A 44,721-nucleotide genomic window follows, 5' to 3' on the forward strand; every position below is an offset into this window, starting at 1 on the left:
TGCTGGGCAATATCGCGGCTGACCTCGCCTTGTTGCCGCAAAGCCTCGGTAATGTCATGCACGGCATGCAGCACGGCCTCGGCACTGTCGCGGATGCGTGCCACCGCGTCGCCGCCTTGGTGCATCAGTGCCAGACCGCTCTGCACCCGCTCCACGGCCTCTTCCATCGTCGAGTGCGACGCATCGGACCCCTGCTGGATCTCCTCGACCATGGTGGCGATTTCGCGCGTGGCCATGGCGGTACGCTCGGATAACTTGCGCACCTCGTCCGCCACCACGGCAAAGCCACGACCGGCCTCGCCGGCGCGTGCCGCCTCGATGGCGGCATTGAGCGCCAGCAGATTCGTCTGATCGGCGACCTCACGGATAACTTGCACGATCGAGGTGATATTGGCGGTACGGGCAGCCAAGTCGCCGATGGTACCGGCGGCGGCATTGACCGACGCGCCGATACGCGTCATTTCGCCCTCGGCCTGTCCCAACACGGCACTGCCCTCGCGCGACAACTCGCCGGAGACCTCCGACAGTCGCCGCGCTTCGCGCGCATGTTCGGCGATAGACTGGATACTCTGCGTCATGGTTTCGACCGATTGAGCCATGGCGCTGGCCGAGCGGCTTTGCTCGCGCGAGCCGGCGGCGACATGTTCGGCGCTTGCGGTCACCTGGGCGCTGGTCTGCCCCAAGTGGTTGGCGCCGTCCACAATGTCGTGCACCAATTGGCGCAAGTGGTTTTTCATATCGTCCACCGCCGCCAGCAAACTGGAAGTATCGCCGGGGCGCATCGGCACGGGTTCGTCCAGATAGCCGGCCGCGATGCGCTGCACCACGCCGGTGGTAATGGCAGGCTCGGCCCCCAGTTGCGCCAGGATGCGCCGGGTGACCAGCGCGCCCAACACCAGCAGGACCGCCAGCGACACCAGCACCTCGACGACCAGCCAGCGCATTTGCGCATAGAAGGCCGCATCGACGTCATCGAGATAGATGCCGGTGCCGACGATCCAATGCCAGCCCGGTGTCGTCATCAAGTAGGAAATCTTGGATTGCGGCGCATCGAAACCCGGCTTTTCCCAGATGTAAGAGGCAAAGCCCTGACCCTGGCCTTGGGCAATCGTTTGATCGAACAGATCGCCGAGGTTCTTGCCTCCGGCATCGCGCAGCGTGTGCGCATCCTTGCCGAGCATCGCCGGTTTGACCCCTTGCACCAGATAGTGCATCGAGGAATCGAAAGCGAAGAAGTATTCTTTCTTGTCGTAACGGATAGCGGTGAGCGCCGCGCGAGCCAAGGTCTGCGCCTCGGCGGTGGGCAACTTGCCTTCCGCGGCCAAAGCTTCGAAGCGCGCGACGATGCTGACGGCCGCTTCGACCTGATTGCGCGTCTTGTCCTGGCGGTCTTGCAGCATACTGGCACGCTGGCCGTAGATGCTGAATCCGCCCTGAATACAGAGGATCAGCGCCGCAAAGGCCATCAGCGCCATCAACCGTAAACGTAGACTAACCCCCTTGATTTGAGACACCACCATTTGCTCCCCCTGTCTCGGTTGACCACCGTACCATTGTTATTTGTGATCACTAATTAATTGTTATTGCATGATTTGCTGCCGTTGACCAGTGTTACGTCCTCTTTGCATGAGCCAAAGCAAAAGCCCGGCTGACGCCGGGCTAAAACAGCGGTTACCGCCCTACCCACTCATTTCATGGTGGGCATGGCGAACTCGGCGCTCAGCGTGTCGGGCCAGCGGCTGGTGACGGTCTTGATGCGGGTGTAAAAACGGATGCCCTCCGGGCCGTGCATGGCATGATCGCCGAATAGCGAAGCCTTCCAACCGCCGAAGCTATGGAATGCCATGGGCACCGGCAGCGGCACGTTGATCCCGACCATGCCGACCTGGATACGCTGCGAGAATTCGCGGGCGGCCCCGCCCGAACGGGTGAATAGACTGACGCCGTTGGCGAATTCGTGGCGGTTGATCAGTGCCACCGCCTGCTCGAAATCGTCGACGCGCAGTACGCACAACACCGGGCCGAAAATTTCCTCGCGATAAATGGTCATCTCCGGCGTCACATGGTCGAACAGACTTGCGCCGAGGTAGAAGCCATCCGCGCCCTGCGGGTGGCGATACTCGCGGCCATCGACCACCAACTGCGCCCCGGCTTCAACACCCGCGGCGATATAGCCGCGAACGCGCTCCAGGTGCTGCCGGGTAACCAGCGGCCCCATTTCGGCACCGGACTGGCTGCCGCTACCGATCTTCAATTGGCGTGCCCGTTCGGCAAGCCGCGCCACCAACGTATCGGCGACGTCGCCGACGGCCACCGCCACCGAAATGGCCATACAGCGCTCGCCGGCCGAGCCGTAGGCGGCGCCGATCAGTGCCTCGACCGCCTGATCGACATCAGCATCGGGCATGACGACCAAGTGGTTCTTGGCACCGCCCAGCGCTTGGATACGCTTGCCGTGCTCTGCCCCGGTTTGGTAGATATAACGGGCGATCGGCGTCGAGCCGACAAAGCTCAGCGCGGCCACATCGGGATGGCGCAGTAGCGCGTCGACCGCCTGCTTATCGCCATGCACCACATTGAAGACCCCGGCGGGCAAACCAGCCTCGGCCAGCAGCTCGGCCAGCAACAGTGCCGCGGACGGGTCGCGCTCGGAGGGTTTGAGCACGAAGCAATTGCCGCAGGCCAGCGCTACCGGGAACATCCACATCGGCACCATGGCAGGGAAGTTGAACGGCGTAATACCGGCCACCACGCCGAGCGGCTGGCGTAGGCTGTAACTATCGATGTCGCTGCCGACTTGCGGGCTGTACTCCCCCTTAAGCAGATGCGGAATGCCACAGGCGAACTCGACCACTTCCAGCCCTCGCGTCACTTCGCCGAGCGCATCCGGCACCAGCTTGCCATGCTCGCTGGAAATCAGCTCGGCCAGCGCCTGCTGGTGCTGCGTCAACAACTCCTTGAAGCGGAACAGGATGCGGGCGCGCTTTAACGGCGGCGTATCGGCCCAGGCGGGGAAAGCCCGCCTACCCGCCGCCACGGCGGCATCGACGTCCCGGTCGGTCGCCAACGGTACCCGGGCGACAACGGCACCGACCGCTGGGTTGTAGACATCGCCAAAGCGCTCGCCGGTGCCGGCATGGCGCTCGCCTGCAATGTAGTGCGTGAGCGTATTCATACGGTTTCCAATCAGGGGGTTTGTTCGATGGCCTGGCCAAGGACGGCGAACAGCCGGTCGATGTGTTCGGCCTCGATGATCAGCGGCGGAGAAACGGCCAGGGTGTCGCCGGTGACGCGCACCATCACCCCTTGCTCCCAACATTTCAGAAAGACCTCCATGCCGCGCTTGCCGGGCTCGCCCGGGCGTGCCTCGAGTTCGATGCCGGCCACCAAGCCGAGGTTGCGGATGTCTTTGACGTGCGGTTTGCCTTGGAGGGCGTGCACGGCCATTTCAAAGTGAGGCGCCATCTCGGCGGCACGCTGGAACAGACCGTCGTCGCGATAGACGCCCAAGGTCGCGATCGCCGCAGCGCAAGCCAGCGGATGAGCGGAATAGGTGTAGCCGTGCGGAAACTCGATAGCTTGCTCCGGCGCACTGTCCATGAAGGCCTGGTAGATGGCGGACCGGGCCAGCACCGCACCCATCGGCACCGAGCCGTTGGTCAGGCCCTTGGCACAGGTTAAGAGATCGGGCAGCACGCCGAATTTGTTGCTGGCCCAATCGGCCCCCAGGCGGCCGAAACCGGTGATCACTTCATCGAAGATCAACAGGATGCCGTATTTGTCGCAGATCTGGCGTAGTCGTTGCAGATACCCCTTGGGTGGCAAAATAACCCCGGTGGAGCCTTGCATCGGCTCGACGATGACTGCGGCAATGGTGGACGGATCGTGCAGTGTCAGGATGCGGCTTTCCAGTTCTTCCGCCAATTCGGCGCCATGCGCCGGCTCGCCACGACTGAAGGCGTTCTTGGCGATGTCGAGCGGATGGCGCAGATGGTCGACCATCGGCAGCGTGACCGGGAAGTGCTTACGATTGCCGGCCATGCCGCCGACCGCCACGCCGCCGAAGTTGACGCCGTGATAGCCGCGCTCGCGGCCGATCAACTTGACCCGTGCCGCATCGCCGCGCACGCGGTGATAAGCCAGCGCCATCTTGAGCGCGGTTTCCACCGCTTCGGAACCGGAGTTGACGAAAAACGCCTGGGTCAGCCCATTCGGCGCCATGGCCACCAGTTGTTCGGCCGCCTCGAATGCCAGCGGATGTCCCATCTGGAACGGCGGCGCGTAATCGAGTGCGCCGGCTTGGCGCTGGATGGCTTCGACGATCGGTCTGCGATTGTGCCCGGCGTTGACGCACCACAAACCGGCGGCGCCATCCAGCACCTGGCGGCCGTCGGCATCGGTGTAGTACATCCCGTCGGCAGACACCAAAAGGCGCGGGGCGCGCTTGAATTGCCGGTTGGCGGTGAACGGCATCCAATAGGCATCCATGTTCGGTCGATTCATTGCGCTCCCCTCTCCTCTGTCCTGCCGGAATCCCAGCGATGGCTTAAATCTACCCGCCGCGCATGGGCCATGACAGATACAGTTGGCGTTTTTCGCTCCTAACCGTACTGCCGTTGCGGCCAGTACAGCGCGCCGCGCCACGGCGCCAGATCAGAACCATTGCGCCCGGAAGGCGGCGTCCGATGCCAGCCGGCCCGCACCGTAGCGCCCGTCCTTCGACAGACCGCGGACAAATACCATACGCTGCGCGGCAGAAGTGTCCGCCGTCATGCCGTTTTCCTGGGTCCAGCGAAAAACATGCCGCCGTTCGTGGCCGTCCGTGGCAACCCCGACCACCACCTTGCCGTCGTCGGAAACCGCCGTGGGCATGGTCACGTCGCCACCGAGCGTATTGACGATTTCTTGCATGGCGCCGGAAGTTCGGCGCCAGATGTAGCCCTTGATCGCCCCTTCCTCGGGCAAGAACACGCCAATCATGCCGTTCGCACTGCTACCGACAACAACGCTGCCATCGGCCGAAACTGCGGAAGCCTCCGATCCGGATAGACCTGGCAGCGTCCCTAAATCCTTCATGCCGTCACGCTCGCTCCAGAGAAAAGCGCGCGCCTGCCGCGCCGCATTTTGCGCCACGCCGACGATATGCTTGCCGCCATGCGACACCCCAGCGGCGTAAGCGGCACGACCGCCGAGCGAACCCAGATCGCGCATTGCACCGTCACTCGACCAGCGCAATGCACGGCGTACACCTTGAGCATCGGCGCTAAAGCCCGCAATCGTGGCGCCATCGTTCGACACCCCCGTCGCGGTGGATAACGCCGCATCAGGCGGTACCGTCAACGCATGCGCAGCGCCGTCTGCCTCCCAACGCACGGCGCGTGCCAACAGGTAGCGACCGTTTTCGAAGGTGCCGTCACAGACGCCGACGATCACCTTGCCGTTGGCCGAGATCGCTTCCGCCGCCGCATGCTCTCCGCCGCCAGGCAAAAAGGCCAGCTTCGTCATCCCGGCTGCGGGTGTCCAACGAAACGCGGCCAGACGCGGGAGAGCGCGGTCGTGACGATTGTTTCCTGCCAGGGTGCCGTACCCCACGACAATCCCGCCGTCGGCCGAAACCCCTTGCGCCTGCGCCATGGTATGCGGAGAGGCCGCATCGAGCGTGCCGAGCGAGGTTATGCGCGTCATGGTCTGCGCATGGCAACCCAGGCTGAGCGTTAGCAGCGAAATGGCAAATGGAATGGATAAAGCTGAGGGCTTATACATGATATCTCCTTGGGGAAATGAACCATTAACCTACGTGCACGTGCATTGCGACTGTAAGCGCACGCACGCACGCGGTCACGCCAAGGCGATCCACATTTTCCATTATATTCAAATAGTTAATGGAACTATGCCGTTTGATCGTCGCACACCACATGGACACTACGGCGGCATGTCCAGCAACATCGGCCACAGCGAGGGGTAAGATGCATCAGCACCACCGAGCCTCCTCTGCGCCCAGCGGATGCCGAAAGAAAAACGCCGCCCAGCCTGACGGCGGGCGGCGTTCGGAGTAAGAACGTCAGTGTATCGAGATGCGCTAGACGCGGAAGCGGCCGAACATTTCGCGCATTTTCGACGCGGCGTCGCTGAGTACCGACAGGGTCTGATGCACGCCCTGCAGCGAATTGTCGCTGTCGATGATGCGACCGTTGATGCGTTCGGTACTTTGCGCGATCACCGTGGTCGCATTGTGCTGCTCGCTGGTGGACAGGGAGATTTCATTCATCTTGGCCACGACGCTTTCCATGGCGGCACGAATGTCCTCGATGCGCTGCACGGCGTTCTGAGTCAATTCGACCCCGCCATCCACCGAGCTGACGGTACGCTGCATATTGGTGACCGCCTGGCTGGTTTCTTCGCGGATGGTGTTGACCATGCCGGTGATCTCCAACGTCGCTTGGGCGGTGCGTTCGGCCAACTTGCGCACCTCGTCTGCCACGACCGCGAAGCCACGGCCCATCTCGCCGGCGCGTGCCGCTTCGATCGCCGCGTTGAGCGCCAGCAGGTTGGTCTGGTCGGCAATGTCCTTGATCACGTTGGTGATGCCGGTAATCTGTTGCGAACGATTGTCGAGGGTTTCCAGCATGCTGGACAAGCCCTTGACGGCATCGACCGTGCGACCCATTTCGCGCGAAATCTTCTCCATGTCGGCGGCGCTGTCGCTCGACACCGAGCCGGTCTGGTTGACCAGCTTGTCCGCTTCCTGAGCGGCATCGGCAATATGCGAGATGCTGACGGTAATCTGTTCCAGCGTGGCGGCGTTCGAACTCGATACATCCGAAATTTCACGCGAATCGTCGGCGACGCGACGCACGGTGGTACCGGCTTCCTCCACGCCCTCGATCACGCGATCCGCTTCCTCCTTGACTGCGCGGAACATGTCTTGCAAGTGGCCGACGAAAGTATTGAACGCATGGGCGGTCTCGGCGATTTCATCGTGACCGGAGACATCGATGCGGCGGGTCAAATCACCCTCGCCTTGCGAAATTTCGCGCATGGCCTGGCTCAGGCGCTTCAAACCGCCCAGCATGCCGGCCAACACGAAGCTTGCGATCGGCACCAGGACGATCAGCGCGATGACGGCAATGCCGACAATGGTCAGCAGCAACTTGGTCATCGGCTCGGTCACCACAGAGGAGCCCATCGCCATACCCAGCAGCCAGTCGGTACCGGCAATCGGCACCACCTTCACGTAGTTGTCGTTGCCTTCCAGCTGGGTTTGCAGTACGTCGCCGCTCGCGGCGGCGGCATTCAGTTTGTCGGCGGTCAGCTCGGGGGCCACGGTTGCCAGGGGCTTGAGCGTCAATTGCTGATTGTGGTGGGCAATCACGTTGCCGGTCTTGTCGACCAGGAAGGCATAACCGTCGCCGCGCAGCTTAATCGACAACACGGCCTTGACCAGCGCATCGATGAACACGTCGCCGCCAACCACGGCCTTGAGGTTGCCGCCTTCCATCACCGGCGAGACGAACGTCAGGCAGAGCTTACCGGTATCAAAGTCGACATAAGGCGCTGAAACACCGGGCTTGCCCATGGCGACCGCCTGCTGATACCAGGGGCGCTTGACCGGGTCGTAGCCTGCCTTTTGTGCGTGGCCGTCCGAGTAGACGATGTGGTGATCGGCAAAGCCGACGTAAGTGGTAGCGAAGCCCGCGGCCTCGTTCATGCGACCTAGCGCCGGAACCGGATCGGGGCTGTTGGCCAATGGATTGGCAGCCACCACGGTTTGCAATTTATCGTCATACCAACTTTTAACGAATGTGGCATAGCCATTGGCGGTGCCCGCCAATTCATTCTCCACCCCGCTGACGATGCTACTGCGCATCTGGCTATAGACCAGTCCGGCAATCACTGCGCTGAGAATCGTCATCAGCACGGCGACAAATACGATAAGTTTGACTTTCAATGACCGCATGATTGGTGCTCCCCTGAAACTTTTATATTTATTCCAACTATCCGACGAGCCGCCGAAATAGCTGCCACACTGCCTAAGTCCCCCATCCAACCTGTTACCGAGCAAACCATTTATCGCTGACCATTGGCCTTCCCACTATAGACACAGAATTGCCGGCCATGAATAGTCATATAGCGACCAATATGCAACATTTGTAACATACAGAGCCGGCTTTCGATAGACGAGGATTTAAATTAGTCATTTAGCATTGATGGCGATACAGTATGGCAATGAACCCGCAATGGAAAACGCCCCTGACTCGCGTTGAACAGATCGAGTTGTCGGTGGCCTCCGCGATCGAACACGGTGCCAGCGCGCCAGGCATGCGCCTACCGTCGATTCGCAAACAGGCGACCCTGTTGGGGGTCAGCCCGTTCACCGTGGCCGAAGCCTACGACCGGCTGGTGGCGCGCGGCATGATCGAATCTCGTCGCGGCTCCGGTTTCTTCGTGCGAAGCCGAACGCCGCGGCAAATACCGGGCGCGCCCCTCATGACCGAGTTGCCGGTGGATGAACACTGGCTGTTGCGCAACGTATACAACCAACCCGATCAAGGTCTGCCGGCAGGCTGTGGCTGGCTGCCGCCAGACTGGTACGACAGAGAGGCGCAGCAACGAGCATTGCGCGCCGTGGCCCGGCTCGCGGCGCCAAGCGCCGAATATGGCGACCCACGCGGCTTCCGCGGCTTGCGCACCTGGTTGGCACACACGCTGAGCGACAAGGGCATCTTGCTCAACGAACAGGAAATTCTGTTGACCCAGGGTGCCAGTAGCGCATTACACATCGCATCGGCCTGCTTGGCACGCCCCGGCGAGACCGTCTTCGTCGACGACCCCGGATACTGCAACATCCTTTCCAACCTGGCGTTTCACGGCATCCAGGTGGTGGGCGTGCCATGGACGTCGGAAGGGCCGGATACCGCGGCAATGGCCGAGCTGCTCAAACGACATCGCCCCAAGGCGTTCATTACCAACCCCTGGCTGCAAAATCCAACGGGGGCCAGTTACACGACCCAGACCGCGCATCAGGTACTGACCCTGGCGGAGCAACACGATTTTTACGTTGTCGAGGACAATGTCTCGGCAGAGCTGGCCGACTGGCCGCAACCGACCTTGGCGGCCATGGATGGTCTGGCTCGGGTGATCTATATCGGCAGCTTTTCCAAGTCGCTATCGCCGGCGCTACGCGTTGGATATCTGGCCGCGCGCGGCCCGCTGCACGAGCAGATGACCCGGTTCAAGATGATGACGGGCATGACATCGCCCGAACTGAATGAGCGAATCATCCTGGCCATGTTGCAAGAATCGCGGCAGCGCAGGTATCTCGAACGCCTGCGCAATCGTCTGTCCCAAGCGCAGTTCCGTTGTGCCGACCAATTCGCGGCAATCGGTTGGCAGGTATTTACGCGACCAAGCAATGGCCTGTTTCTGCTGGCACGACCGACCGTGCCGCACGATAGCTTGGCATTAACGCGTAGCGCCCGTGCAGCCGGCTTCCTGCTGGCGCCCGGCAACCTGTTTCGGCCAGGCAGCGAGGTCTCGCCCTGGCTACGCTTCAATGTGGCATTCTGTCAGGACACGTCGCTTTGGGACTTCCTGCGGACATTCAATCTCTAATGCGCGCCGTTGGCGCGTGAGGATCGGTCATGCAATTGGATGAGATTTATGTACACCCGCTGAAGTCGGGTCGAGGTATCGAGTATTCGCAGGCGTATGCCGGCATTTCTGGGCTCTTGCACGATCGCGAGTGGCTAGTGGTCGGTGCGGATGGCAATTTTTTGACTGGGCGCACGCACCCGCAGATGGTGCGCATCGAGATTGAGCTGATCCCCGGTGCGGCACTGCTCAAAGCACCGGCCATGGATCCGATATTGGCGATGGCGACGGTGTATGACACGCCCGTCGAATGCCAGGTCTGGGGCGATGGCTTCGTCGCCTATCACGGCGATCAGCAGGTGGATCGCTGGGTCAGTCAGGTCATGGGAGAGCCTTGCCGGCTACTCTGGCTTGGCCAAAAACCGACGCGATGCCAGAAAGATCGCGACGACGCCTTGTCGTTCGCCGATGGTTATCCCTACTTGCTGGTCAACCAGTCGTCGCTGGAAGCACTGAATCAAGAGCTGGCCAAGTCTGTCACGAGTCGGCATTTCCGCCCGAACCTGGTGATCAGCGGCGCCGCGCCTTACGAGGAGGATGATTGGCAGACAATCCGTATTGGCGAGGTTTCGTTCGAAGTCACCAAGCCCTGCTCGCGCTGCGTACTGACCACGGTCGACCCGGCGACCGGTGAAAAGGACGCCGGCACCGAGCCGCTCAAGACGCTGATCCGCACACGGCAATTGCCGGAGGGAATCTGCTTTGGCATCAATCTACGCGCGTTGAACGAAGGCGTGGTGCGCGTGGGAGACCAGCTGGAAGTGCTGGAAAGCCGCTACGCATTCTGATGCGACACCTGACGCCGCCGGACTCGGCACCGAGTCGGCGGCGGGCGCTACAGCTTGGTGCTTTGTCGTTCCAGTTGCGCCTTCTCGTCTTTATCATGCCGCCAATAAGGAACCATCGCCTTCATCAGCGCTTCGAGGGTATTTAACGAACGGATACTTTCCCAATCGCGTAGTGTCGCTTTTTCCCGCTGGTGCAAATTATAGCGAGTCACGAAGTATGCCAAGTCGACGAACGCCAGGCTCTGCCGGTTCCTCAGCTCGGTCAGCAGGCGGGTCAGCCCCGGTTGCTGCGCATTGCAAAGCGCCGACCAGCTCAGCGTGCCGGCCGCCACACTATTGAAATACTGGTTCAAGAACCAATAGATATCGCACCCGCTAAACTGCTTTGGCCCGGCTTTTGTCACTGTAGTGGTTCTCGACGCACCGGCACTCAGCGCGATACCCGTGGCCAGCGGTAGCGCAACGGCGCTGCCGAACGTGGAAAGCGCGTTGAGTGAAGCCCCGGTTTCTTGCAAGCGAAACGAGGTATCCTCTCCATTGCGCGGCTTGAAATAATTCAGCGTCACATTTCCACCGCCTTGCAAGGGCAACTCAAGCGAAGCGAGCTTGATGATCAGCTGAGGAAACGCTTTTTTCAGCGCTTGGTTCAGCACGTCTTTCAACTTGCCTATATTTGTTCCCAACTGCATCGCCAGGGAAATCTCAAGTATTTCGCCGTCTTGGGTTGGGTCGTCGCTCTTATTGTCTCGCCAGCTTGCTTGCGCCTTTCCGCGCCAGCCCGGGAGGTCTAGTTGTAGCGAAGCGGCGTACTTCTCTTCTCTCGTCGAGGTTGTTTTGACCAGCCCTCTATCCTCCTGCAGCCGCCCGGCATCGTGGGGGAAGCGCGGCGAGCCTAACTGCTGATCCATCTGGCGCACCAGCTTGTCCAAATCGGCGTCGGCTGCCACCCAATCCGGATTGCGCTGCCGCATGGTCTTTAAAGAGAGATACAGCGTTGCACTCCACTTGCCGAATAATTGTTCGATCGAAGCGACACCCTCGTCGCGCATGAAACGCTGGGTTGTCGCCAGCGCCTGGGCCTGCACGCTCTCGTCAAAGAAACCGTTAGTGAGCTCCATCAGTTGCACGACCATGCCAACGCGGGTCGACAAGGCATCGAGCACCTCAGGCCAGCGAGTGGTTTCGGGCAAGTTGTACTGCGCTAGTTTCAGATCCAGTTGCAATTGTTCATCGCGGGTCAACATGGTTGAAGGATCGAGTACCTGCAGAAACGACAGGGGTTCGGCTTTCTCCGTCGTGGCGACATCGACGTTGGCACTCATGGCGACGCCGAGCCGATTTTTGTTCGGTAACACCGATGCACCGCCGGAAAATTTCAACTCGCCGGTATAACCCGAGATGCGACTCAGGCTACCCTCTTGGAGTAGCGGAAATTCCGTTGTCTGCCCAGGCCAACCGATAACGGTCAACATGAGATTGAGCCGTTCGCGGCCGCTATGCGCCTGGTTGAGCAAATTGACGTGCCGCTTGAGCGGATCCGTCCCATGCCCGCTGTCGACCAACAGGCGTTTCAGCTCGCGATTGAGATGTAGCGGACTCTGACTTGCGACATATTCCTCCATATCACGGTATGTGCGCCGTTCCCCAGTGCGATATCGCCCGCTCAGTTCGAAACCGGCATCGACCAGCGCGGGGATAACAGTGCCCTTTACATCGGCACCAAGCTTGGCGGCCCGCATGTACTCTTCCGTGAATACGCCACCTTTGCCGAGCGCCTTACTACGCGTCAGATCGCCCGCCGCCGAGATGCCAAGCGTCACACCTACGCCCAAGCGCAGCCCCAATTGCCCGCTGACGCTATCCGAGACCCCACTGCCGGGTTGTTTCATCCAGCGTAGCGCCTGCAGCATGCAACGCGCGTTTTCGTTGAATACCTGCTGGTTATGGCCTGCGCTCGCGTGCACGATCAGGGCATCGATCAATGGACTGGCAAATTGAGACAACCATTGGGATTTCAATGCTTTCAGCCAACCGATCAATTCGCGGCTAGCCTCCAGTTCCAGCACTTCGCGCTTTGTGGCTTTCGGGCCAAGCCCCACGAGCAAGCTGCTGGCAGGATTCTGCAACAAGATGCGCAGCTGCACGAATGCTTCGGGCGGAGAACGACGAGCAGCACTGCCAGACAGGGTGTCGCTCGCCTGCTCTTTTTCCCAGTGTGTCAGCAAGGATTCACATAAAGCACGCCACGCCTGTGTCATCAGTTGCAAGTCTTTGTCGAGCAACGATGTTGGAGGATCTTGGCTCGGGGAGGTCGTCAGGAGGGGAAATTCGTTCTGCGCCGCATAGGCATAGCGATGCGCGATTACCGTGTTACGGTTTGACATAGCCACATTCCATTAGTCAATGCACAGGAACAGGCTATTGCTAAATCGATGAAGCCCCCATAAGTCGACTCTTAGTATGTGCACGGCGCTGTACGACGCACAGCGCCGGTCGAATGCACAATAAAAAAAGCCAGCTCTTGCGAGCTGGCTTTTTCCGAATACCGCCGAGTGTTTACTCAGCAGATTCGTCAGCGGCAACCAGGCCTTCAGCACGATCCACCAGCTCAACCAGAGCCAGCGGCGCGTTGTCGCCCTTGCGGAAGCCACACTTCAGAATACGCAGATAACCGCCATTGCGGGCAGCGAAGCGCGGGCCGAGCACGTCGAACAACTTGACGACGATTTCGCGATCACGGGTACGGTCAAAGGCCAGGCGGCGGTTAGCCAGCGAGGGAGCTTTGCCCAGGGTGATCAGCGGCTCTGCCACACGGCGCAGTTCCTTGGCCTTCGGCAGCGTGGTCACGATTGCTTCGTGACGCAGCAGCGAGTTAGCCATGTTGCGCAGCATCGCCAGACGATGGCTGGTCGTGCGGTTCAGTTTACGATTACTGTAACGATGACGCATTGTTAATGTCCTTTAGTCTCAAACCTTGCGGTGTTCCGCAAAGCCATAAGGCTTTTGGCAAAAGCCTTACGGCTTTTCCAGCCCAGCTGGCGGCCAGTTCTCCAGCTTCATGCCCAGAGTCAGGCCCTTGGAGGCAAGAACTTCCTTAATCTCGTTCAGAGATTTACGGCCCAGATTCGGCGTCTTGAGCAGTTCAGTCTCAGTCCGCTGGATCAGGTCGCCGATGTAGTAGATGTTCTCGGCCTTCAGGCAATTTGCAGAACGAACCGTGAGTTCAAGATCGTCTACCGGACGCAGCAGGATCGGATCGATCGGCGGCGCCTTTTCAACGACTTCTTCAACCGCAGTGCCCTGGAGATCGGCAAAGATCGACAGCTGATCAATCAGGATGCGAGCAGCGCTACGCACTGCCTGTTCCGGCTCGACAACGCCATTGGTCTCGATATCGAGAACCAGACGGTCGAGGTCGGTACGCTGTTCCACACGGGCGCTTTCCACGGAATAGCTCACGCGGCGAACCGGCGAGAAGGAAGCGTCCATCTGGATCGTACCGATGGAACGGTTGTCATCATGATTGGAACGAGCGGAGACGGGCTGGTAGCCACGACCCTTTTCGACCTTCACTTCGAGCTCGATCTTGCCGCCTGCGGCGAGGTGACAAATCACGTGGTCCGGATTGATCACTTCGACGTCGTGCGGCAATTCGATATCGCCAGCCAAAACAGCGCCTTCACCTTCTTTACGAAGGGTCAGTACGACGCTGTCGCGACCATGCAGCTTAAGTACGACGCCCTTGAGGTTCAGCAGGATGTCGACAACATCCTCGCGTACGCCGTCAAGTGCGGAATACTCATGCAGAACGCCAGCGATGGTCACTTCGGTCGGAGCGTAACCCGGCATCGACGACAGCAGAATGCGACGCAGCGAATTGCCCAAAGTATGGGCATAGCCACGCTCGAACGGCTCCATCGACACACGAGCATGCGTAGCCGAAATCGGTTGGACGTCGATGATTCGAGGTTTCAGAAATTCCGAAGCGCTGTTTTGCATAGTCATTCCCTAAGAGCTAGCGATTACTTGGAGTAAAATTCCACAACGAGCTGTTCGTTGATATCGCTAGACAGTTCGGAACGTTCCGGAGCGCTCTTGTAAACGCCTTCCATCTTCTTCGAATCAACAGTTACCCAGGAGGGGAAGCCGCTTTGTTCAGCCAGGGACAAGGCTTCGGCGACGCGAGCTTGCTTCTTGGCTTTTTCACGCACGGCAACCACGTCGCCAGACTTGACCTGGAAAGACGGAATATTCACAACCTGGCCGTTTACCACGATGGCCTTGTGGCTTACCAACTGGCGCGATTCGGCGCGAGTGGAGCCAAAGCCCATGCGATATACAACGTTGTCGAGGCGGGACTCGAGCAGTTTCAGCAGGTTTTCGCCGGTGGAACCCTTGCGACGAACAGCTTCCGCAAAGTAATTGCGGAACTGACGTTCAAGGACGCCATAAATACGGCGAATCTTTTGTTTTTCACGCAGCTGTACGCCGTATTCCGACAGGCGGCCTTTGCGGGCGCCATGTTGGCCGGGTACGCTATCCAGTTTGCACTTGGAATCCAGTGCACGACGCGCGCTCTTCAAAAAGAGGTCGGTGCCTTCGCGGCGCGCGAGTTTACATTTCGGGCCGATATAACGTGCCATGTCTCACACTCTCCGAATTAAATACGACGTTTCTTAGGCGGACGGCAGCCGTTATGCGGCACCGGCGTCACGTCGGAGATGCTGGTAATCTTGAAACCAAGCGCGTTGAGAGCACGAACAGCGGACTCGCGACCCGGTCCCGGGCCCTTGATCCGTACTTCGAGGTTCTTCACACCATATTCTTGGGCAACTTTACCAGCGTGCTCCGCTGCTACCTGAGCAGCAAAGGGTGTACTCTTGCGCGAGCCCTTAAAACCAGCGCCGCCAGAGGTAGCCCAAGACAGTGCATTGCCTTGACGGTCGGTGATAGTGATGATGGTGTTGTTGAACGAAGCGTGCACATGCACGATGCCTTCGCTCACGCTCTTGCGCACTTTTTTACGTACACGGACAGCTGTGTTTGCTTTAGCCATTATCTGTGTTCCTTAAGTTACTTCTTGCCGGCAATCGCCTTGCGCGGACCCTTGCGAGTACGAGCGTTGGTACGAGTGCGTTGGCCACGGCACGGCAAACCGCGACGGTGGCGCATGCCGCGATAGCAGCCCATGTCCATCAGTCGCTTGATGCTCATCGTGACTTCGCGACGAAGGTCACCTTCGGTGACGAACTTCGAAACTTCAACACGCAGAGCTTCCATTTCGGCCTCGGTCAGATCCTTGACTTTCGTCGAGGCAGCCACGCCAGCAGACTTACAAATCAGCTGAGCGCGGGTTTGACCGATGCCGTAAATTGCCTGCAGGCCGATAACGGCATGTGCATGATTGGGGATATTTACCCCTGCAATACGGGCCATTCTCTTTCCTTAAGCCTTAAGACCTTGAAAAGGTTGCGATTGTAACACGCAATCCCAGGACTAACAAATATTAGCCCTGCTTTTGCTTGTGACGGGGGTCCGTGCAGATCACTCGAACTACGCGATTGCGACGGATAATTTTGCAGTTACGGCAAATTTTCTTTACCGAAGGCTGTACTCGCATTTCAGTTCCTTTCAATCTAAAAGAGCGAGTGCGTCATTTCGCACGGAACACGATGCGCGCTTTGGACAGGTCATAGGGGGTCAATTCCACCGTGACCTTATCTCCCGGAAGAATGCGGATGTAGTGCATCCGCATCTTCCCGGAAATATGTCCGAGCACTATGTGTCCATTCTCTAGCTGGACCCTGAACATTGCGTTAGGCAAATTTTCAAGGACCTCGCCTTGCATCTGGATGGTGTCTTCCTTAGCCATAGAACCCAGTGTCAACTCGTTTATCAGCGGGTAAGAGCATTGCCTTTGAAGTTAGCCTTCTTCAGCAAACTCTCATACTGGTGAGACAATACGTAGGATTGAACCTGCGCCATGAAATCCATGGTAACCACTACGATAATCAGCAGCGAGGTACCACCGAAGTAGAACGGAGCGTTCCACTTCAAAACCAGGAATTCAGGAAGCAAGCAAACCAACGTGATATAGATCGCACCGATAAGCGTCAGACGCAGCGTGATCTTCTCGATATAACGAGAGGTCTGCTCACCTGGACGATAGCCCGGGATGAACGCGCCACTTTTCTTCAGGTTATCTGCCGTATCCTTCGGATTGAACATCAATGCCGTATAGAAATAGCAGAAGAAGATAATGGCCGCTGAGTACAGCAGGACGTAGATCGGTTGCCCAGGATGCAGCTTATCGGCAACACTCTTCATCCAGCCCAGACCATCCGTATTACCAAACCAACCGAGTGCGGTGGCCGGAAACAGGATGATGCTAGAAGCGAAAATCGGCGGAATCACCCCTGCCATGTTGAGCTTGAGCGGCAAATGCGTGCTCTGGCCCTGCATGACTCGATTACCGACTTGTCGTTTGGCGTAGTTCACCAGCACCTTGCGTTGACCGCGTTCGACGAAGACGACGACATAGGTAACAAGGAGAACACCGACAAACAGCACGACGGCAAACAGAAGCGGTAGCGAACCCTGACTGGTCAGAGTCAAGGTCTTACCGATCGCCGCGGGAACACCGGAGGCAATACCGGCGCAGATGATCAAGGAGATACCGTTGCCGATACCCCGCTCGGTAATCTGCTCACCAAGCCACATAAGGAACATGGTGCCGGTCACCAGGGTGACCACGGTGGTCAGGTAAAACTCCCATTGGGCAGTTACCACCAGATTGGGCTGCTTATAAAGCATAACCGCAATGCTGAAGCTCTGGAACGAGGCCAACACTACAGTCGCGTAACGTGTGTACTGGGTTACCTTGCGACGTCCCGCGTCACCCTCCTTCTTCAGCTCCTTGAGACTGGGGATAACCTCAGCCGCAAGTTGCAGAATGATGGAGGCCGAAATATACGGCATGATGCCCAAGGCAAAAACCGTAAATCGGGACAGGGCGCCCCCCGAGAACATGTTGAACATGTCGAGGAGCCCTGTCTGCGACGTGCGGAACAACTTCGCTAGCTCGGCAGGATTGATCCCGGGAACCGGAATGTGCGCGCCGATACGGAAAACGATCAACGCCCCGATCAGGAACCAGATCCGGCTCTTCAGATCACCAAACTTATTGGCTTTTGCCACTATCGAAGTATTCGCCACGTACGTGTGCCTTATTCAACAATACTGCCGCCAGCTGCCTCAATTGCGGCGCGAGCACCGGCCGTAGCGGCCAGACCACGCAGCTTGACAGCACGCTCAATCTTACCGGACAGGATGACCTTGGCAGTGATTGCCACGGCATTAACCACGCCAGCTTGCTTGAGGGCGAGCAGATCGATTTCGTCAACCGGCAGCAGATTCAGTTCGGACAAACGAACTTCAGCCACTTTGCCAGCCGTCAGGGACTTGAAGCCACGCTTCGGCAGGCGACGTTGCAGCGGCATTTGACCGCCTTCGAAGCCCACCTTGTGGAAACCGCCCGCACGGCTCTTTTGACCCTTGTGGCCACGGCCACCAGTCTTGCCCAGGCCGCTGCCGATACCACGGCCAACGCGACGCTTGGCATGCTTGGCGCCGACACCAGGTTGAATGGTATTCAGTTCCATGCTTAGCCCTCGCATTTCAGCAGGTAGCTGATCTTGTTGATCATGCCACGGTTCTCAGGCGTATCGATCACTTCGACAGTCTGACGAATCTTCTTCAGACCCAGACCGCGAGCGCAAGCCTTGTGGGACTCCAGACGGCCGATGAGGCTCTTCACCAGAGTCACCTTGACAGTCTTGGTGTTACTCATGATCCACCCCCAGAATTTCTTCGACGGTCAGACCGCGCTTGGCCGCAATCTGCGACGGAACGCAGATCTTGTTCAAGCCGTCCAGCGTGGCGCGAACCACGTTGTACGGGTTGGTCGAACCCTGAATCTTGGCGGATACGTTGCGAACGCCCATGGCTTCAAAGATTGCGCGCATCGGACCACCGGCCTTGACACCGGTACCTTCCTTAGCGGGCTGCATCAGAACGGTGGTAGCACCGTGCTGACCGTGAACGGCGTGATGCAAAGTGCCATTCTTCAACGGAATCTTTACCAGATTGCGGCGAGCTTGTTCCATTGCCTTCTGTACGGCAACCGGCACTTCCTTCGAGCGACCTTTGCCCATGCCGATACTGCCGTCGCCATCACCTACCACGGTGAGAGCGGAGAAAGCCATAATGCGACCGCCCTTCACCACTTTGGTGACGCGGTTGACGCTGATCATTTTTTCGACCAGACCGTCGCCACGATCTTCCATTTCGTGCTTAGCCATTCTTCACTCCGAATTAGAATACCAGACCGTGTTCGCGGGCGGCGTCAGCCAGTGCCTTGATGCGGCCGTGGTACTTGAACCCCGAGCGATCGAACGACACGGTTTGGATGCCGGCGGCCTTGGCTTTTTCAGCAATACGCTTGCCGATCAGGGCCGCTGCGTTCACGTTGCCACCATTGGCGATGTCGGCGCGCACTTCGGCTTCCAGCGTGGAAGCGCTTGCAAGTACCTTGCTACCGGTCTCGTCAATGATCTGAGCGTAAATGTGGCAGTTGGTGCGGAATACTGCGAGACGCACCATCTTGAGCTCCGCAATCCGAGCACGGGTTTTGCGTGCACGGCGGAGTCGAGCTTGTTTCTTGTCCATATCAGGGCCTCAGTTACTTCTTCTTGGTCTCTTTCAGAACCACGACCTCATCAGCGTAGCGAACGCCCTTGCCCTTGTACGGTTCCGGCGCGCGGTACGCGCGGACTTCGGCGGCTACTTGGCCGACTTGCTGCTTGTCGGCGCCCTTGATGATGATCTCGGTCTGGCTCGGCGTTTCAACCTTCACGCCAGCGGGCATCTTGTGCGCCACCGGGTGGGAGAAACCCAGAGAAAGGTTGAGCACTTCGCCCTGAGCCTGGGCACGATAGCCCACGCCTACCAGGGTCAGCTTCTTTTCGAAGCCCTTGCTCACACCTTGGACCATGTTGTTGAGAAGCGCACGCAACGTACCCGACATGGCACGAGCGAACTTGCTGTCATTCTTGGCTGCGAACGTCAGCTGGCCGTTGTCCAGCTTGACATCCACCTCATCGCACAGCGCGGTGCTGAGGGTGCCAAGGGAGCCCTTAACGCTCACCTCGGTTGCGTTGAACTTAACTTCAACGCCGGCCGGGATCGCTACAGGATTCTTAGCTACGCGAGACATTACACCCTCCCCTTACGCCACGATGCAGAGCAGCTCACCACCGATACCGGCAGCACGTGCCTTACGGTCGGTCATCACACCTCGGGAGGTGGACAGGATCGCTACGCCCAGGCCATTCATGACCTTCGGAATTTCAGTGGTGCCCTTGTACACACGCAGGCCAGGACGGGATACGCGCTCGATGCGCTCGATCACCGGACGGCCAGCATAGTACTTGAGCTGGATATCGAGAACCGGCTTCTTGGCTTCGCCTGCGACGGCGAAATCCTCGATGTAGCCCTCTTCTTTCAACACCTGCGCAAGTGCAATCTTCAGCTTGGAAGACGGCATCGCTACAGCAACCTTGGCGGCGCGCTGAGCGTTGCGGATGCGGGTCAACATATCGGAAATAGGATCATGCATGCTCATTTATATGTCTCCTATTACCAGCTGGCCTTCGTAACACCCGGGATTTCGCCTTTGAGGGCGATTTCGCGCAGTTTGTTACGAGCGAGACCAAATTTACGGAACACACCACGCGGACGACCGGTGATTGCGCAGCGACGACGCTGGCGAACCGGGCTTGCGTTACGCGGCAGTTGCTGAAGCTTCAGACGGGCCGCAAAACGCTCTTCTTCCGAGAGGTTCTGGTTGTTGATGATCGCGAGGAGCGCTTCGCGCTTGGCGGCAAACTTGGCAGCCAGCTTAGCGCGCTTCTCTTCACGGTTGATCAGTGCTTGTGTCGCCATGTGCTTAACCCTTGAACGGGAATTTGAAAGCTGCCAGCAGTGCGCGGGCCTCTTCGTCAGTCTTCGCCGTAGTGGTAATGGTGATGTTCATACCGCGCAAAGCATCAATCTTGTCGTACTCGATTTCCGGGAAGATGATTTGCTCGCGCACGCCCATGTTGAAGTTGCCGCGGCCGTCGAAAGACTTGGCGGAAACACCACGGAAGTCGCGTACGCGCGGCAGCGCGATGGTAACCAGGCGGTCGAAGAATTCGTACATCCGTTCGCGGCGCAGGGTCACCTTGCAGCCGATCGGATAGTGATCACGGATCTTGAAGCCTGCGATCGATTTGCGGGCGGTAGTCACGACCGGCTTTTGACCGGACAGCTTTTCCATATCGCCCACGGCATGTTCCATGACCTTTTTATCAGCCACAGCTTCGCCGACACCCATGTTCAGGGTGATCTTTTCGATGCGCGGAACTTCCATCACCGACTTGTAACCGAACTGTTTCATCAAGTCCGGCACAACAGTGTCTTTGTAGAAATCGTAGAGACGTGCCATGTTGACTCCTTACGCCCCGATGACTTCGCCGGAAGACTTGAACACGCGCACCTTGCGGCCGTCTTCAAGAACCTTGAAGCCCACGCGGTCAGCCTTTTGGCTAGCCGGATTGAAAATAGCCACGTTGGACACGGCGATCGGCATGGTCTTTTCGACGACACCGCCGGCGATCCCACGGATCGGGTTCGGCTTTTGATGCTTCTTGGCAACGTTCACGCCTTCAACGACGAGCTTTTCGTCCAGGACGCGCAACACGGTACCACGCTTGCCTTTGTCTTTGCCGGTGATTACTACGACTTCATCACCCTTGCGAATTTTGCGCATGTGTTCTCCTTACAGCACTTCAGGAGCCAGCGAAACGATCTTCATAAAGCGTTCGGTACGCAGTTCACGCGTTACCGGCCCGAAGATGCGAGTGCCGATCGGCTCAAGCTTGGTGTTGAGCAACACAGCCGCATTGCCGTCGAATTTGATCAACGAGCCATCCTGGCGACGCACACCCTTGGCAGTACGTACTACAACAGCGTTGTATACGTCGCCTTTCTTGACGCGTCCGCGCGGAGCGGCATCCTTGATGCTCACCTTGATGATGTCGCCAACAGCTGCATAGCGACGCTTGGAGCCGCCCAGCACCTTAATGCACATAACGGAACGCGCACCGGTGTTGTCTGCGACCTCAAGAATGGTCTGCATTTGGATCATTGTATGATTACCTTTCTATCCAACTTATCCCGTCACTTTCACCTATGGTTACGCAAGCGGGGATATACCCCATTTACGACCACAGACGAAACGCCGCAGATAACTCTGCGGCGTATCAAACGGCCAGTTTTGGACCCCGTAAGGGCAGAGTCCTGCCAAAACGGTGGCAGGAAAACGGCCATTATACAGAGGGGCGAACCCCTCTGCAAGCTTTTTACACTTGACGAGACTTCTCGACCAGTGCAGTTACCACCCACGACTTGGTCTTCGAGAGCGGGCGGGATTCGCTGATGATTACAACATCACCTGCCTTGTACTCGTTGTTTTCGTCGTGTGCATGGAACTTGTTGGAACGACGAACAATTTTGCCGTAGATCGGGTGCTTAACTTTGCGCTCGACCAGAACGGTTACGGTCTTGTCCATCTTGTCGCTGACCACCTTGCCGGTCAGCGTACGTACCACTTTGGTTTCGCTCATGTTAAGCAGCCTTCTCTTTCAGAATGGTGCGAACACGTGCAACGTCGCGACGCACTTTCTTCAGTTCACTGTTCTTGGCGAGCTGTTGGGTGGCGTGCTGCATGCGCAGCGCAAACTGGGCCTTCAGAAGGCTCAGCAGTTCGGCCTTCAGCTCGTCCACGCTTTTCGCTCTCAGTTCGGACGCTTTCATTACTGACCTACCTGTCTAATTACAAACACAGTCGGGATCGGCAACTTGGCTGCGGCCAGACGGAAAGCTTCGCGAGCGAGTTCCTCGGAAACACCATCCATTTCATACAGCATCTTGCCAGGCTGAATTTCCGCAACATAGTATTCCGGGCTACCCTTACCATTACCCATACGTACTTCAGCGGGCTTGGAGGTAATCGGCTTGTCCGGGAAAATACGGATCCAGATGCGGCCACCACGCTTGATGTGGCGGGTCATAGCGCGACGAGCAGCTTCGATCTGACGGGCAGTCAGACGTCCGCGACCCAGCGCCTTCAGACCGAAGTCGCCGAAGCTCACCTTGTTGCCACGGGTGGCAATACCGGTGTTACGACCCTTTTGCTGTTTACGGTACTTGAGTCTAGTTGGCTGCAGCATTGCGAGCGCCCTTTCTCACTTTCTTTTCGGGAGCAGCGGGAGCGGCGGCCTGTACTTGGCCCGGCTTCAGCTCACCCTTGTAGATCCACACCTTGATACCAATGATGCCGTAAGTCGTTTTGGCTTCAGAGGTAGCGTAATCAACATCAGCACGCAGGGTGTGCAGCGGAACGCGGCCTTCGCGGTACCATTCGCTACGAGCGATATCGATACCGTTCAGACGGCCCGAGCTCATGATCTTGATGCCCAGGGCGCCCATGCGCATTGCATTTTGCATGGAACGCTTCATGGCGCGACGGAACATCACGCGCTTTTCCAGCTGCGAGGCGATACCGTCGGCAATGATTTGAGCATCCAGTTCCGGCTTGCGAACTTCTTCGATGTTCACATGGACCGGTACGCCCAGACGCTTTTGCAGCTCAGCCTTCAGAACCTCGATGTCCTCGCCCTTCTTGCCGATCACGACACCCGGACGGGCGCTGTGAATGGTGATGCGAGCGGACTTCGCCGGACGTTCGATGGTCACGCGACCAACCGAAGCGTGCGCAAGGCGCTTCTTCAGGAACTCACGGACTTCGATATCTTGCTTGAGCATGCCAGGGAAATTGGCGCTGCTGGCAAACCACTTCGAAGACCAGTTTTTGGTAACGGCAAGACGGAATCCCGTCGGATGAATCTTCTGACCCATTTCTTACCCCTTAATTGCCCACGGTCAACATGATGTGGCAAGTCTGCTTTTCGATCTTGTTGCCACGACCTTTAGCACGTGCCGTGAATCGTTTCAGGCTCGGGCCCTTGTCAACGTAGATGGTCTCCACCTTCAGGGTGTCGATATCAGCACCTTCGTTGTGCTCAGCGTTGGCGATTGCCGACTCAAGCAGCTTCTTGACCAGAACGGCACCCTTCTTGGGGCAGAAGGTCAGAATGTTCAGGGCTTCTTCCACGGACTTGCCGCGGACGAGGTCAGCCACCAGGCGGCCCTTCTGCGCCGACAGGCGAACGCTTTTCAGATATGCAGATACTCTCATCGCTTCACCTTACTTCTTCTTCGCCTTCTTATCGGCCGCGTGGCCTTTGAAGGTACGAGTCAGCGAGAATTCGCCCAGTTTGTGGCCGACCATGTTTTCAGAAACATAGACCGGGACGTGGGTACGACCGTTGTGTACGGCGATAGTCAGACCAATGAAATCCGGCAGGATGGTCGAACGACGCGACCAAGTCTTAATCGGACGCTTGTCACTGGTCGCGCGCGCCGCATCCACCTTCTTCAGAAGGTGAAGATCAACAAACGGGCCCTTTTTTTGCGAACGTGCCATATGTCAATTACCCTTTAGTGGAATAGCGACGGCGTACGATCATATTGTCGGTACGCTTGTTGCGACGGGTACGATAGCCCTTGGTCGGCGTGCCCCACGGGCTAACCGGCACACGGCCTTCGCCGGTCTTACCTTCACCACCACCATGCGGGTGATCAACCGGGTTCATCACAACGCCTCGAACGGTCGGGCGGATACCGCGCCAGCGGTTCGCACCAGCCTTACCGATCTTACGCAGGTTGTGCTCTTCGTTACCCACTTCACCAACAGTTGCGCGGCAATCAACGTGCACCTTGCGGATTTCGCCGGAACGCAGACGCAGCTGGGCGTAAACGCCTTCGCGAGCGAGCAGCATTGCGGAGGAACCGGCAGAACGCGCCATTTGCGCGCCACGGCCAGGCTGAAGCTCTACGCAGTGGATCGTGGTACCCACAGGGATATTGCGGATCGGCAGCGCGTTACCGGCCTTGATCGGGGCTTCCGCGCCCGACAGCAGCTCGGCACCCACCTTCACGCCACGCGGCGCGATGATGTAGCGGCGTTCGCCATCGACATAGCACAACAGGGCGATATGCGCGGTGCGGTTCGGATCGTATTCGATACGTTCCACCTTGGCCGGGATACCGTCCTTATTGCGACGGAAGTCGACAATACGGTAGTGTTGCTTATGACCACCGCCCTTATGACGGGTGGTGATGTGGCCGTTGTTGTTACGACCGCCAGTCGAGTTCTTCTTCTCGACAAGCTTCGCCAACGGAGCGCCCTTGTGCAGGTCAGGATGAACCACCTTGACGACTGCGCGGCGGCCTGCCGAAGTCGGTTTTACTTTTTGGATAGGCATGCTCTATCTCCTTACTCAGCGGCTGCGCCGGTCAGATCAAGTTCCTGACCTTGCACGAGGCTAACGTAAGCCTTTTTCCAGTCCTTGCGACGACCGCTCATGCGGCCAAAGCGCTTGACTTTGCCCTTGACATTCACGGTGGACACACCCTCGACCTTGACATTGAACAGCAGTTCAACGGCAGCCTTGATTTCAGGCTTGGTCGCGTCGCCAGCAACGCGGAATACCACTTGCTGGTTTTTCTCGGACACCATGGTGCTCTTTTCAGAAACAACCGGAGCAAGAATGACTTGCATCAGACGTTCTTGATTCATGCCCATTGCTCCTCAAGTTGCTTCACGGCGTCACGGGTGACCACGATCTTCTTGAAGCGCAGCAGGCTGTACGGGTCAGCTTGTTGAGCCTCGATCACCAGCACGTTCGGCAGGTTACGGGACGAGAGATAGAGGTTTTCGTCGAGTTCCTTGGTGATGAACAGGGCGTGTTCCAGGCCCATGGACTTCACCTTGCCAACGAATTCCTTCGTCTTCGGCGATTCGACAGTCAGGCTATCAACCACGATCAGACGCTCATCGCGCACCAGCTGCGACAAAATCGCGGCCATACCGGCGCGGAACATCTTGCGGTTAACCTTCTGGCTGAAGTTTTCATCCGGCTTGTTCGGGAAAGCACGACCACCACCACGCCACAGCGGGGAGGAGGACATACCGGAACGAGCACGACCGGTACCCTTCTGGCGCCACGGTTTCTTGGTGGAATGCTTAACTTCGGCACGGGTCAGCTGCGCGCGGTTTGCGCTACGAGCATTAGCCAGGAACGCAGTAACGACCTGGTGAACCAGTGCTTCGTTGTATTCACGACCGAACAGGGACTCGGAAGCTTGCAGGCTGTCTTGAGCCTGACCTTGGGTATTGATTACTTTCAATTCCATCATGCACCCGCCTTCACGCTAGGACGTACGACCACGTCGCCGTTCTTGGCGCCGGGCACTGCGCCCTTGACCAGCAGCAGCTGACGCTCTACGTCAATACGAACGATCTCCAGGCACTGCATGGTGCTCTTGGTGTTGCCGTATTGACCAGCCATGCGCTTACCCGGCAATACGCGGCCCGGGTCTTGAGCCTGACCGATGGAACCCGGCGAGTTGTGCGAGCGCGAGTTACCATGGGAAGCACGGTTCGAGGAGAAGTTGTGGCGCTTGATGGCACCAGAGAAGCCCTTACCCTTCGATGTACCGGTTACGTCAACCAGTTGACCTTCGGCGAAGATCTCGACGGTAATGGAATCCCCAGCCTTATAGCCAGCCAGCTGTTCAGCGGTCAGCGCGAATTCACCAATACCACGACCGGCTTCTACGCCTGCCTTAGCAAAGTGACCAGCGGCTGCCTTGTTCACGCGGTTAGCGCGACGTTCGCCGAAAGTGACTTGAACGGCGTTGTAGCCGTCCACTTCGGGGGTTTTGATTTGCGTGACGCGATTAGCGGACATGTCCAGCACAGTTACCGGGATGGAAGCACCATCTTCGGCAAAAATGCGGGTCATGCCGACTTTGCGACCGACAAGACCTAAACTCATGTTTATTTCCTTTTGCAGGGCCGATTACGATTGACCGGCTTACAAAAACAATAGCGGACTCGCCAAAATGACGAGTCCGCTACTATATCACCAAAAAATCAAGCACCGCAAGCACTTAGCGTGCTTGCGGCCATGATTTTCAATTACTGCAGCTTGATTTCCACATCCACACCGGCCGGCAGATCGAGCTTCATCAACGCGTCGACAGTCTTGTCGGTCGGGTCGATGATGTCCATCAGGCGCAGGTGCGTACGGATTTCCAGCTGGTCGCGCGACGTCTTGTTGACGTGCGGGGAACGCAGCACGTTGAAGCGCTCGATCTTGGTCGGCAGCGGAACCGGGCCCTTGACGACAGCACCGGTACGCTTAGCGGTTTCAACGATTTCTTCAGCCGAACGGTCGATCAGGTTGTAATCGAAAGCTTTCAGGCGGATACGGATCTTTTGGCTCTGCATGATAGCTTCCTGGTTTACTTGATGATCTTGGCGACAACACCGGCGCCGACGGTACGGCCGCCTTCGCGAATCGCGAAGCGCAGACCTTCTTCCATGGCGATCGGAGCGATCAGCGCGACGGTGATGCTGACGTTGTCGCCAGGCATAACCATTTCCACGCCTTCAGCCAGCGTTACGGCACCGGTCACGTCCGTAGTACGGAAGTAGAACTGCGGGCGGTAGTTAGCGAAGAACGGGGTGTGACGACCACCTTCTTCCTTCGACAGCACGTAAACTTCGGCGGTGAAGTCGGTGTGCGGGGTGATGCTGCCCGGCTTAGCCAGGACTTGACCACGTTCCACTTCTTCACGCTTGGTGCCGCGCAGCAGCACGCCGACGTTGTCGCCTGCTTGACCTTGATCCAGCAGCTTGCGGAACATTTCCACGCCGGTGCAGGTGGTCTTGGCAGTCGGCTTGATACCGACGATTTCGATTTCTTCACCGACCTTGACCACGCCGCGCTCTACACGACCGGTCACAACGGTACCGCGACCCGAGATCGAGAACACGTCTTCGATCGGCAGCAGGAACGGCTTGTCGATGGCACGTTCCGGCGTCGGGATGTAGCTGTCCAGCGCTTCGGCCAGACGGAAGATCGACGGTTCGCCGATTTCGGACTGGTCGCCTTCCAGCGCCTTCAGAGCCGAGCCCTTGACGATCGGCAGATCGTCGCCCGGGAAGTCGTAGGAAGACAGCAGATCGCGCACTTCCATTTCAACCAGTTCCAGCAGCTCTTCGTCGTCTACCATGTCGCACTTGTTCAGGTAAACGATGATGTACGGTACACCCACCTGGCGAGCCAGCAGGATGTGTTCGCGGGTTTGCGGCATCGGACCGTCAGCGGCCGAGCAAACCAGGATCGCGCCGTCCATCTGGGCAGCACCGGTAATCATGTTCTTCACGTAGTCGGCGTGGCCCGGGCAATCTACGTGTGCGTAGTGGCGGGTTTCGGTCTCGTATTCTACGTGAGCGGTGTTGATGGTAATACCACGTGCCTTTTCTTCCGGCGCGCTGTCGATTTGATCGTAGCCCTTAGCTTCACCGCCGAACTTCTTCGACAGAATGGTGGTGATCGCAGCGGTCAGGGTGGTCTTGCCATGGTCAACGTGACCGATGGTGCCGACGTTTACGTGCGGTTTGGTCCGCTCGAACTTTTCTTTTGCCATTTTGCAAAATCCTTAAATAAAGAACAGTAGATCAGGACGGGGCCAAAGCCCCGCCACAGCGCGCATTACTTCTTAGCGCTCATCACCGCGTCAGCAACGTGCTTCGGCGCCTCGGAGTAGTGCTTGAACTCCATGGAGTAGGTCGCACGACCCTGGGTTGCGGAGCGCAAATCGGTCGAGTAGCCGAACATCTCAGCCAGCGGTACTTCGGCCTTGATCTTCTTGCCGCCGATACCATCGTCGTCCATGCCCTGAACGATACCGCGACGACGGTTCAAGTCGCCCATCACGTCGCCCATGTACTCTTCAGGGGTTTCCACTTCGACAGCCATCATCGGCTCGAGGATCACCGGCTTGGCACGACGCATAGCTTCCTTGAAGGCCAGCGAGCCGGCCAATTCGAAGGCGATCTGCGACGAGTCGACATCGTGGTAGGAACCGAAGGTCAGACGTACGGTGACGTCAACCACCGGGAAGCCGGCCAGGATACCGTTGTTCAGGGTGTTCTTAATACCCTTGTCGACGGACGGGATGAATTCACGCGGAATAACACCACCCTTGATTTCGTCGAAGAACTGGTAACCATTGCCTTCGCCCGACGGCTCCAGCGTGATCACGGCGTGGCCGTACTGACCCTTACCACCCGATTGCTTGACGTGCTTGCCTTCGACGTCGGTAACAGTCTGGGTGATGGTTTCACGGTAAGCCACTTGCGGTGCGCCGACGTTGGCTTCAACGCCGAATTCGCGCCGCATGCGGTCAACCAGAATTTCCAGGTGCAGTTCGCCCATGCCGGAAATGATGGTCTGGCCGGATTCTTCGTCGGTACGCACGCGGAACGACGGGTCTTCCTTAGCCAGGCGGTTCAGGGCAACGCCCATCTTTTCCTGGTCGGCCTTGGTCTTCGGCTCAACGGCAACGTGAATCACCGGATCCGGGAACACCATGCGTTCCAGGATCAGCGGCGCATCGATGGCGCACAAGGTTTCACCGGTGGTGACTTCCTTCAGGCCAATCGCTGCGGCGATGTCGCCGGCGAAGACTTCTTCGATTTCCTTACGGTCGTTGGCGTGCATCTGCACGATACGGCCGATACGTTCTTTCTTGCCCTTGACCGAGTTCAGCACGGTATCGCCGGTCTTCACCACGCCCGAATAGACGCGGAAGAAGGTCAGCTGACCGACGTACGGGTCGTTCATCAACTTGAAGGCCAAGGCGGAGAACGGCTCGGTGTCCGAAGCATGACGCTCGGCCGGAGAACCGTCTTCCAGTTCGCCCGGAACCGGCGGCACATCGACCGGGCTCGGCAGCAGTTCGATAACCGCGTCCAGCATGCGCTGAACACCCTTGTTCTTGAACGCGGAACCGCACAGCATCGGCTGGATTTCGCAGCGCAGGGTACGTTGACGCAGACCGTGAACAATCTCCTCTTCCGACAGTTCGCCGGTTTCCAGGTACTTGTTCATGCTATCTTCGTCGACTTCGGCAGCCGCTTCGACCATCTTCTCGCGCCACTCTGCAGCAACGGAAACCAGATCGGCCGGAATTTCGCCATATTCGAACTTCATGCCTTGCGAGGCTTCGTCCCAAATGATGGCCTTCATCTTCAAGAGGTCAACCACGCCGGTAAAGCCGTCTTCAGCGCCGATAGGCACGACGATCGGCACCGGATTGCCACGCAGGCGGGTCTTAACCTGTTCAACCGCACGGAAGAAGTTGGCACCTTGGCGGTCCATCTTGTTCACGAAAGCGATACGCGGAACCTTGTACTTGTTCGCTTGACGCCATACGGTCTCGGACTGCGGCTGAACGCCACCGACCGCGCAGTAAACCATGACCGCGCCGTCCAGAACACGCATGGAGCGCTCCACCTCGATGGTGAAGTCGACGTGTCCCGGGGTATCGATGATGTTGAAGCGGTGTTCCGGGAACTGCAGACCCATACCCTTCCAGAAGGTGGTCGTTGCAGCGGAAGTAATGGTGATGCCGCGTTCCTGCTCCTGCTCCATCCAGTCCATGGTGGCAGCGCCGTCGTGAACTTCACCAATCTTGTGGTTCACACCGGTGTAATACAGGATGCGTTCGGTAGTGGTCGTCTTACCGGCATCGATGTGAGCGCTGATACCAATATTACGGTAGCGCTCAATGGGGGTTTTCCTAGCCACGGCTTATGCCTTATCGGTTAGTTGAATTAGAAGCGGAAATGCGAGAAGGCCTTGTTGGCTTCTGCCATACGGTGAACTTCTTCACGCTTCTTCATTGCGCCGCCACGGCCTTCGGCCGCGTCGATCAGCTCGCCGGCAAGGCGCAGATCCATGGACTTCTCGCCGCGCTTACGAGCGGCGTCTCGCAGCCAGCGCATAGCCAGCGCCATGCGACGGGACGGACGTACTTCAACAGGAACTTGATAGTTAGCACCACCAACGCGGCGGCTCTTTACTTCTACGACCGGCTTGGCGTTCGAGATCGCGGTGTTGAACACTTCGATCGGATTCTTGCCGGTCTTCTTTTCGATCTGATCCAGCGCACCGTAGATGATGCGTTCTGCAACAGACTTCTTGCCGTCGATCATGACGACGTTCATGAATTTGGACAGATCCTGGCTGCCGAACTTCGGATCCGGCAGGATCTCGCGCTTGGGGACTTCTCTGCGTCTTGGCATTTCGATTCCTTCAATCTATTCAGTTGAGCTCTATGCTCATGGCGCCCATGTTGGAGCGGCCACTTACTCGACGACACAAGGCCGCCGTTTCAGTTGCACCGAACGTCTTACTTAGGACGCTTGGCACCGTACTTGGAGCGGGACTGCTTACGATCCTTGACGCCAGCGGTATCCAGCGAGCCACGGACGGTGTGATAACGCACACCCGGCAAGTCCTTTACACGACCGCCGCGAATCAGAACCACGGAGTGCTCTTGCAGGTTGTGGCCTTCACCGCCGATATACGAAATGACTTCGAAACCGTTGGTCAGACGTACCTTGCACACTTTACGCAGTGCCGAGTTAGGCTTCTTCGGGGTGGTGGTGTACACGCGGGTGCACACGCCGCGCTTCTGCGGGCAGGCCTCCAGTGCAGGCACCTTGCTCTTCGCCGTGAGGGCGAGACGGCCCTTGCGGACCAGTTGGTTGATGGTTGGCATTACTCTCAGTTCCTAGTTGAGTCCACACAACGGCAACACGCCGCCATGAAAGAGGGTGGATTATATTTTAGTCAATAAGCCACCGTCAATGGAAAACACGCTGCCATTCAACGGTTTAGCGTTGAAGGGGCAGCGTTGTTTTCATAAAGCCACAAAAACGGCTTTTATTCGTTGCTTTCCAGGCTGGTTTGCGGCGTTTCCAGCGACATCGCCTCGACAAACATACTTTGCGAATCCGGGTCGCGACGACGATTGCGATGGTAAGCCAGACCGGTACCGGCCGGGATCAGTCGGCCAACGATCACGTTTTCCTTCAAGCCGCGCAGATCGTCCTTCTTGCCCATGATCGCCGCTTCGGTCAGCACGCGCGTGGTTTCCTGGAAGGAAGCCGCCGAGATGAACGAGTCGGTGGACAGCGAGGCCTTGGTAATACCCAGCAACACGTTTTCGTACTGTGCCGCTTCCTTGGTTTCCGCCGCCATGCGATCGTTGGTCTCCAGCACGTCGGCGCGCTCGACCTGTTCGCCCTGGATGAAGTCGGTGCCGCCGGCATCGGTGATGATCACGCGACGCAGCATCTGGCGAATGATCACCTCGATGTGCTTGTCGTTAATCTTCACACCTTGCAAGCGATACACTTCCTGCACTTCCTGAACGATGTAGCGGGCCAGCGCCTCGATACCCTGCAGACGCAGGATGTCGTGCGGGTCCACTGCGCCGTCGACGATCAATTCGCCGCGATTGACCACCTGACCGTCGTGGACCAGCACGTGCTTGTCCTTCGGAATCAGGTTTTCGAAGGTATTGCCTTCGAGGTCGGTGATGATCAGACGCTGCTTGCCCTTGGTGTCCTTACCGAACGAGACGGTACCGGTCACTTCGGCCAGCATGCCGGCATCCTTCGGCGAGCGAGCTTCGAACAGCTCGGCCACACGCGGCAGACCACCGGTAATATCGCGGGTCTTGGTGGTTTCTTGCGGAATACGCGCTAGAACCTCGCCCTTACCCACTTCCTGACCGTCCTTAACGGTGATGATGGCACCGACTTGGAAGGTGATGGACACCGAAGCATCGGAACCGGCCAGCTTCACTTCGTGGCCAGATTCGTCGAGCAGCTTCACCAACGGACGCAGCAGCTTGGATTGCGAGCCGGCGCGACGTTTCGGGTCGATGACCACCAAGGTCGACAGACCGGTCACTTCGTCCACCTGCTTGGCGACGGTCGTACCCTCTTCCACGTTCTCGAACTTCACGCGACCAGCATACTCGGTGATGATCGGGCGGGTGTGCGGATCCCAGGTCGCCAATACGTGGCCAGCCTTCAGCACCAGACCATCGGTCACCAGCAGCGTGGCACCGTACGGTACTTTGTGACGTTCGCGCTCGCGACCGATATCGTCGTGGATCACCACTTCGCCCGAGCGGGTGATCACGATCAGCTCGCCCTTGGTGTTGGTGACGTAACGCATCTGACTGGAGAAGCGCACGGTACCGTTCGACTTGGCTTCCACTTGGCTTGCCGCGGCGTTACGCGAGGCGGCACCACCGATGTGGAAGGTACGCATGGTCAGCTGGGTACCCGGTTCGCCGATGGACTGGGCGGCAATCACACCGACGGCTTCGCCGGCGTTGACTTCCTTACCACGGCCCAGATCGCGGCCATAGCACTTGGCGCACAGACCGTAACGGGTGTCGCAAGTGATCGGGGTGCGAACCTTGACTTCATCGATGCCCAGATTGTCGATCATGTCGACCAGGTGCTCGTCCAGCAGGGAGCCCGCTTCGATGACGGTTTCGCCACTCGACGGATCGACGATGTCGACCGCGGCCACGCGGCCGAGAATCCGGTCGCGCAACGCTTCGATCACGTCGCCGCCCTGCAGCACGGCCTTCATCGTGAAGCCGTTGGTCGTACCGCAATCGTCCTCGATCACCACCAGATCCTGGGTCACGTCGACCAGACGACGGGTCAGGTAACCAGAGTTTGCAGTCTTCAACGCGGTATCCGCCAGACCCTTACGTGCACCGTGGGTCGAGATGAAGTACTGCAATACCGTCAGACCTTCGCGGAAGTTCGAGGTAATCGGCGTCTCGATAATCGAGCCGTCCGGCTTGGCCATCAGGCCCCGCATACCGGCCAGCTGCTTGATCTGAGCCACAGAACCCCGGGCGCCGGAGTCGGCCATCATATAGATGGAGTTGAACGATTCCTGATCGACTTCCTTGCCGTCGCGGTCGAGAACCTTCTGCTTGGACAGCTCGTCCATCATCGCCTTGGCGACCTTGTCGCCAGTGCGGCCCCAGATATCGACCACCTTGTTGTAGCGCTCGCCCTGGGTCACCAGACCTTGGCGATACTGCTCTTCGATTTCCTTGACTTCCTTGTGCGCCTCGGCCAGCAGTTCCGGCTTCTTGGTCGGCACCAGCATGTCGTCGACACAGATCGAAATGCCGCCACGGGTCGAGAAGGCGAAACCGGTGTACATCAGTTGATCGGCGAAGATCACCGTGTCGCGAATACCGCAGCGACGGAACGACGCGTTGATCAGCTTGGAGATTTCCTTCTTCTTCAACGCCTTGTTGATGTGTTCGAAGCCCAGGCCCTTCGGCAGGATATCGGACAACAGCGCGCGACCGACGGTGGTCTCGTAGCGCTTGATCACCGGCTGGAATTCGCCCTGCTCGTCCTTCTCCCATTCCTTCAGGCGGACAGTGATGCGGGTGGCCAATTCCACTTGGCGGGTTTCGTAGGCGCGGTGCACTTCCTGGGTGTCGGCAAATACCATGCCTTCGCCCTTGCCGTTCACCTTGTCGCGGGTCATGTAGTACAGACCCAAGACAATATCCTGCGACGGAACGATGATCGGCTCGCCGTTCGCCGGCGACAGCACGTTGTTGGTCGCCAGCATCAGGGTGCGGGCTTCCATCTGCGCTTCGAGCGACAGCGGCACGTGAACGGCCATTTGGTCACCGTCGAAGTCGGCGTTGAATGCCGCGCAAACCAGCGGATGCAGCTGGATCGCCTTACCTTCGATCAGTACCGGCTCGAACGCCTGGATACCCAGACGGTGCAGAGTCGGGGCACGGTTGAGCAGGACCGGATGTTCGCGGATCACGTCTTCCAGGATGTCCCAAACTTCCGGCACTTCCTGTTCGACCAGCTTCTTGGCCGCCTTGATGGTGGACGCCAAGCCCATCACTTCCAGCTTGTGGAAGATGAACGGCTTGAACAGTTCCAGCGCCATCTTCTTCGGCAGGCCGCACTGATGCAGACGCAGGGTCGGGCCCACGGTAATCACCGAACGACCGGAGTAGTCGACGCGCTTACCCAGCAGGTTTTGACGGAAGCGACCGCCCTTACCCTTGATCATGTCGGCCAGCGACTTGAGCGGGCGTTTGTTGGCGCCGGTCATGGCCTTGCCGCGGCGACCGTTGTCGAGCAGCGAGTCGACCGATTCCTGCAGCATGCGCTTTTCGTTACGCACGATGATGTCAGGCGCACGCAGTTCCAACAGACGTTTCAGTCGGTTGTTACGGTTGATGACGCGGCGATACAGGTCGTTCAGATCCGAGGTGGCGAAACGGCCGCCATCGAGCGGTACCAACGGACGCAGTTCCGGCGGTAGAACCGGCAGCACTTCCAAGATCATCCACTCTGGTTTCATGCCGGAGCGCAGGAAGGCTTCCAGCACCTTCAGGCGCTTGGCGATCTTCTTGATCTTGGTGTCGGAACCGGTGCTTTCCAGTTCGCGGCGCAAGGTTTCGATCTCGCGATCGAGATCCAGGCTGCGCAACAGTTCGCGCACGGCCTCGGCACCCATCATGGCCCTGAACTCTTCGCCGTACTGGTCTTCCTTATCCAGGAAGTCCTCTTCGGACAACAGCTGACCGCGAGTCAACGGGGTCATGCCGGGATCGGTCACCACAAAGCCTTCGAAGTACAGCACGCGTTCGATATCGCGCAGGGTCATGTCGAGCACCATGCCCAAGCGGGACGGCAGACTCTTCAGGAACCAGATGTGCGCGGTCGGGCTCGCCAGTTCGATGTGGCCCATGCGTTCGCGACGAACCTTGGACAGCGTGACTTCCACGCCGCACTTTTCGCAGATCACGCCGCGGTGTTTCAGGCGCTTGTACTTGCCGCACAAGCATTCGTAGTCCTTCACCGGCCCGAAAATGCGAGCGCAGAACAGGCCGTCGCGTTCAGGCTTGAAGGTACGGTAGTTGATGGTTTCAGGCTTCTTAACTTCACCGTAAGACCAGGAACGGATCTTGTCCGGTGAAGCGATGCCGATCTTAATCGCATCAAACTCTTCTTCTTGCGTTACTTGCTTAAAGAGGTCGAGCAGAGCTTTCATTGCGTCTCCAGTCAGGGAGTCGGCGCGGCGACAGCCGCGCCAACACGCCTATCAATAACGTTCCAGGTCCATGTCGAGGCCAAGCGAGCGGATTTCCTTCACCAACACGTTGAAGGATTCCGGCATGCCGGCATCGATCTTGTGCTCGCCCTTGACGATGTTTTCGTACACCTTGGTCCGACCGGTCACATCGTCGGACTTCACCGTCAGCATTTCTTGCAGCGTGTAGGCGGCGCCATAGGCTTCCAGTGCCCAGACTTCCATCTCACCGAAACGCTGACCGCCGAACTGCGCCTTACCACCCAACGGCTGTTGGGTAACCAGGCTGTACGGACCGGTGGAACGCGCGTGCATCTTGTCGTCGACCAAGTGGTGCAGCTTCAGGTAATGCATCACGCCGACGGTCACCTTGCGGTCGAATGCCTCGCCGGTGCGGCCGTCGTGCAGCGTCAGCTGCGTCTTGGACTCGTTGAAGCCCAATTGCGCGGTACGCGGATCTTCGTCCAGGTAGGCCAGGTTCAGCATGTGGCGGATTTCCGCCTCCTTGGCACCGTCGAACACCGGCGTTGCAAACGGCATACCCTTCTTCAGATGGTCGGCCAGCATCAGGATTTCGTCGTCCGTCATGCTGTCGATCTCTTCCGGCTTGCCGGTTTCGTTGTACACGCGGGTCAGATACTGGCGGATCTCGGCCACGGCACGTTGGCTCTTGAGCATACCGTCGATCTGCTCGCCGATACCCTTAGCGGCCCAGCCCAAGTGAACCTCGAGAATCTGGCCGATGTTCATCCGCGACGGTACACCCAGCGGGTTCAGCACGATGTCAACGGCACGGCCGTCGCCCATGAACGGCATGTCTTCCACCGGCAGGATGCGCGAAACCACACCCTTGTTACCGTGACGACCGGCCATCTTGTCGCCCGCTTGCAGGCGGCGCTTGACAGCCAGATAGACCTTGACCATCTTCTGCACGCCCGGGGGCAGTTCGTCGCCCTGGGTCAGCTTGCGCTTCTTGTCTTCGAACTTGAGGTCGAACTCTTCGCGCTTCTGCGCCAGGCTGTCCTTGATCAGTTCGAGTTGCTTGGCGATATCTTCATCGCTCATGCGGATGTCGAACCAGTCGTGCTTGGCACCCAGGCTTTCCAGGTACTCGGCGTCGATCACAGTGCCCTTGGCCAGACGCTTCGGACCGCCGTTGGCCGGCTTGCCGACAATCAGGCGCTCGATACGGCTGAAGGCGTCGTTCTCGAAAATACGCAGCTGGTCGTTCAGGTCCAGGCGATAACGCTTCAGTTCGGCGTCGATGATCGACTGAGCGCGCTTGTCGCGCTCGATGCCTTCGCGGGTGAACACCTGTACGTCGATCACCGTGCCGGTCATGCCGGTCGGTACGCGCAGACTGGTGTCCTTCACATCGGAGGCCTTCTCGCCGAAGATCGCGCGCAGCAGCTTTTCTTCCGGCGTCAGCTGGGTTTCGCCCTTCGGCGTCACCTTACCGACCAGCACGTCGCCGGCTTCGACTTCGGCACCGATGTAGACGATGCCGGACTCGTCCAGGCGGCCTGCCATGCGTTCGGACAGGTTCGGGATGTCGCGGGTGATTTCTTCCGGCCCAAGCTTGGTATCGCGGGCAACCACCGACAGTTCCTCGATATGGATCGAGGTGTAGCGGTCTTCGGCCACCACCTTCTCGGAGATCAGAATCGAGTCCTCGAAGTTGTAACCGTTCCACGGCATGAAGGCGATGGTCATGTTCTGACCCAGCGCCAATTCGCCCAAGTCGGTCGAAGCACCGTCGGCCACCACGTCGCCCTTGGCGAGCTTGTCGCCGACATGCACGACCGGACGCTGGTTGATGTTGGTGTTCTGGTTCGAGCGGGTGAACTTGGTCAGGTTGTAGATATCCACACCGACTTCGCCAGCAGTGGCTTCGTCGTCGTTGACGCGAATCACCACACGGTTGGCGTCGACCAGGTCGACCACGCCGCCACGACGGGCGACCACGGTGGTGCCGGAGTCGATGGCGACGTCGCGCTCGATGCCGGTACCGACGTACGGTTTTTCCGGACGCAGACACGGCACAGCCTGACGTTGCATGTTGGCGCCCATCAAGGCACGGTTGGCGTCGTCATGCTCCAGGAACGGAATCAAGGAAGCGGCGACGGACACCACCTGGCCGGTAGCCACGTCCATGTACTGCACGCGGTCCGGGGTCGACAGGATGGTTTCGCCCTTTTCGCGGCAGGTAACCAGATCGTCGATCAGGCGACCGTCTTCGTCGAGCTCGGCGTTGGCTTGAGCAATGACGTAGCGGCCTTCTTCGATGGCCGACAGGTAGTCGATCTCGCTGGTGACCTTACCATCCACGACCTTGCGGTACGGGGTTTCCAGGAAACCGAATTCGTTGGTTCGGGCATAAACCGACAGCGAGTTGATCAGGCCGATGTTCGGGCCTTCCGGCGTTTCGATCGGGCAAACGCGACCGTAGTGGGTCGGATGCACGTCGCGCACTTCGAAGCCGGCGCGTTCGCGGGTCAGACCGCCCGGGCCCAACGCCGAAACGCGGCGCTTGTGGGTAATTTCGGACAGAGGGTTGGTCTGGTCCATGAACTGCGACAACTGGCTCGAACCGAAGAATTCCTTGATGGCGGCGCTGACCGGCTTGGCATTGATCAGGTCATGCGGCATCAGGTTGTCGGATTCGGCTTGGTTCAGACGCTCCTTGACGGCGCGCTCGACGCGCACCAGGCCGGCGCGGAATTGGTTCTCGGCCAGTTCGCCCACCGAACGCACGCGACGGTTGCCCAGGTGATCGATGTCGTCCACTTCGCCGCGACCGTTGCGCAACTCGGTCAGGATGGCGATGACCGAAACGATGTCCTCGGTCGTCAGCGTGCCATCCATGACATCGCGACGTCCGGAGAACTTCTCGCCGATCAGTACCTTGAACCACTCGGGGGTCTTGTCATCGAACTTGTATTGATAAGTCCGGGTATTGAACTTCATACGGCCCACGCGCGACAGATCGTAGGTTTCTTCGCTGAAGAACAGACGCTGGAACAGTTGCTCGACAGCGTCTTCGGTCGGCGGTTCGCCCGGGCGCATCATACGATAGATCGCAACGCGTGCCTGCATCCGATCCAGGATGTCGTCAACACGCAGGGTCTGGGAAATATAAGCGCCCTGATCCAGGTCATTGGTGAACAGCACGTCGATTTCCGACGCCTCGGTCAGCGCCAGCTTGGCCAGCACTTCTTCGCTGATTTCCTCGTTGGCGCGAGCGATCACTTCACCGGTATCGGTGTTGACCACGGCGCGCGCCAGCACGCGGCCCAACAGCGCATCGGCCGGCACTTCGACGCGATCAAGCTCTGCGGTCTGGATGTCGCGGATGTGCTTGGCGGTGATGCGCTTGTCCTTGGCCACGATCAGCTTGCCGTCGGCCCCAACCAGGTCGAATTTAGCGACTTCGCCCTTCAGGCGATCCGCCACGACCTTCATGAACACACCGCTCTTGGTCAGGTAGAACGTATCGAAGCTGTAGAACTCGGCCAGAATCTGCTCTTCGGTGTAACCCAGCGCCTTCAACAGGATGGTCACCGGCATCTTGCGACGACGGTCGATACGGAAGTACAGCAGATCCTTCGGATCGAATTCGAAGTCCAGCCACGAGCCACGGTAGGGAATGACGCGCGCAGAGAACAGCAGCTTGCCCGAAGAGTGGGTTTTACCGCGGTCGTGTTCGAAGAAGACACCAGGGCTACGATGCAACTGGCTGACGATCACACGCTCGGTACCGTTGATGATGAACGAACCGTTGGTGGTCATGAGCGGAATTTCACCCATGTACACTTCGTTTTCGCGTACTTCCTTCACCACCGGCTTGGACGACTCCTTATCGAAGATCGTCAGGCGGATACGGGCGCGCAACGGTGCGGCGTAGGTAATGCCGCGCAGTTGGCATTCCTGCATGTCGAACGGCGGCTCGCCAAGAATGTAGTGTGCAAAGTCCAGACGGGCGTAACCGTTGTGACTGATGATCGGAAAGATCGACTTAAAGGCAGCCTGCAGACCAACATCCTTGCGCTGCTCAACCGGTGCACCCAGCTGCAGAAATTCGCTATACGAATCGATCTGGGTCGCCAACAGGAATGGGACATCGAGAACACTGGCACGTTTCGCAAAGCTCTTACGAATACGTTTCTTCTCAGTAAACGAATAACTCATAGAGTCTCCATCGAGGTGGGGTGGCGCAAGAAACCAAATGTCAGCAACCACACGCTTATTAATTGCTGGCGTTTATTTTCTTGATTGTTCCAATTACAAGCGCAACAAGGCTGGCGGATTTCTCCGCCAGCCTTCCTTCTTTTTTCAAAGAAGATTACTTGATTTCAGCCTTGGCACCGGCTTCGGTCAGTTGCTTAGCGATGTCATCGGCTTCAGCCTTGGCAACGCCTTCCTTCACGGCCTTCGGAGCGCCGTCGACCAGATCCTTGGCTTCCTTCAGGCCCAGGCCGGTGATCGCGCGTACAACCTTGATCACGTTGACCTTGTTGTCGCCTACGGCGGACAGGATCACGTCGAACTCGGTCTTCTCTTCAGCGGCAGCAGCGCCACCAGCAGCCGGGCCGGCAACGGCAACGGCAGCGGCGGAAACGCCGAACTTCTCTTCGAACGCCTTGACCAGGTCGTTCAGTTCCATAACGGTCAGGCCGGCAACGGCGTCAAGGATGTCTTCTTTGGTGATTGCCATGTGAAAATCTCCAGAAATCTGTATATATCAAAAAAGTTAAGCGGCTTCGGCCTGCTTCTTTTCCGCCAATGCGGCCAGTGCGCGGGCAAAGCCGGACACAGGAGCCTGCATAACGTACAGAAGCTTGGACAGCAGTTCTTCGCGGCTCGGGATCGATGCCAGCTCAGCAACCTGAGCAGCATTCAGAACCTTGCCTTCGTAGGAACCGGCCTTGACGATGATCTTATCGTCGGCCTTCGCGAATTGGTGGAGCACTTTGGCTGCAGCGACCGGATCAACCGAGATACCGTAGACCAGCGGACCAACCATTTGGTCGGCCAAGCCTTCGAATGCGGTACCTTGGACGGCGCGACGCACCAGCGTGTTCTTCAGAACGCGCAGATACACGCCGTTCTCACGTGCCTTGGCACGGAGTTGGGTCATGCTGCTAACCTCGATCCCCCGATATTCGGCGATTACGATGGTCTGAGCATCGGCCAGCTTGGCAGATACTTCAGTAACGACCGCCTTCTTATCTTCAAGATTGAGACTCAAGGTCTACCTCCTAGTCTGAAATGAAGTGCGAACATCGCACTCCGCTTTGCAGCGGCGACCTTTCAGGAGACATCATGCAAACGATTCGGTGGTGCCCATGGGCAGAATTGAACTGCCGACCTCTCCCTTACCAAGGGAGTGCTCTACCCCTGAGCTACATGGGCTCGAAACGCTGAAGCCTTCTATTCGGGTACACCATCTGCGTAGGATGCTGTCGCCAGCGATTAAGCCTTGCGGCACCTACGGTCTTTGACAATCTGGCGGGACAAGCCCGCCAGCCCAAAGCCATGGCAGGTTGAGCACCTGCCTAGCTCCAACGCTTAAGCGCTGAAGCTACTGGTATCGATACGAACGCCAACGCCCATGGTGCTGGAAACGGCGGCCTTCTTCAGATACTGACCCTTGGCAGCGGCCGGCTTGGCCTTCTGCAGGGCATCGATCAATGCGGACAGGTTTTCACGCAGCGCGGCGGCTTCGAAAGAAGCGCGGCCGATGGTGGCGTGAACGATACCTGCCTTATCGGTACGGTATTGAACCTGACCGGCCTTGGCGTTCTTCACAGCTTCGGCGACGTTCGGGGTTACGGTACCAACCTTCGGGTTCGGCATCAGGCCACGCGGGCCGAGGATTTGACCCAGCTGACCGACAACGCGCATAGCGTCCGGCGCAGCGATCACAACGTCGAAGTTCAGTTGACCGGCCTTGACTTGATCGGCCAGATCGTCGAAACCGACAACGTCCGCACCGGCTTCGCGAGCTGCGTCAGCGGCTGCGCCTTGGGCGAACACGGCAACGCGCACGCTCTTGCCAGTGCCGCGCGGCAGCACGACGGCGCCACGGACAACTTGGTCGGACTTACGCGGATCGACGCCGAGATTAACGGCCACATCGATCGACTCGTCGAACTTGGCAGTAGCGGCTTCCTTGACCAGCGCCAGCGCTTCGTCGACCGGGTACAGCTTGTTACGGTCAACCTTGGCAACCAGTGCTTGCATACGCTTGGAGACTTTAGCCATTTACACGCCCTCCACTTCGAGACCCATGGAGCGAGCGGAACCGGCGATGGTACGCACGGCGGCGTCCATGTCGGCAGCGGTCAGATCCGGCTGCTTGGCCTTAGCGATTTCTTCCAGTTGAGCGCGGGTTACCTTGCCAACCTTCTGGGTGTTAGCGCGCGGGCTACCCTTCTGGATACCGGCGGCCTTCTTCAGCAGAATGGTGGCCGGCGGGGTCTTCATGATGAAGGTGAAGGACTTGTCCGCGTAGGCGGTGATCACAACCGGAATCGGCAGACCCGGCTCGATGCCTTGGGTCTGAGCGTTGAACGCCTTGCAGAATTCCATGATGTTCAGGCCGCGCTGACCCAGAGCCGGGCCGATAGGCGGCGACGGATTGGCTTTACCAGCGGGCACTTGCAGCTTTACATAGCCGACAATTTTCTTTGCCACGATTTACACTCCTAAAGCGGGTATAGCGCAGGCGCAAGCCTGCTTCCCAGACGAAAGGGGTAGATTATACACACATACCCCTTACCTTGCCAAGTAATGATCAGACTTTTTCTACTTGGCTGAATTCCAGCTCGACCGGCGTGTCACGACCGAAGATCTGAACCGACACGCGCAGCTTGTTGCGCTCGTAGTTCACTTCGTCCACCGTGCCATTGAAGTCGTTGAACGGACCATCGGTTACGCGCACACGCTCGCCCACCTCGAACAGCACCTTCGGACGAGGCTTCTCCACCCCTTCCTGGATCTGCTGCATGATCGAGTCGACTTCCTTCTTGGAAATCGGTGCCGGCTTGTTGGCAGTGCCGCCAATGAAACCGGTCACCTTGGGCGTACTCTTCACCAGGTGCCAGGTCTCGTCGGTCATCTCCATTTCGATCAGCACATAACCGGGGAAGAACTTGCGTTCGGTAATCGAGCGGCGGCCGTTCTTGATATCGACCACTTCCTCGACCGGAACCAGGATCTGTCCAAACTGATCAGCTACCTCGGAGCGATCGATGCGCTCGCGCAGCGCTTTTTGCACGCTCTTCTCAAACCCGGAATAAGCGTGCACGACATACCAGCGTTTTGCCATTTATCTATCAACCTCGACCGAGAATCACGTCGTAGACCAACCAGGTCAGACCCGAGTCGACCAACCACATGAACAATGCCAGGACGGCAACGAACAGAAAGACGATCCCCGTCATCTGCATGGCTTCCTTACGCGTCGGCCATACCACCTTGCGACCTTCGACCACGGACTCGCGCGCATAAGCAACGAATTCGCGCCCCGGCGTCGTCACCCAGACGACACCGGCAGCCAACGCCAACGCCACAAACATGGCCAAAACACGCAAAAAGCTCTGCGTATCCGGGATCACATAGAAACCCACCACGCCTGCGGCAACCAGCAGACCAGCCAGGGACAACTTGATTTTGTCTTGCATTTCCATACGGAATGTTCTCAGCGCGTATGTGACAAAAGACCAACCGGCGCAATAGCGCCGGTTAGTCTTACTTGGCAGGCCAGGAGGGTCTCGAACCCCCAACCCTCGGTTTTGGAGACCGATACTCTACCAATTGAGCTACTGGCCTAAAACCTTAACAACTTACTTAACAATCTTGGCTACAACGCCGGCGCCGACGGTGCGGCCGCCTTCGCGAATCGCGAAGCGCAGACCTTCTTCCATGGCGATCGGAGCGATCAGCGCGACGGTGATGCTGACGTTGTCGCCAGGCATAACCATTTCCACGCCTTCAGCCAGCGTTACGGCACCGGTCACGTCCGTGGTACGGAAGTAGAACTGCGGGCGGTAGTTGGCGAAGAACGGGGTGTGACGACCACCTTCTTCCTTCGACAGCACGTAAACTTCGGCGGTGAAGTCGGTATGCGGGGTGATGCTACCCGGCTTAGCCAGGACTTGACCACGTTCCACTTCTTCACGCTTGGTGCCGCGCAGCAGCACGCCGACGTTGTCGCCTGCTTGACCTTGATCCAGCAGCTTGCGGAACATTTCCACGCCGGTGCAGGTGGTCTTGGCAGTCGGCTTGATACCGACGATTTCGATTTCTTCACCGACCTTGACCACGCCGCGCTCTACACGACCGGTCACAACGGTACCGCGACCCGAGATCGAGAACACGTCTTCGATCGGCAGCAGGAACGGCTTGTCGATGGCACGTTCCGGCGTCGGGATGTAGCTGTCCAGCGCTTCGGCCAGACGGAAGATCGACGGTTCGCCGATTTCGGACTGGTCGCCTTCCAGCGCCTTCAGAGCCGAGCCCTTGACGATCGGCAGATCGTCGCCCGGGAAGTCGTAGGAAGACAGCAGATCGCGCACTTCCATTTCAACCAGTTCCAGCAGCTCTTCGTCGTCTACCATGTCGCACTTGTTCAGGTAAACGATGATGTACGGTACACCCACCTGGCGAGCCAGCAGGATGTGTTCGCGGGTTTGCGGCATCGGACCGTCAGCGGCCGAGCAAACCAGGATCGCGCCGTCCATCTGGGCAGCACCGGTAATCATGTTCTTCACGTAGTCGGCGTGGCCCGGGCAATCTACGTGTGCGTAGTGGCGGGTTTCGGTCTCGTATTCTACGTGAGCGGTGTTGATGGTAATACCACGTGCCTTTTCTTCCGGCGCGCTGTCGATTTGATCGTAGCCCTTAGCTTCACCGCCGAACTTCTTCGACAGAATGGTGGTGATCGCAGCGGTCAGGGTGGTCTTGCCATGGTCAACGTGACCGATGGTGCCGACGTTTACGTGCGGTTTGGTCCGCTC

Annotated in this window: 50 protein-coding genes and 2 tRNA genes (1 of these 52 running past the window's edge); 2 read left to right on the forward strand and 50 right to left on the reverse strand. The window is 58.4% G+C overall.

From position 1 onward, the window contains the following. The 5 genes from DFP86_RS07410 to DFP86_RS07430 all read right to left on the reverse strand — a co-directional run. Positions 1 to 1,520 carry the 5' portion of a methyl-accepting chemotaxis protein gene (locus DFP86_RS07410; protein WP_133679715.1) on the reverse strand. 127 nt of this gene lie to the left of the window's left edge, so only the first 1,520 of its 1,647 coding nucleotides appear in the window; it begins with the start codon at positions 1,518 to 1,520; its stop codon lies beyond the left edge, outside the window. A 167-nt stretch (positions 1,521 to 1,687) separates the two neighbouring features. Beyond that, positions 1,688 to 3,175, reverse strand: a complete 1,488-nt coding sequence (locus tag DFP86_RS07415; RefSeq protein WP_133679717.1) for a CoA-acylating methylmalonate-semialdehyde dehydrogenase — start codon at positions 3,173 to 3,175, stop codon at positions 1,688 to 1,690. An 11-nt stretch (positions 3,176 to 3,186) separates the two neighbouring features. After that, the gene (gene aptA, locus DFP86_RS07420) at positions 3,187 to 4,503 is read right to left on the reverse strand and encodes an omega-aminotransferase AptA (protein WP_243729336.1); all 1,317 of its coding nucleotides are present in this window, start codon (positions 4,501 to 4,503) and stop codon (positions 3,187 to 3,189) included. A gap of 150 nt (positions 4,504 to 4,653) precedes the next feature. Further along, a complete protein-coding gene (locus tag DFP86_RS07425) occupies positions 4,654 to 5,763 on the reverse strand; it encodes a hypothetical protein (protein ID WP_133679719.1) in 1,110 nt (369 codons plus the stop codon). 316 nt (positions 5,764 to 6,079) lie between these two features. Continuing rightward, a complete protein-coding gene (locus DFP86_RS07430) occupies positions 6,080 to 7,957 on the reverse strand; it encodes a methyl-accepting chemotaxis protein (protein ID WP_133679721.1) in 1,878 nt (625 codons plus the stop codon). 263 nt (positions 7,958 to 8,220) lie between these two features. Here DFP86_RS07430 and DFP86_RS07435 point away from each other — a divergent pair, with 263 nt between their 5' ends. Beyond that, positions 8,221 to 9,612: an aminotransferase-like domain-containing protein gene (locus tag DFP86_RS07435; protein WP_133679723.1), complete on the forward strand. Its 1,392-nt coding sequence runs from the start codon at positions 8,221 to 8,223 to the stop codon at positions 9,610 to 9,612. A 29-nt stretch (positions 9,613 to 9,641) separates the two neighbouring features. Then, positions 9,642 to 10,439 (forward strand): MOSC domain-containing protein, encoded by a 798-nt coding sequence (locus tag DFP86_RS07440; RefSeq protein ID WP_133679726.1) that lies wholly within the window; start codon positions 9,642 to 9,644, stop codon positions 10,437 to 10,439. A 47-nt stretch (positions 10,440 to 10,486) separates the two neighbouring features. Here the strand turns inward: DFP86_RS07440 and DFP86_RS07445 are convergent, their stop codons facing one another. The 45 genes from DFP86_RS07445 to tuf (DFP86_RS07665) form a co-directional block, all read right to left on the reverse strand. Beyond that, positions 10,487 to 12,823 carry a hypothetical protein gene (locus DFP86_RS07445; protein ID WP_133679727.1) on the reverse strand — a complete coding sequence of 779 codons (2,337 nt, stop codon included), beginning with the start codon at positions 12,821 to 12,823 and terminating at the stop codon, positions 10,487 to 10,489. 172 nt (positions 12,824 to 12,995) lie between these two features. Next, a complete protein-coding gene (gene rplQ / locus DFP86_RS07450; protein ID WP_133679729.1) occupies positions 12,996 to 13,388 on the reverse strand; it encodes a 50S ribosomal protein L17 in 393 nt (130 codons plus the stop codon). Between the two features lie 66 nt (positions 13,389 to 13,454). After that, on the reverse strand, positions 13,455 to 14,438 hold the full coding sequence (locus tag DFP86_RS07455; protein WP_133679731.1) for a DNA-directed RNA polymerase subunit alpha: 984 nt from the start codon (positions 14,436 to 14,438) through the stop codon (positions 13,455 to 13,457). 23 nt (positions 14,439 to 14,461) lie between these two features. After that, positions 14,462 to 15,082, reverse strand: a complete 621-nt coding sequence (gene rpsD, locus DFP86_RS07460) for a 30S ribosomal protein S4 (RefSeq protein WP_133679733.1) — start codon at positions 15,080 to 15,082, stop codon at positions 14,462 to 14,464. A gap of 17 nt (positions 15,083 to 15,099) precedes the next feature. Beyond that, on the reverse strand, positions 15,100 to 15,495 hold the full coding sequence (gene rpsK / locus DFP86_RS07465) for a 30S ribosomal protein S11 (RefSeq protein WP_008955659.1): 396 nt from the start codon (positions 15,493 to 15,495) through the stop codon (positions 15,100 to 15,102). A gap of 17 nt (positions 15,496 to 15,512) precedes the next feature. Next, positions 15,513 to 15,875, reverse strand: a complete 363-nt coding sequence (gene rpsM / locus DFP86_RS07470) for a 30S ribosomal protein S13 (RefSeq protein WP_133679735.1) — start codon at positions 15,873 to 15,875, stop codon at positions 15,513 to 15,515. A gap of 70 nt (positions 15,876 to 15,945) precedes the next feature. After that, positions 15,946 to 16,059 (reverse strand): 50S ribosomal protein L36, encoded by a 114-nt coding sequence (gene rpmJ / locus DFP86_RS07475; RefSeq protein WP_011137711.1) that lies wholly within the window; start codon positions 16,057 to 16,059, stop codon positions 15,946 to 15,948. A gap of 33 nt (positions 16,060 to 16,092) precedes the next feature. Beyond that, positions 16,093 to 16,311, reverse strand: a complete 219-nt coding sequence (infA, locus tag DFP86_RS07480; protein ID WP_133679737.1) for a translation initiation factor IF-1 — start codon at positions 16,309 to 16,311, stop codon at positions 16,093 to 16,095. Positions 16,312 to 16,334: 23 nt separating this feature from the next. After that, on the reverse strand, positions 16,335 to 17,654 hold the full coding sequence (gene secY, locus DFP86_RS07485) for a preprotein translocase subunit SecY (RefSeq protein WP_133679739.1): 1,320 nt from the start codon (positions 17,652 to 17,654) through the stop codon (positions 16,335 to 16,337). An 11-nt stretch (positions 17,655 to 17,665) separates the two neighbouring features. Then, complete coding sequence (gene rplO, locus DFP86_RS07490; protein ID WP_133679741.1) at positions 17,666 to 18,100, reverse strand: 50S ribosomal protein L15; 435 nt, start codon at positions 18,098 to 18,100, stop codon at positions 17,666 to 17,668. A 2-nt stretch (positions 18,101 to 18,102) separates the two neighbouring features. After that, positions 18,103 to 18,288 carry a 50S ribosomal protein L30 gene (rpmD, locus tag DFP86_RS07495; RefSeq protein ID WP_133679743.1) on the reverse strand — a complete coding sequence of 62 codons (186 nt, stop codon included), beginning with the start codon at positions 18,286 to 18,288 and terminating at the stop codon, positions 18,103 to 18,105. Further along, positions 18,281 to 18,799, reverse strand: a complete 519-nt coding sequence (gene rpsE, locus DFP86_RS07500) for a 30S ribosomal protein S5 (RefSeq protein ID WP_133679745.1) — start codon at positions 18,797 to 18,799, stop codon at positions 18,281 to 18,283. Before rpsE ends, rpmD begins: the two co-directional genes overlap by 8 nt. Before the next feature lie 13 nt (positions 18,800 to 18,812). Further along, entirely contained in the window at positions 18,813 to 19,166 is a 354-nt protein-coding gene (gene rplR, locus DFP86_RS07505; protein ID WP_133679747.1) for a 50S ribosomal protein L18, read from the reverse strand. A gap of 13 nt (positions 19,167 to 19,179) precedes the next feature. Then, a complete protein-coding gene (rplF, locus tag DFP86_RS07510) occupies positions 19,180 to 19,713 on the reverse strand; it encodes a 50S ribosomal protein L6 (protein WP_133679749.1) in 534 nt (177 codons plus the stop codon). Positions 19,714 to 19,725: 12 nt separating this feature from the next. After that, positions 19,726 to 20,121, reverse strand: coding sequence for a 30S ribosomal protein S8 (rpsH, locus tag DFP86_RS07515; protein WP_133679751.1), 396 nt, complete (start codon positions 20,119 to 20,121; stop codon positions 19,726 to 19,728). A 14-nt stretch (positions 20,122 to 20,135) separates the two neighbouring features. After that, positions 20,136 to 20,441, reverse strand: a complete 306-nt coding sequence (gene rpsN / locus DFP86_RS07520) for a 30S ribosomal protein S14 (protein WP_133679753.1) — start codon at positions 20,439 to 20,441, stop codon at positions 20,136 to 20,138. Between the two features lie 4 nt (positions 20,442 to 20,445). Next, complete coding sequence (rplE, locus tag DFP86_RS07525) at positions 20,446 to 20,985, reverse strand: 50S ribosomal protein L5 (protein ID WP_133679755.1); 540 nt, start codon at positions 20,983 to 20,985, stop codon at positions 20,446 to 20,448. A 9-nt stretch (positions 20,986 to 20,994) separates the two neighbouring features. Further along, the gene (gene rplX, locus DFP86_RS07530; protein WP_133679757.1) at positions 20,995 to 21,309 is read right to left on the reverse strand and encodes a 50S ribosomal protein L24; all 315 of its coding nucleotides are present in this window, start codon (positions 21,307 to 21,309) and stop codon (positions 20,995 to 20,997) included. A gap of 9 nt (positions 21,310 to 21,318) precedes the next feature. After that, positions 21,319 to 21,687 (reverse strand): 50S ribosomal protein L14, encoded by a 369-nt coding sequence (rplN, locus tag DFP86_RS07535; protein ID WP_133679759.1) that lies wholly within the window; start codon positions 21,685 to 21,687, stop codon positions 21,319 to 21,321. 214 nt (positions 21,688 to 21,901) lie between these two features. Continuing rightward, a complete protein-coding gene (rpsQ, locus tag DFP86_RS07540) occupies positions 21,902 to 22,165 on the reverse strand; it encodes a 30S ribosomal protein S17 (protein WP_133679761.1) in 264 nt (87 codons plus the stop codon). A gap of 1 nt (position 22,166) precedes the next feature. Beyond that, the gene (rpmC, locus tag DFP86_RS07545) at positions 22,167 to 22,355 is read right to left on the reverse strand and encodes a 50S ribosomal protein L29 (RefSeq protein WP_133679763.1); all 189 of its coding nucleotides are present in this window, start codon (positions 22,353 to 22,355) and stop codon (positions 22,167 to 22,169) included. Beyond that, on the reverse strand, positions 22,355 to 22,771 hold the full coding sequence (gene rplP, locus DFP86_RS07550) for a 50S ribosomal protein L16 (RefSeq protein WP_133679765.1): 417 nt from the start codon (positions 22,769 to 22,771) through the stop codon (positions 22,355 to 22,357). The genes rpmC and rplP overlap by 1 nt, the downstream gene beginning before the upstream one ends. Beyond that, positions 22,755 to 23,459, reverse strand: coding sequence for a 30S ribosomal protein S3 (rpsC, locus tag DFP86_RS07555; RefSeq protein ID WP_133679767.1), 705 nt, complete (start codon positions 23,457 to 23,459; stop codon positions 22,755 to 22,757). Before rpsC ends, rplP begins: the two co-directional genes overlap by 17 nt. 10 nt (positions 23,460 to 23,469) lie before the next feature. After that, entirely contained in the window at positions 23,470 to 23,799 is a 330-nt protein-coding gene (gene rplV / locus DFP86_RS07560) for a 50S ribosomal protein L22 (RefSeq protein WP_133679769.1), read from the reverse strand. Positions 23,800 to 23,808: 9 nt separating this feature from the next. After that, a complete protein-coding gene (gene rpsS, locus DFP86_RS07565) occupies positions 23,809 to 24,087 on the reverse strand; it encodes a 30S ribosomal protein S19 (RefSeq protein ID WP_133679771.1) in 279 nt (92 codons plus the stop codon). 7 nt (positions 24,088 to 24,094) lie between these two features. Then, positions 24,095 to 24,928, reverse strand: a complete 834-nt coding sequence (rplB, locus tag DFP86_RS07570; RefSeq protein ID WP_133679773.1) for a 50S ribosomal protein L2 — start codon at positions 24,926 to 24,928, stop codon at positions 24,095 to 24,097. A gap of 11 nt (positions 24,929 to 24,939) precedes the next feature. Next, the gene (gene rplW, locus DFP86_RS07575) at positions 24,940 to 25,248 is read right to left on the reverse strand and encodes a 50S ribosomal protein L23 (RefSeq protein ID WP_166642189.1); all 309 of its coding nucleotides are present in this window, start codon (positions 25,246 to 25,248) and stop codon (positions 24,940 to 24,942) included. Next, positions 25,239 to 25,859: a 50S ribosomal protein L4 gene (rplD, locus tag DFP86_RS07580; RefSeq protein ID WP_133680020.1), complete on the reverse strand. Its 621-nt coding sequence runs from the start codon at positions 25,857 to 25,859 to the stop codon at positions 25,239 to 25,241. The genes rplW and rplD overlap by 10 nt, the downstream gene beginning before the upstream one ends. Beyond that, the gene (rplC, locus tag DFP86_RS07585) at positions 25,859 to 26,503 is read right to left on the reverse strand and encodes a 50S ribosomal protein L3 (RefSeq protein ID WP_133679777.1); all 645 of its coding nucleotides are present in this window, start codon (positions 26,501 to 26,503) and stop codon (positions 25,859 to 25,861) included. Before rplC ends, rplD begins: the two co-directional genes overlap by 1 nt. A 143-nt stretch (positions 26,504 to 26,646) precedes the next feature. Beyond that, complete coding sequence (gene rpsJ, locus DFP86_RS07590; protein ID WP_133679779.1) at positions 26,647 to 26,958, reverse strand: 30S ribosomal protein S10; 312 nt, start codon at positions 26,956 to 26,958, stop codon at positions 26,647 to 26,649. A 14-nt stretch (positions 26,959 to 26,972) separates the two neighbouring features. Next, positions 26,973 to 28,163: an elongation factor Tu gene (gene tuf / locus DFP86_RS07595; RefSeq protein ID WP_133679782.1), complete on the reverse strand. Its 1,191-nt coding sequence runs from the start codon at positions 28,161 to 28,163 to the stop codon at positions 26,973 to 26,975. Positions 28,164 to 28,228: 65 nt separating this feature from the next. Continuing rightward, positions 28,229 to 30,328 carry an elongation factor G gene (fusA, locus tag DFP86_RS07600; protein ID WP_133679784.1) on the reverse strand — a complete coding sequence of 700 codons (2,100 nt, stop codon included), beginning with the start codon at positions 30,326 to 30,328 and terminating at the stop codon, positions 28,229 to 28,231. Positions 30,329 to 30,354: 26 nt separating this feature from the next. Next, the gene (rpsG, locus tag DFP86_RS07605) at positions 30,355 to 30,825 is read right to left on the reverse strand and encodes a 30S ribosomal protein S7 (RefSeq protein ID WP_133679786.1); all 471 of its coding nucleotides are present in this window, start codon (positions 30,823 to 30,825) and stop codon (positions 30,355 to 30,357) included. A gap of 107 nt (positions 30,826 to 30,932) precedes the next feature. Next, positions 30,933 to 31,304, reverse strand: coding sequence for a 30S ribosomal protein S12 (gene rpsL, locus DFP86_RS07610; protein ID WP_133679788.1), 372 nt, complete (start codon positions 31,302 to 31,304; stop codon positions 30,933 to 30,935). Between the two features lie 164 nt (positions 31,305 to 31,468). Further along, a complete protein-coding gene (gene rpoC, locus DFP86_RS07615) occupies positions 31,469 to 35,662 on the reverse strand; it encodes a DNA-directed RNA polymerase subunit beta' (RefSeq protein ID WP_133679790.1) in 4,194 nt (1,397 codons plus the stop codon). A gap of 51 nt (positions 35,663 to 35,713) precedes the next feature. After that, a complete protein-coding gene (rpoB, locus tag DFP86_RS07620) occupies positions 35,714 to 39,889 on the reverse strand; it encodes a DNA-directed RNA polymerase subunit beta (RefSeq protein WP_133679792.1) in 4,176 nt (1,391 codons plus the stop codon). 154 nt (positions 39,890 to 40,043) lie between these two features. Next, positions 40,044 to 40,415: a 50S ribosomal protein L7/L12 gene (gene rplL / locus DFP86_RS07625; RefSeq protein WP_133679794.1), complete on the reverse strand. Its 372-nt coding sequence runs from the start codon at positions 40,413 to 40,415 to the stop codon at positions 40,044 to 40,046. A gap of 36 nt (positions 40,416 to 40,451) precedes the next feature. After that, on the reverse strand, positions 40,452 to 40,949 hold the full coding sequence (gene rplJ / locus DFP86_RS07630) for a 50S ribosomal protein L10 (protein WP_133679796.1): 498 nt from the start codon (positions 40,947 to 40,949) through the stop codon (positions 40,452 to 40,454). A gap of 89 nt (positions 40,950 to 41,038) precedes the next feature. Beyond that, positions 41,039 to 41,113 (reverse strand) — tRNA-Thr (locus DFP86_RS07635). A gap of 156 nt (positions 41,114 to 41,269) precedes the next feature. Further along, positions 41,270 to 41,965 carry a 50S ribosomal protein L1 gene (rplA, locus tag DFP86_RS07640; RefSeq protein WP_133679798.1) on the reverse strand — a complete coding sequence of 232 codons (696 nt, stop codon included), beginning with the start codon at positions 41,963 to 41,965 and terminating at the stop codon, positions 41,270 to 41,272. Continuing rightward, complete coding sequence (gene rplK, locus DFP86_RS07645; RefSeq protein WP_133679800.1) at positions 41,966 to 42,397, reverse strand: 50S ribosomal protein L11; 432 nt, start codon at positions 42,395 to 42,397, stop codon at positions 41,966 to 41,968. 100 nt (positions 42,398 to 42,497) lie between these two features. Then, a complete protein-coding gene (gene nusG, locus DFP86_RS07650) occupies positions 42,498 to 43,031 on the reverse strand; it encodes a transcription termination/antitermination protein NusG (RefSeq protein ID WP_133679802.1) in 534 nt (177 codons plus the stop codon). Between the two features lie 7 nt (positions 43,032 to 43,038). After that, on the reverse strand, positions 43,039 to 43,392 hold the full coding sequence (secE, locus tag DFP86_RS07655; protein ID WP_133679804.1) for a preprotein translocase subunit SecE: 354 nt from the start codon (positions 43,390 to 43,392) through the stop codon (positions 43,039 to 43,041). 66 nt (positions 43,393 to 43,458) lie between these two features. Continuing rightward, a tRNA-Trp gene (locus DFP86_RS07660) sits at positions 43,459 to 43,534 on the reverse strand. Positions 43,535 to 43,548: 14 nt separating this feature from the next. Further along, a partial coding sequence (tuf, locus tag DFP86_RS07665) for an elongation factor Tu (RefSeq protein WP_166642190.1) occupies positions 43,549 to 44,721 on the reverse strand: 1,173 nt, incomplete at its 5' end.

Source organism: Paludibacterium purpuratum (genome assembly GCF_004363805.1).
Classification (GTDB): domain Bacteria; phylum Pseudomonadota; class Gammaproteobacteria; order Burkholderiales; family Chromobacteriaceae; genus Paludibacterium; species Paludibacterium purpuratum.

Coding starts and splice junctions, on each gene's coding strand:
- DFP86_RS07415 (WP_133679717.1), bottom strand. CDS start 3,175: ATGAATACGCTCACGCACTACATTGCAGGCGAGCGCCATGCCGGCACC.
- aptA (WP_243729336.1), bottom strand. CDS start 4,503: ATGAATCGACCGAACATGGATGCCTATTGGATGCCGTTCACCGCCAAC.
- DFP86_RS07425 (WP_133679719.1), bottom strand. CDS start 5,763: ATGTATAAGCCCTCAGCTTTATCCATTCCATTTGCCATTTCGCTGCTA.
- DFP86_RS07430 (WP_133679721.1), bottom strand. CDS start 7,957: ATGCGGTCATTGAAAGTCAAACTTATCGTATTTGTCGCCGTGCTGATG.
- DFP86_RS07435 (WP_133679723.1), top strand. CDS start 8,221: ATGGCAATGAACCCGCAATGGAAAACGCCCCTGACTCGCGTTGAACAG.
- DFP86_RS07440 (WP_133679726.1), top strand. CDS start 9,642: ATGCAATTGGATGAGATTTATGTACACCCGCTGAAGTCGGGTCGAGGT.
- DFP86_RS07445 (WP_133679727.1), bottom strand. CDS start 12,823: ATGTCAAACCGTAACACGGTAATCGCGCATCGCTATGCCTATGCGGCG.
- rplQ (WP_133679729.1), bottom strand. CDS start 13,388: ATGCGTCATCGTTACAGTAATCGTAAACTGAACCGCACGACCAGCCAT.
- DFP86_RS07455 (WP_133679731.1), bottom strand. CDS start 14,438: ATGCAAAACAGCGCTTCGGAATTTCTGAAACCTCGAATCATCGACGTC.
- rpsD (WP_133679733.1), bottom strand. CDS start 15,082: ATGGCACGTTATATCGGCCCGAAATGTAAACTCGCGCGCCGCGAAGGC.
- rpsK (WP_008955659.1), bottom strand. CDS start 15,495: ATGGCTAAAGCAAACACAGCTGTCCGTGTACGTAAAAAAGTGCGCAAG.
- rpsM (WP_133679735.1), bottom strand. CDS start 15,875: ATGGCCCGTATTGCAGGGGTAAATATCCCCAATCATGCACATGCCGTT.
- rpmJ (WP_011137711.1), bottom strand. CDS start 16,059: ATGCGAGTACAGCCTTCGGTAAAGAAAATTTGCCGTAACTGCAAAATT.
- infA (WP_133679737.1), bottom strand. CDS start 16,311: ATGGCTAAGGAAGACACCATCCAGATGCAAGGCGAGGTCCTTGAAAAT.
- rplO (WP_133679741.1), bottom strand. CDS start 18,100: ATGGAACTGAATACCATTCAACCTGGTGTCGGCGCCAAGCATGCCAAG.
- rpmD (WP_133679743.1), bottom strand. CDS start 18,288: ATGAGTAACACCAAGACTGTCAAGGTGACTCTGGTGAAGAGCCTCATC.
- rpsE (WP_133679745.1), bottom strand. CDS start 18,799: ATGGCTAAGCACGAAATGGAAGATCGTGGCGACGGTCTGGTCGAAAAA.
- rplR (WP_133679747.1), bottom strand. CDS start 19,166: ATGGACAAGAAACAAGCTCGACTCCGCCGTGCACGCAAAACCCGTGCT.
- rplF (WP_133679749.1), bottom strand. CDS start 19,713: ATGTCTCGCGTAGCTAAGAATCCTGTAGCGATCCCGGCCGGCGTTGAA.
- rpsH (WP_133679751.1), bottom strand. CDS start 20,121: ATGAGCATGCATGATCCTATTTCCGATATGTTGACCCGCATCCGCAAC.
- rpsN (WP_133679753.1), bottom strand. CDS start 20,441: ATGGCGACACAAGCACTGATCAACCGTGAAGAGAAGCGCGCTAAGCTG.
- rplE (WP_133679755.1), bottom strand. CDS start 20,985: ATGGCACGTCTCTACGATTTCTACAAAGACACTGTTGTGCCGGACTTG.
- rplX (WP_133679757.1), bottom strand. CDS start 21,309: ATGCGCAAAATTCGCAAGGGTGATGAAGTCGTAGTAATCACCGGCAAA.
- rplN (WP_133679759.1), bottom strand. CDS start 21,687: ATGATCCAAATGCAGACCATTCTTGAGGTCGCAGACAACACCGGTGCG.
- rpsQ (WP_133679761.1), bottom strand. CDS start 22,165: ATGAGCGAAACCAAAGTGGTACGTACGCTGACCGGCAAGGTGGTCAGC.
- rpmC (WP_133679763.1), bottom strand. CDS start 22,355: ATGAAAGCGTCCGAACTGAGAGCGAAAAGCGTGGACGAGCTGAAGGCC.
- rplP (WP_133679765.1), bottom strand. CDS start 22,771: ATGCTGCAGCCAACTAGACTCAAGTACCGTAAACAGCAAAAGGGTCGT.
- rpsC (WP_133679767.1), bottom strand. CDS start 23,459: ATGGGTCAGAAGATTCATCCGACGGGATTCCGTCTTGCCGTTACCAAA.
- rplV (WP_133679769.1), bottom strand. CDS start 23,799: ATGAGAGTATCTGCATATCTGAAAAGCGTTCGCCTGTCGGCGCAGAAG.
- rpsS (WP_133679771.1), bottom strand. CDS start 24,087: ATGGCACGTTCGCAAAAAAAGGGCCCGTTTGTTGATCTTCACCTTCTG.
- rplB (WP_133679773.1), bottom strand. CDS start 24,928: ATGCCTATCCAAAAAGTAAAACCGACTTCGGCAGGCCGCCGCGCAGTC.
- rplW (WP_166642189.1), bottom strand. CDS start 25,248: ATGGGCATGAATCAAGAACGTCTGATGCAAGTCATTCTTGCTCCGGTT.
- rplD (WP_133680020.1), bottom strand. CDS start 25,859: ATGGAATTGAAAGTAATCAATACCCAAGGTCAGGCTCAAGACAGCCTG.
- rplC (WP_133679777.1), bottom strand. CDS start 26,503: ATGAGTTTAGGTCTTGTCGGTCGCAAAGTCGGCATGACCCGCATTTTT.
- rpsJ (WP_133679779.1), bottom strand. CDS start 26,958: ATGCAGAGCCAAAAGATCCGTATCCGCCTGAAAGCTTTCGATTACAAC.
- tuf (WP_133679782.1), bottom strand. CDS start 28,163: ATGGCAAAAGAAAAGTTCGAGCGGACCAAACCGCACGTAAACGTCGGC.
- rpsG (WP_133679786.1), bottom strand. CDS start 30,825: ATGCCAAGACGCAGAGAAGTCCCCAAGCGCGAGATCCTGCCGGATCCG.
- rpsL (WP_133679788.1), bottom strand. CDS start 31,304: ATGCCAACCATCAACCAACTGGTCCGCAAGGGCCGTCTCGCCCTCACG.
- rpoC (WP_133679790.1), bottom strand. CDS start 35,662: ATGAAAGCTCTGCTCGACCTCTTTAAGCAAGTAACGCAAGAAGAAGAG.
- rpoB (WP_133679792.1), bottom strand. CDS start 39,889: ATGAGTTATTCGTTTACTGAGAAGAAACGTATTCGTAAGAGCTTTGCG.
- rplL (WP_133679794.1), bottom strand. CDS start 40,415: ATGGCAATCACCAAAGAAGACATCCTTGACGCCGTTGCCGGCCTGACC.
- rplA (WP_133679798.1), bottom strand. CDS start 41,965: ATGGCTAAAGTCTCCAAGCGTATGCAAGCACTGGTTGCCAAGGTTGAC.
- nusG (WP_133679802.1), bottom strand. CDS start 43,031: ATGGCAAAACGCTGGTATGTCGTGCACGCTTATTCCGGGTTTGAGAAG.
- secE (WP_133679804.1), bottom strand. CDS start 43,392: ATGGAAATGCAAGACAAAATCAAGTTGTCCCTGGCTGGTCTGCTGGTT.